Origin of the sequence: Albidovulum marisflavi, assembly GCF_025751435.1 — a bacterium.
GTDB classification, from domain to species: domain Bacteria; phylum Pseudomonadota; class Alphaproteobacteria; order Rhodobacterales; family Rhodobacteraceae; genus Albidovulum; species Albidovulum marisflavi.
In genome coordinates this window covers 1-41,840 of sequence record NZ_JAOWKY010000008.1, presented here as the reverse complement: position 1 = coordinate 41,840, position 41,840 = coordinate 1, and the positions used below count along the sequence as shown (strand labels likewise).

The 41,840-nt window shown below is 67.3% G+C and carries 56 protein-coding genes; 42 read left to right on the top strand and 14 right to left on the bottom strand.

Annotated elements, in window-relative coordinates; all coding sequences use genetic code 11:
* Positions 1-82: 82 nt before the first annotated feature.
* The 13 genes from OEW28_RS18825 to OEW28_RS18770 form a co-directional block, all read right to left on the bottom strand.
* Complete coding sequence (locus OEW28_RS18825) at positions 83-1,150, bottom strand: tyrosine-type recombinase/integrase (protein ID WP_263736346.1); 1,068 nt, start codon at positions 1,148-1,150, stop codon at positions 83-85.
* On the bottom strand, positions 1,039-1,326 hold the full coding sequence (locus tag OEW28_RS18925) for a helix-turn-helix domain-containing protein (RefSeq protein ID WP_412174816.1): 288 nt from the start codon (positions 1,324-1,326) through the stop codon (positions 1,039-1,041). Before OEW28_RS18925 ends, OEW28_RS18825 begins: the two co-directional genes overlap by 112 nt.
* Entirely contained in the window at positions 1,319-3,082 is a 1,764-nt protein-coding gene (locus OEW28_RS18820; RefSeq protein WP_263736345.1) for a DNA cytosine methyltransferase, read from the bottom strand. Before OEW28_RS18820 ends, OEW28_RS18925 begins: the two co-directional genes overlap by 8 nt.
* The gene (locus OEW28_RS18815; protein ID WP_263736344.1) at positions 3,082-3,300 is read right to left on the bottom strand and encodes a hypothetical protein; all 219 of its coding nucleotides are present in this window, start codon (positions 3,298-3,300) and stop codon (positions 3,082-3,084) included. Before OEW28_RS18815 ends, OEW28_RS18820 begins: the two co-directional genes overlap by 1 nt.
* Positions 3,290-3,559, bottom strand: coding sequence for a hypothetical protein (locus tag OEW28_RS18810; RefSeq protein WP_263736343.1), 270 nt, complete (start codon positions 3,557-3,559; stop codon positions 3,290-3,292). Before OEW28_RS18810 ends, OEW28_RS18815 begins: the two co-directional genes overlap by 11 nt.
* Positions 3,559-3,858: a hypothetical protein gene (locus OEW28_RS18805; RefSeq protein WP_263736342.1), complete on the bottom strand. Its 300-nt coding sequence runs from the start codon at positions 3,856-3,858 to the stop codon at positions 3,559-3,561. The genes OEW28_RS18810 and OEW28_RS18805 overlap by 1 nt, the downstream gene beginning before the upstream one ends.
* A gap of 59 nt (positions 3,859-3,917) precedes the next feature.
* Positions 3,918-4,148 carry a hypothetical protein gene (locus OEW28_RS18800; RefSeq protein WP_263736341.1) on the bottom strand — a complete coding sequence of 77 codons (231 nt, stop codon included), beginning with the start codon at positions 4,146-4,148 and terminating at the stop codon, positions 3,918-3,920.
* 210 nt (positions 4,149-4,358) lie between these two features.
* On the bottom strand, positions 4,359-4,673 hold the full coding sequence (locus OEW28_RS18795) for a hypothetical protein (protein ID WP_263736340.1): 315 nt from the start codon (positions 4,671-4,673) through the stop codon (positions 4,359-4,361).
* A complete protein-coding gene (locus tag OEW28_RS18790; protein ID WP_263736339.1) occupies positions 4,670-4,882 on the bottom strand; it encodes a hypothetical protein in 213 nt (70 codons plus the stop codon). Before OEW28_RS18790 ends, OEW28_RS18795 begins: the two co-directional genes overlap by 4 nt.
* The gene (locus OEW28_RS18785; protein WP_263736338.1) at positions 4,882-5,016 is read right to left on the bottom strand and encodes a hypothetical protein; all 135 of its coding nucleotides are present in this window, start codon (positions 5,014-5,016) and stop codon (positions 4,882-4,884) included. Before OEW28_RS18785 ends, OEW28_RS18790 begins: the two co-directional genes overlap by 1 nt.
* Before the next feature lie 748 nt (positions 5,017-5,764).
* The gene (locus tag OEW28_RS18780) at positions 5,765-6,124 is read right to left on the bottom strand and encodes a hypothetical protein (RefSeq protein WP_263736337.1); all 360 of its coding nucleotides are present in this window, start codon (positions 6,122-6,124) and stop codon (positions 5,765-5,767) included.
* Between the two features lie 18 nt (positions 6,125-6,142).
* Positions 6,143-6,736 carry a BRCT domain-containing protein gene (locus OEW28_RS18775; protein WP_263736336.1) on the bottom strand — a complete coding sequence of 198 codons (594 nt, stop codon included), beginning with the start codon at positions 6,734-6,736 and terminating at the stop codon, positions 6,143-6,145.
* 17 nt (positions 6,737-6,753) lie between these two features.
* A complete protein-coding gene (locus OEW28_RS18770) occupies positions 6,754-7,389 on the bottom strand; it encodes a S24 family peptidase (RefSeq protein ID WP_263736335.1) in 636 nt (211 codons plus the stop codon).
* 88 nt (positions 7,390-7,477) lie between these two features.
* On the opposite strand from OEW28_RS18770, the gene OEW28_RS18765 reads away from it, so the two are divergent.
* The 42 genes from OEW28_RS18765 to OEW28_RS18560 all read left to right on the top strand — a co-directional run bounded on the left by OEW28_RS18765 (position 7,478) and on the right by OEW28_RS18560 (position 41,352).
* The gene (locus OEW28_RS18765) at positions 7,478-7,699 is read left to right on the top strand and encodes a hypothetical protein (protein ID WP_263736334.1); all 222 of its coding nucleotides are present in this window, start codon (positions 7,478-7,480) and stop codon (positions 7,697-7,699) included.
* A 56-nt stretch (positions 7,700-7,755) separates the two neighbouring features.
* Complete coding sequence (locus OEW28_RS18760) at positions 7,756-8,100, top strand: hypothetical protein (RefSeq protein WP_263736333.1); 345 nt, start codon at positions 7,756-7,758, stop codon at positions 8,098-8,100.
* 358 nt (positions 8,101-8,458) lie between these two features.
* Complete coding sequence (locus OEW28_RS18755) at positions 8,459-8,950, top strand: HD domain-containing protein (RefSeq protein WP_263736332.1); 492 nt, start codon at positions 8,459-8,461, stop codon at positions 8,948-8,950.
* Positions 8,947-9,246 (top strand): hypothetical protein, encoded by a 300-nt coding sequence (locus OEW28_RS18750; protein ID WP_263736331.1) that lies wholly within the window; start codon positions 8,947-8,949, stop codon positions 9,244-9,246. Before OEW28_RS18755 ends, OEW28_RS18750 begins: the two co-directional genes overlap by 4 nt.
* The gene (locus OEW28_RS18745) at positions 9,243-10,178 is read left to right on the top strand and encodes a ParB N-terminal domain-containing protein (RefSeq protein ID WP_263736330.1); all 936 of its coding nucleotides are present in this window, start codon (positions 9,243-9,245) and stop codon (positions 10,176-10,178) included. The genes OEW28_RS18750 and OEW28_RS18745 overlap by 4 nt, the downstream gene beginning before the upstream one ends.
* A complete protein-coding gene (locus OEW28_RS18740; RefSeq protein ID WP_263736329.1) occupies positions 10,175-10,438 on the top strand; it encodes a hypothetical protein in 264 nt (87 codons plus the stop codon). Before OEW28_RS18745 ends, OEW28_RS18740 begins: the two co-directional genes overlap by 4 nt.
* Positions 10,439-10,515: 77 nt before the next feature.
* Positions 10,516-10,818, top strand: coding sequence for a hypothetical protein (locus tag OEW28_RS18735; RefSeq protein ID WP_263736328.1), 303 nt, complete (start codon positions 10,516-10,518; stop codon positions 10,816-10,818).
* A 33-nt stretch (positions 10,819-10,851) separates the two neighbouring features.
* Complete coding sequence (locus OEW28_RS18730) at positions 10,852-12,006, top strand: DUF7146 domain-containing protein (protein ID WP_263736327.1); 1,155 nt, start codon at positions 10,852-10,854, stop codon at positions 12,004-12,006.
* Positions 12,003-13,793, top strand: coding sequence for a DNA primase family protein (locus tag OEW28_RS18725; RefSeq protein WP_263736326.1), 1,791 nt, complete (start codon positions 12,003-12,005; stop codon positions 13,791-13,793). The genes OEW28_RS18730 and OEW28_RS18725 overlap by 4 nt, the downstream gene beginning before the upstream one ends.
* On the top strand, positions 13,790-14,350 hold the full coding sequence (locus OEW28_RS18720) for a hypothetical protein (protein WP_263736325.1): 561 nt from the start codon (positions 13,790-13,792) through the stop codon (positions 14,348-14,350). Before OEW28_RS18725 ends, OEW28_RS18720 begins: the two co-directional genes overlap by 4 nt.
* A gap of 390 nt (positions 14,351-14,740) precedes the next feature.
* A complete protein-coding gene (locus tag OEW28_RS18715; RefSeq protein WP_263736324.1) occupies positions 14,741-15,451 on the top strand; it encodes a hypothetical protein in 711 nt (236 codons plus the stop codon).
* A 315-nt stretch (positions 15,452-15,766) separates the two neighbouring features.
* On the top strand, positions 15,767-16,399 hold the full coding sequence (locus OEW28_RS18710) for a hypothetical protein (RefSeq protein ID WP_263736323.1): 633 nt from the start codon (positions 15,767-15,769) through the stop codon (positions 16,397-16,399).
* On the top strand, positions 16,399-18,426 hold the full coding sequence (locus OEW28_RS18705; protein WP_263736322.1) for a phage terminase large subunit family protein: 2,028 nt from the start codon (positions 16,399-16,401) through the stop codon (positions 18,424-18,426). Before OEW28_RS18710 ends, OEW28_RS18705 begins: the two co-directional genes overlap by 1 nt.
* Entirely contained in the window at positions 18,423-18,629 is a 207-nt protein-coding gene (locus OEW28_RS18700; RefSeq protein ID WP_263736321.1) for a phage head-tail joining protein, read from the top strand. The genes OEW28_RS18705 and OEW28_RS18700 overlap by 4 nt, the downstream gene beginning before the upstream one ends.
* A gap of 1 nt (position 18,630) precedes the next feature.
* Positions 18,631-20,151 (top strand): phage portal protein, encoded by a 1,521-nt coding sequence (locus OEW28_RS18695; RefSeq protein ID WP_263736320.1) that lies wholly within the window; start codon positions 18,631-18,633, stop codon positions 20,149-20,151.
* A gap of 6 nt (positions 20,152-20,157) precedes the next feature.
* The gene (locus OEW28_RS18690; RefSeq protein ID WP_263736319.1) at positions 20,158-22,188 is read left to right on the top strand and encodes a prohead protease/major capsid protein fusion protein; all 2,031 of its coding nucleotides are present in this window, start codon (positions 20,158-20,160) and stop codon (positions 22,186-22,188) included.
* Between the two features lie 70 nt (positions 22,189-22,258).
* Positions 22,259-22,594, top strand: coding sequence for a DUF2190 family protein (locus OEW28_RS18685; RefSeq protein WP_263736318.1), 336 nt, complete (start codon positions 22,259-22,261; stop codon positions 22,592-22,594).
* Between the two features lie 14 nt (positions 22,595-22,608).
* Positions 22,609-22,923: a head-tail joining protein gene (locus OEW28_RS18680; RefSeq protein ID WP_263736317.1), complete on the top strand. Its 315-nt coding sequence runs from the start codon at positions 22,609-22,611 to the stop codon at positions 22,921-22,923.
* Positions 22,920-23,543: a DUF6441 family protein gene (locus tag OEW28_RS18675; protein ID WP_263736316.1), complete on the top strand. Its 624-nt coding sequence runs from the start codon at positions 22,920-22,922 to the stop codon at positions 23,541-23,543. The genes OEW28_RS18680 and OEW28_RS18675 overlap by 4 nt, the downstream gene beginning before the upstream one ends.
* Positions 23,543-23,983: an acyl-CoA transferase gene (locus OEW28_RS18670; RefSeq protein ID WP_263736315.1), complete on the top strand. Its 441-nt coding sequence runs from the start codon at positions 23,543-23,545 to the stop codon at positions 23,981-23,983. Before OEW28_RS18675 ends, OEW28_RS18670 begins: the two co-directional genes overlap by 1 nt.
* Positions 23,984-23,995: 12 nt before the next feature.
* The gene (locus tag OEW28_RS18665; RefSeq protein ID WP_263736314.1) at positions 23,996-24,934 is read left to right on the top strand and encodes a phage tail tube protein; all 939 of its coding nucleotides are present in this window, start codon (positions 23,996-23,998) and stop codon (positions 24,932-24,934) included.
* A complete protein-coding gene (locus tag OEW28_RS18660) occupies positions 24,934-25,365 on the top strand; it encodes a hypothetical protein (protein WP_263736313.1) in 432 nt (143 codons plus the stop codon). The genes OEW28_RS18665 and OEW28_RS18660 overlap by 1 nt, the downstream gene beginning before the upstream one ends.
* On the top strand, positions 25,362-25,598 hold the full coding sequence (locus tag OEW28_RS18655; protein WP_263736312.1) for a DUF7697 family protein: 237 nt from the start codon (positions 25,362-25,364) through the stop codon (positions 25,596-25,598). Before OEW28_RS18660 ends, OEW28_RS18655 begins: the two co-directional genes overlap by 4 nt.
* A 1-nt stretch (position 25,599) precedes the next feature.
* Positions 25,600-27,438 (top strand): hypothetical protein, encoded by a 1,839-nt coding sequence (locus tag OEW28_RS18650; protein ID WP_263736311.1) that lies wholly within the window; start codon positions 25,600-25,602, stop codon positions 27,436-27,438.
* Complete coding sequence (locus OEW28_RS18645) at positions 27,438-28,751, top strand: hypothetical protein (RefSeq protein WP_263736310.1); 1,314 nt, start codon at positions 27,438-27,440, stop codon at positions 28,749-28,751. Before OEW28_RS18650 ends, OEW28_RS18645 begins: the two co-directional genes overlap by 1 nt.
* A gap of 26 nt (positions 28,752-28,777) precedes the next feature.
* Positions 28,778-29,659: a hypothetical protein gene (locus tag OEW28_RS18640; protein WP_263736309.1), complete on the top strand. Its 882-nt coding sequence runs from the start codon at positions 28,778-28,780 to the stop codon at positions 29,657-29,659.
* Positions 29,659-30,168, top strand: a complete 510-nt coding sequence (locus OEW28_RS18635) for a DUF1833 domain-containing protein (protein ID WP_263736308.1) — start codon at positions 29,659-29,661, stop codon at positions 30,166-30,168. Before OEW28_RS18640 ends, OEW28_RS18635 begins: the two co-directional genes overlap by 1 nt.
* A complete protein-coding gene (locus tag OEW28_RS18630; protein ID WP_263736307.1) occupies positions 30,165-30,557 on the top strand; it encodes a C40 family peptidase in 393 nt (130 codons plus the stop codon). Before OEW28_RS18635 ends, OEW28_RS18630 begins: the two co-directional genes overlap by 4 nt.
* Positions 30,554-33,199, top strand: a complete 2,646-nt coding sequence (locus tag OEW28_RS18625; protein WP_263736306.1) for a phage tail protein — start codon at positions 30,554-30,556, stop codon at positions 33,197-33,199. Before OEW28_RS18630 ends, OEW28_RS18625 begins: the two co-directional genes overlap by 4 nt.
* Positions 33,199-34,314 carry a glycine-rich domain-containing protein gene (locus OEW28_RS18620; RefSeq protein WP_263736305.1) on the top strand — a complete coding sequence of 372 codons (1,116 nt, stop codon included), beginning with the start codon at positions 33,199-33,201 and terminating at the stop codon, positions 34,312-34,314. The genes OEW28_RS18625 and OEW28_RS18620 overlap by 1 nt, the downstream gene beginning before the upstream one ends.
* Before the next feature lie 91 nt (positions 34,315-34,405).
* Entirely contained in the window at positions 34,406-34,867 is a 462-nt protein-coding gene (locus tag OEW28_RS18615) for a hypothetical protein (protein ID WP_263736304.1), read from the top strand.
* A 22-nt stretch (positions 34,868-34,889) separates the two neighbouring features.
* The gene (locus OEW28_RS18610) at positions 34,890-37,271 is read left to right on the top strand and encodes a hypothetical protein (protein WP_263736303.1); all 2,382 of its coding nucleotides are present in this window, start codon (positions 34,890-34,892) and stop codon (positions 37,269-37,271) included.
* A complete protein-coding gene (locus OEW28_RS18605; protein WP_263736302.1) occupies positions 37,272-37,649 on the top strand; it encodes a hypothetical protein in 378 nt (125 codons plus the stop codon).
* A complete protein-coding gene (locus OEW28_RS18600) occupies positions 37,649-37,993 on the top strand; it encodes a hypothetical protein (protein WP_263736301.1) in 345 nt (114 codons plus the stop codon). Before OEW28_RS18605 ends, OEW28_RS18600 begins: the two co-directional genes overlap by 1 nt.
* On the top strand, positions 37,977-38,114 hold the full coding sequence (locus tag OEW28_RS18595) for a hypothetical protein (protein WP_263736300.1): 138 nt from the start codon (positions 37,977-37,979) through the stop codon (positions 38,112-38,114). Before OEW28_RS18600 ends, OEW28_RS18595 begins: the two co-directional genes overlap by 17 nt.
* Complete coding sequence (locus tag OEW28_RS18590) at positions 38,111-38,842, top strand: lysozyme family protein (protein ID WP_263736299.1); 732 nt, start codon at positions 38,111-38,113, stop codon at positions 38,840-38,842. The genes OEW28_RS18595 and OEW28_RS18590 overlap by 4 nt, the downstream gene beginning before the upstream one ends.
* A 1-nt stretch (position 38,843) precedes the next feature.
* A complete protein-coding gene (locus tag OEW28_RS18585) occupies positions 38,844-39,053 on the top strand; it encodes a DUF7940 domain-containing protein (RefSeq protein ID WP_263736298.1) in 210 nt (69 codons plus the stop codon).
* Positions 39,046-39,282, top strand: a complete 237-nt coding sequence (locus OEW28_RS18580) for a hypothetical protein (RefSeq protein ID WP_263736297.1) — start codon at positions 39,046-39,048, stop codon at positions 39,280-39,282. Before OEW28_RS18585 ends, OEW28_RS18580 begins: the two co-directional genes overlap by 8 nt.
* 7 nt (positions 39,283-39,289) lie before the next feature.
* Positions 39,290-39,451 (top strand): hypothetical protein, encoded by a 162-nt coding sequence (locus OEW28_RS18575; protein WP_263736296.1) that lies wholly within the window; start codon positions 39,290-39,292, stop codon positions 39,449-39,451.
* A 125-nt stretch (positions 39,452-39,576) separates the two neighbouring features.
* Positions 39,577-39,846, top strand: coding sequence for a hypothetical protein (locus tag OEW28_RS18570; RefSeq protein ID WP_263736295.1), 270 nt, complete (start codon positions 39,577-39,579; stop codon positions 39,844-39,846).
* An 11-nt stretch (positions 39,847-39,857) separates the two neighbouring features.
* Positions 39,858-40,025 (top strand): hypothetical protein, encoded by a 168-nt coding sequence (locus OEW28_RS18565; RefSeq protein WP_263736294.1) that lies wholly within the window; start codon positions 39,858-39,860, stop codon positions 40,023-40,025.
* 964 nt (positions 40,026-40,989) lie between these two features.
* The gene (locus OEW28_RS18560) at positions 40,990-41,352 is read left to right on the top strand and encodes a GNAT family N-acetyltransferase (protein WP_263736293.1); all 363 of its coding nucleotides are present in this window, start codon (positions 40,990-40,992) and stop codon (positions 41,350-41,352) included.
* Positions 41,353-41,356: 4 nt separating this feature from the next.
* Here the strand turns inward: OEW28_RS18560 and OEW28_RS18555 are convergent, their stop codons facing one another.
* On the bottom strand, positions 41,357-41,554 hold the full coding sequence (locus OEW28_RS18555) for a hypothetical protein (protein ID WP_263736292.1): 198 nt from the start codon (positions 41,552-41,554) through the stop codon (positions 41,357-41,359).
* Positions 41,555-41,840 lie beyond the last annotated feature (286 nt).

Sequence of the window (41,840 nt, the reverse complement as noted above, 5' to 3'; positions counted from 1 at the left end):
TGGAGCGGGTGAAGGGAATCGAACCCTCGTCGTAAGCTTGGGAAGCTCCAAACCCGCCATCTTAACTACTTGATTTCACTCGTTACTTACCAGAGGTCCGGGACTTTCTCCGGGACTCGGGTGCGTGAAGGGCGCTGAAATCCTCGACGCCGGCGCGCAGATCGTCGTCCAAGACGTGGGCGTAGCGCAGGGTTGTTTCGATCGAGGAATGGCCCATCAGTTTCGACACGAGCTTGAGGTTCCTGGACTTGCGTAGCATGCGCGTCCCGAAGGTATGGCGCAAGTCGTGGAAGCGAAAACCGGGGATCTCCGCCGTCGCGCAGGCTTTGCGGAAGTCGGCGAAGAGGCCACCACCACCGGCAACGATGCGCTGGCGCACGGGCTGCTTCTTGCGGTGGTTCAGGTAGGTGAAGACGAAGGGCGCATCGGCCCCGGCCGCGCGGGGCAGCGATGACAGCAGCGCGCGCAGCTCGCCGTTCATCGGGAACATCATGACCTGGTCGCCCTTCAGGTCGAAGCGGATCCGCGCGTGGCGGAAATCGACGGCATCCCATCGCAGCGCGCAGATGGTTTCGGCGCGGGCGCCCGTCATCAGCGCGAACTTCACCATCGGGTGCAAGTCGGCGCGCAGGTGCGCGAAGAGGCGGTCCTGTTCGTCCCAGCTGAGTTCGCGCGGCAGCTCCTTCGGCTCCTTCAGGCGCAGGGCGTTGAAGTCGAGCCCGGGTGCGAGCTTCGCGTCATAGATCCGGGCCATGTGCCGGCAGGCGCGGCCGATCAGATCGATCTGGCGGTTGACGGTCGCGTTCGACACCTCGGCCCGGCGGCGGGTGACGAACAGCATCAGGTCGGCATTGGTCAGGTCGGAAAGCCTGCGTTTCGGGTCCATGACCGAAAGGATCATCTTGCCCTGCGCCTTCGTCGTGGCGTAGCTCGACTGGTGGCTGGAGACATCGCGCAGGTATGTGCCAAGCGCTTCGGACAGGGTGAAGATGCCGCGCGCGCCGGGGTCCGTCCTGGCCTTGACCCGCTCGGCGGCCTCTACTGCCTTGGCTTCCTCGAAGTCTTCCGTGCCGCAGCTTCCGAAAAATCGACGACCCTTGATCTGGAAGTCGTACTGCCAGAAGCGGCTGGTCTTGGTTCTGAACGGCATTCCTGGACCTTCCCGGACACGAATTCGGCCAGATCGTCGGCGCGGTATCGAATCGTGCCGGACGTCAACATGACATACCTCAGCCCGCGATCGCGCAACCGCCGAAGCGTCTTGGTGCTGATCTTCAGCTCGGCTGCGGCTTCGTCAGGGGTGAGAAGGGGGACGCGCTCAGGCATCAGTCTTCTCCCTCATCCTTGAAGCTGCCAGGTGTGCGCAGTTTGCCCGAACCAGCGCTTCCGCCAGTGGCGGGCACACCGAATTGCCGCACATGCGCGTCTGTTCGGTCTTGGTCAGCGCTCGGCCGTCTGCCCCGGCCTCGATCCGGTAGCTGTCGGGGAAGCCCTGTGCCCGGAACTGCTCGCGCGGGGTCAGCATCCGCATGCCGATGTCGGCGATCGCGTAGGTCTGGCCGTCGATCTGCACGGTGACCAGGCCGAAGGTGTCGCGGGTGGCGACCGTGTGCAGCGGCGCCGTCGCGTCCTGGCCTGTCCCGGCGCCGTAGTATTTCTGCAGGAAGGCTGCGACGACAGTGAAGGATCCAGCGGTCATCAGGGTGCGCAGCGGATCGCCTGCCGGGTAGATGCCATTCCGTTCGATTGCACTGGTTATGTCGGTGCGGGAGAGAAACGCGGACACCACCTGCTGCTGCGCTCCGGCAGTCGTCAGCGTGGACAGGGGCGCGTCCGCCGGGCGCCCGGCGTTGTTCTCCATCCGTGCGCCCGCGTTGTGCTGCGCGAGGAAAGCGGCCACCAGAGCGTGCTTGCCGCCGCCTGCGACGACGGTGCCGAGTGGGGCCTCGATATCGAGGCTGCGCGGGGCCTGCCCGGGCGCCTCGCCGTAGCCCGTTTGAACCAGCATCGGGGCCACGATCGCGTTCTGGTCCTTTGGGCTGGCGGTGATCGTGTGCAGCGGATCGGTCGCGCTGCGGTTCGCCCCGCCCTGCTGGCCATAGGTCACGAAGGGGGCGAGGGTCGGCATGACCAGCCCGTGCTGGATGCCGCCAACCGTCTGTGTCCCGATGGGATCGCCGATCGGATACTCGCGCCGTCCGCCGCTGTCACCATGGGCCAGGCTGACGATGAACGGCTGCGCTGCATCCACGACATAGCGCATCACGCCGCGGGCGATCCGGCGCATCGTCGCGTCCTTCAGGGGACGTACAGCACGAAGGCCGTGCTTCGCCATGATCTCCTCGCTCGTGTCGAAGATCGACGGGCAGGGCAGAGACCAGTCGATGATCTCGGCCGCCGTGCGCCAGGGCAAGCGGGTGCCCGCCAGAACCTCTGGCGAGCCTGGCTTCCCATGCGTCGGTTCCGGCCAGGTGATGGGGCGGCCGTCGCGCCGCGCCACGAGGAACAGACGCTTGCGGATCGTCGGTGCGCCGTAGTCGCAGGCGCGCAGCTCGCGATGCTCGACCTTGTAGCCGAGGCGCTTCAGCTCGGCGCACCACGCCTTGAACGTCTGGCCGCGTCGTTCCGGGCACGGCCGGTTGTCGGCGGTGAGCGGGCCCCAGTCGCGGAACTCCTCGACGTTTTCCAGAAGGATCACCTCTGGCCGGACGCGGCGGGCCCACAGGACCACGACCCAGGCGAGATCCCGGATGTTCTTCTTTACCGGCTTGCCGCCCTTTGCCTTCGAGTGGTGCTTGCAGTCCGGGCTGAACCAGGCCAGGCCGACCCTGCGGCCCCGGCAGACCTCGGACGGGTCCACCTGCCAGATGTTGGAGTTCAGATGCAGCGTGTCCGGATGGTTCGCCTGGTGCATCGCCAGCGCGGCGGCGTCGTGGTTGATTGCCACGTCCGGGCTGCGGCCAAGCGCCAACTCGATCCCGGTCGAGGCCCCGCCGCCTCCGGCGAAGCTGTCCACGATGATAGGCGGCAGGTCACCAAGGCGGCGCTGCGGCGTATGGGGCAGAAATCCGGTGCCGTCCATCACACCAGCCCCCTTTCCACCAACACCCGTTCGGGCGCGGTGAGGATGGCCGGGCGGCCGCGTGACAGCCCGCCGAAGAGGTCGCCGCCCTTCGGCTCGATCTCGCACAGGCTGAGCGGGATCCAGATGTCCGGGCCATCCTCGGTCTCGCGCACGCAGACGGCGCGCTCGGTGCGGTGCTGGTAGATCACCTCGATGTCGTGCAGGTCAGAGCGCATTGCTGGCCTCCGCGATCTCATCCTTGACCTTCTGCACGGCAAGGATGAAAGCGAGCGCGGCCTTTGCCAGATCGACTTGTTGCCGCAGGCTATCGCTGTAAATGGCGCGCTTGTAGAGCGTCGGATCGGTGATGTGCAAATAGCTGTGCATCGACTGCTCCGCCCTGATCAGAGCGGCGAATTGATCCGCCTGCGGCCTCAGTATCTGTGCGGCGAAGCCAATCGCATCCATCGCCATCTTGTGCTTTTCGTCAGCCATCACGCCCTCCATTCCCGGTTTCCGTCCAGGATCTCGTCAAGCCAGGCCGGGGCCTCGTCCGGGACACGGCCGACCAGGCGTTCGGCGCCGCGGATCGCCTCGATCGCGGGCGCGGCCAGTTCGGCTGCGTCCAGGGAAAGCGGCTCGACCACCGGCGCCCAGCCATCGGCATGGCGCGCCATCCGGGCCTCGCCCTCGATCAGCACCTGCAGTTCGCGTCGCATCACCGGCAGGCAGGCGCGCAGCGCGGCGGCCAGGTTGGAGCAGGCTGTTTCAAGCGCCGGAGCGGTATCGGGCATGGGCGGGTCTCCTGGGTTCGGGATTCCGGCCCCGCGGGGCCGGTCACCGGAAACCGGGATTACTCGTCGTCTTCCTCGTCATCGAGGGTGGGCGAATTGACGCCGCCCTCGCGGTTCACGCGGCCGCAGCCGGGTTCGAGCCCGAGGTTGTAGTAACCGCCCATGTCGATGTGGGTGCAGCCCTGGGCGTCGACGTAGTCGCCGGCGGCGCTGGCGATGGTGGCGGCGCCGCCGAGGATGGCGCCGAAGGCGGCGGCGCAGACGATGCGCGCGATGGTGGTGGTTTTCATGATCATGGCCTCCTTGGCCGATTGAGGTTTTGGGGAAGTCTTGGGGAAGTCTTGGGGAAGCTGGCGCGCGGACTTGCCCGACATTCGCGCGCGGTTGGCAAATCAGGACCTTTCATCGTTTGTGACGCAGGCTGCGCCGTCCGCCCGAAGCGGCTGACCTGCGGGGCATTGAGGGGGGCGGGAAAGGGGTCTGGAATGGGATCGGCGCGGTCATGACAGCGCGCCTTCCAGCCGCGCCATCGCGGCGGCGCGCCAGTTCATCAGCAGTTCGTAGTCGGAGCCGCGCGCGCGGGCGAGGATGCCCAGCATGACGATCGAGCGGAAGTCGCTGCCGGGCTTGACCGTGGCGATGCCCGTGTCGGCCAGTTTCGACAGCAGGCGCCGTGCCGCGGTGAAGGGCATCATGTCCGGCCCGGTGTCAAGCCAGCGATCGATGAAGACGCACCACGCCTGCAGTTCCAGCGCGCGGCGCGGATCCAGCGGCGGAATGGCCGAGGGCATGATGGTGACGGATGCGGCGATCATCGCCCTGCCTCCGCCATCCTGGCGCTGAATGCGGCGGCGTCGGCCCGGTCGTCCGCCATCGCCGCCAGGGCGATGGCCGCGCAAAGGCAGATCCAGACCGCCAGACCGGCCAGCACCAGGGCTGCGACGATGGCACCGCCGCGGTCGGTTTCGAGCTGGTCCAGCCGGTCGTGATCGGCGGGCCGCATGTCGCGCAGGTGCCGGGTCATCACAGCCCCCCCGCGACGAGCGCCGGGATGACAAGGTCCGCGACCAGGACGGCCAGCGCCGCGCCGATCCCGGCGGCGGCCAGAACGCCCGCGCGGTGGCGTGGGTTCAGGGGGTCAAGGGTCTGCGAAAGCATCTTACGCCTCCATCGGTTGATGGAGGTCATATTATGGGGTAATTATACCCTGTCAATACAAATCGGGTAAATATACCCCCATATCTGCATTTACGCCGCCGCGGCGCGGTGGCCTCGTAGCCAAGTCGGCTTTTGCGGCTAAGCGGAAAGGTCGTGAAATCGCTTAGCGGAAAACCATAGATAAAGTTCGCTCCCCAATGTCGCGGCTAGGTGCCTACTGACGACGGCGTGCCAAGGGACATGTGCCGAGGCGGGCTAGCCGCTGACCCCACAAAAAGGGAACTGGTCAAGCAGACCCACAAAATTTTGTGTCCGAATCTTTACGATCACCCGGAAACCCAGTAAAAAATAAAACCGCAGGGTGCGGCAAACACCCTGCGGTCTAAGAAACCCGCCGTTGGCTGGCGGAGATTGTGAATTCACTCTTGCGTTGTGGCATAGAGCGGACTCGCCGTCAACAGGTCAGCGGCCCCAAAAGGCAAAACCATCATGTGTAGACGGACGAGGAGACTGACCTTCGAAGATGCGTGTGCTGTGTGGATCATGCGTTGGGCTGGCACATACCAGCACGACATTGCGGCGCATTTCGGAGTGAACCAAGGTCGGGTGAGCGAGATACTGACCGGCAAGCGTTACGCGGGAAGCGAAGCGGCGGCCAGGCGCGGTTCCTGACATCGGATGGGGCGACTTCGGTCGCCCCATTCAATTTTGCTTGTGGTCGGGTGCGCGGCTGGCCGAGTGTCGCGCGCTACGTGCGCTTGCTCTTCGCGGCAGTTGCCGTTTCATCCAAGGTGCGGGCGATCCATCTGGTGTTTTCGGCGCAATCCCGAAGCGCGGCCGCCACATAGGCCAGAATGACCAGTGCGCCACCAGTGGCAGAGATTGCGAGCGCCGCCGCTGCTGCGCCGATGCCGATCAACCTGAACGCATCGATGGCCGCAAAGGCACCGATCGCTACAGTGACCCAGCCGATGAGCATCACGATGATGATCCCGACGCCAAACCCTTCAGATTCGCCCATCAAGCCTTCCTCCTGAATCGTCTTGCAAAAAGTAAGGAAGGCTAGATCAGGGAAGCCCGCCCGCGCAACAATAGGTAGAAGAAGCACAAGGAGTCAGCCGAGCGGTCAACGCGGCAGGAGTGCCAGAAACGCATCCTCATCAATGATCGTCGCACCTTGCGCGCGCGCGGCGTTGATCTTCCGGGTCGACACGCCGTCGCCGGTGCCGACAACCAGGTGGGACAGCCCGGCCACGCCGCCGCCCACCACTCTGCCACCTCTGGCCTCTACGATCTGCCGAACATCGGCGCGAGATAAGCGCGAAAGTTCGCCGGTGAATGCAAAAGTTTTGCCCGTGAGCGGCCCTATTTGTGGCCCGGCGTCGTCGGGGCCACAGGTCAGGCGGATGTCTGTCCCGCAAAGGGATGCGACGAAGGCGACCGGATCGCGGTCGACGCCAGATGAATCGACAAGGGTGCGAATTCGATCGAGACGAAACACCCTGTTGGGGCCCCGGGTGTGGCAGGTCGCCTCGAGCATGACCGATGCCACGCCCTGTCGCGCGCGGTGCAGGGTCACGGTGCGGTGGCTGTAGCCGGAGGCCGAGCTGTCGTAGTCTATGGTGCAGGTGACATCCGGCAACGGAATGGGCCGAGGCCAGTGGCCATGCGCGGAATTCATCAAGCGGAGTATCGGACCGGCAGACGCGTCGTCGGACATTGCCCCAAACCCCTGTATCAGTCGATCTTCCGCACGAATTCCGGTGGCAGGCTGAAGCGCACCGGGGCGGCCCAGGCCAGGCGGACGCCGTGGCGGTGATCGTGGCCCGGGTTCATCGAGATCAGCGTGAAGGTGCCCTCATCACGCCCGGTGCGCAGCTGCTTGACCCATGCGCGGCCGTCGTCGTCTTCGCAGACGCAGATGCGGCCGATCGCCTCGGTCGGGACGCCGATGGTCGTGCGGCTGTAGAACAGCACTGATCCGGGAAGATAGACGGGTGCCATGCTGTCGCCCACGACCTCGACCGCGACGGTGCCGCTTGGTTTCAGCTGCGGCGGGCATTGGACGCGATAGTGGCCGTCGCCTTTCGCATAGGCGTCGAACAGGTCGACCTCGGCGCCGGCGCCGACCTGGCCCACGACCGGGATCGTGCTGGCCTGGTCGCCGAGGCGGCCGGCATAAAAGTCCTCAAGCGTGACGCCGAACGCGGCTGCGACCTTCATGGCATCGTCGACGCCTGTCGTCTGCGCCTTGCCCTGCTTCAGATTCTTCAACTTTTCGTAGGAAACGCCCGCCTCGATCGAGACGCTGCGCAATGACCGCGCGGTCATCTCGAGGGCTCGGTCGAGGGCATTTTTGAAAGTATCTTCCATGGGGGGAAATATACCCCGGTCGCGAGGGGCGGAAATCGCGTAAAAATACTCTTGATGCATGGGGTAATTATACCCTATACCATGGGACATGGAAAAACTCATCTCCGACATAGAGGCCTTCTCCGCCGAATTCGGCATCACGCCGCAGAAACTGCTGCGGGATGCGATCAACGCGGAATGGGGTCGGTGGCAGAAGTGGAAGGCCGGCGAGGCCAGCCCGACGATGCTGATCGCCGATCGCATTCGGGCCCACATGGCCGCGATGCGCGCCAGGCATGGTGTTCGTGCGTCTTCGGGGGGTGCGGCATGAAAACCGCGTTTCACTCGTCACGATCATGCGCAAATTCTGTCGCGACGGGTGCGCAAATGTCCCGGTCGTCAAAGGGTGTCCAAAGTTCTGAGCCAAGGGCGTCGCGGCTGGCCGCCGGAGACGCCCATCGGCGGGCCCGGCAGCTGGCGCAGGGCGCCATCAGCATCGACAGGGTCGATGCCGGCGCGTTCCGCGACTGGTTCCGCGTGGCCTTCGCGCGCTACCTGCAGTCGAACTTCCGCAACGCCGAGGCCGTAGCCACCAGCTACGGCGTGCGGTTCCAGACCGCGCTGAACTGGTGGAACGGCGAGAACACCGCCAGCGGCGAGACGGTGGCGCGGACGCTGCTGGACCCGGCCGCGCGCGCGTGGTTCGACCAGGAATGGACGGGGCAGGCATGATGCACCCGTTCGCCGCGCCAAAAGTTTTTGACCTTCGGTCCCGTTCCCAAATCCGGGGCATGGGCCGTCACGCATCCGGCGCCGTCCATGTCGCCGGACCCGTCCGGGGGTGTTCCCCGGTTTCCTCCCTGTTGGACTTCGGGCGGCGGTTCATCCCGTCGCCCGCTTTTTCCGCGGGATCGGGGCGTTCGCAATCCGTCCGGGCGGTTCCCCCTCGGGCGCAACTGGCGCGGGGTCGGTCGTTCGGCCCCGCGTTTCTTTTCCCGGTTCCTGGCAGTTGCAGCAGCCAGGCGCGGGGCCGCGGCTGGTTTTCCCTCCAGGTTCCGTCGCGGCCCCAACCTTTCGCAAGGGGTGCGGCATGAAGGTGAACGATCTGATCCGCGCTGGTCTTGTCAGGCGCTGGCACGCGAACCCGGATCTGGCCTGGACGGGCGAGACGAACGGGCACCACCAGTGGACCGTCGCCGCGCTGATCGCCGCGCTGCATCCCGCGCCGTCCGCGAACCTGTTGCGCGAGGCGCTGCTGCATGACGTGGGCGAGGTCATGGCGGGTGATCTTCCCTATCCGTTCAAGCAGGACAACCCGGAAATCGCGCGCGCGCACGCTGCGTTCGAGCGCGCCCAGCGGGAACGTCTGTGCGCCGCATGGCCGCTGACGATCGGCGAGACGACATGGCTGGAGCTGGCCGATCGGCTTGCCGCGCATCTGTGGATGTTGGCGCATCGCCCCGGTCTTGCGGTTCGCGACGGTTGGCCGGAAGCGCGCGAGGGGATCCTTGCCATTGCGCGCAAGCTGTTCGTGCAGGTCGACATCGAGGCGATCCTGACAGAGGCGGAGGCGCGGGGATGAGCGGCTACACCGTCATGCGCCCGTCCGAGCGGCTGCGGGTCAACCTGATCGGCAATCCGAAGTCGGTCAGCCTGACCACCGCCTTCGCGCGCGACCTGGTCGCCGAGTACGTCGCGATCGAGAAGATGGCGGGCGAGGCAGCGGACATGGTTGTCGCCGCGCAGGCCGAGGCAGAGGCCGCGCGCGTCTTCGGTCAGCGCCTGGCTGTGCTGCAGGACCGGACGCGGACGCTGCTGATGGTCGCCGCCTGCGTCGCCGGTGTCGAGTTCATCGTGATCATGGGGATGCTGTCATGAGCGTGCTGCGTGAAATCACTGCCGGCCCGCTGGCGCCGGTCGATCCGTCTGACGTCCGCGCCGGCGCCGTGCCGCAGCTGATGTGGGTGAAGATCGCGGACCTGGTCGTTGACGACCGGTTTCAGCGGCCGTTGAACAAGGCCAACTGGAACGCGATCGACCGGATCGCCAGGGCCTTCAGCTGGGGCAAGTTCGCGCCCGTGGTCGCCGCGCCGATCGAGGGCGGACGCTATGCCCTGATCGACGGTCAGCACCGCGCCCACGCCGCGCATCTGTGCGGGTTCGACAGCGTGCCGGCCATGGTCGTGGTGCTGACGCCCGAGGCGCAGGCGGCGAGCTTTGCCGCGATCAACGGCAACGTGACGCAGATCTCGGCCTTTCATGTCTACAAGGCGGCGCTGGCCGCGGGCGAACGGTGGGCCGGGGAGTGCCGCGATGCGGTGGCGGCGGCGGGCTGTGAGCTGATGACCTACTATGCCTCGCGCGCCGCGAAGAAGCCGGGGCAGGTCTACTGCGTGTCGCTGGTCAGGCGGATGGTCGCGGCCGGCAAGGCGCCGGTCGTCACGCGCGGCCTGGCCGCGCTGGCGGCCAGTGATTTCCATGGGATCGAGGCCTTTGCCGATCGGGTCCTTGACCCGTGGTTCGCCGCGATCGAGGCGGTGCCGGCGGCGACCGCCGAGGGTCTGGTCGCGTTCTGCCGGGACGAAGACCTGGTCGACATTCGCGACCGCATGGGGATCGTTTCGCAGCGGCCGGAGAACAGGGGGCGGTCGGCGCGCGAGCTGACCGCCAGCGTGCTGGCCGCGATGCTGAAGCGCAGGTTCGCGGACCAGACCCTGCCCGCCATCGCCAGCACGGACGAAAGCGCCCTTGCCGCGCGCATGGCCGCAGAGGCCGCCGCGGCGCGCAAGCGGATGAGGGCGATCACATGAGCGCGCACAGCACGAAGGCGCGCGGGCGCCATCCGGAAACGCGCACCGTGATCCGCCGCGCGTTCCCGGTGGCGCATGTCCTGTTCGAGGTCATCGACCATCCCGAGAACGGCGTCACCTTCGGCCTGCGAACGCTTTACGGGCCTGAGAACCGCCCGTGCCTGTTTTCGGGCCATGTCGAGCCGCAACAGGCGCGCGAGCTGCGCGCGCTGGCCGACTACCTGGACACCCTGAAAGGCAAGATCGGAGGGCAGGGCTGATGGGCTCGCATCCAGATCAGGTCGGCACGTTTCAGTCCGTGGGCGGACTTGCCCGCGCATTTCTCGGGAGGGATGCCATGACGCCAGCGGATCACGCCTTCGTGTCGGCAGCGACATGCCTGGTGCTGATGGTCTGGCAGGATGAAGACGAGCGCCGGATGCTGATCGACTGCGCCCAGGAGGCGCGTGCGGGGATGATGACGCCGCCGCAGGCGCTGTGCCCCGTGATCGAGGCCTTTGCGGCCTTCGTGGCGGCCGTGCCGGGATCGCGAGAGGCGGCGGAGTCGCGCCGCGATCTTGGCGAGCGGCTCAGGGAATTTCACCGCGTGCGGCTGGGCCGCGCGCTGGAAGCGATGCGCGCCGGACAAGGCAAAGCCTGACGGACGCGCTGGAACATGGGGCAGGGAGCGTCAATGGCGCAGGCAGGGGACAGTCGCGTTCGCGATGCGCATGCGAAGCCGATCAAGGATGTGGCAGACATGCTGCAGATCGGCAACCTGCGGCGGTCGGCCTCGGAATGGGTCGGCCCCTGCCCGCGCCCGGGCTGCGGCGGAAGGGACCGCTTTTCGCTGTCGACCCGCAAGAACCTGTTCAACTGCCGCATCTGCGGGGCGAAGGGCGACCAGATCGCCCTGGTGCAGCACGTTCTTGGGCTGGACTTCCTGGCGGCGCTGGACTGGCTTTGCGGGCCTCGGCCGGAACTGACGCCGGAACAGAGGGCGGAGCGGGAGCGGACCGAGGCGCAGAACGCGGCGCGCCGCGCGGCCGAGGCCGAGAAGTATCGCCGCCGCGCCATCGCGCGCGCCCGGGAGATATGGCAGCAGGGCGTGGCAGCCGAGGACACGCCCGTTCGCCACTACCTTGACAGGCGGGGCATCACCCGCACCCTGCTGCCGCGACTGCCGGTTTGCCTGCGCTTTCATCCGGCGCTGCCCTACATGGTCGAACGCGGTCCGCGCGACTATGCCGAGCTGCATCGCGGGCCTGCGATGCTGGCTGCGGTGCAGGGGCCGGACGGCAAGTTCATCGGTGTGCACCGCACATGGATCGACCTGTCGCAACCCAAGGGAAAGCTGGTCATCGCGCACCCGGACACGGGCGAAGTGCTGCCATCGAAGAAGATGGAAGGCACCAAGAAGGGCGGCGCCATCCGCCTGAAGCCCGGCGCCCGCATCCCGGCGCTGGTGATGGCCGAAGGGATCGAAACGACGTTTTCGGCCATGGTGTCGGGCGCGATGCCGGACGCGGCGTTCTGGGCGGGCGTCGACCTGGGGAACATGGCCGGGGCGCGGATGCTGGGGCGCGGCCAGAAGTATGCAGGCATTCCCGACCTAACCGATGCGGAGGCCTTCGTGCCGCCCGATTGGGTGCGCGATCTGGTCTTCATCCAGGACGGCGACAGCGAGCCGCGCCTGACGCGGGCCAAGCTGCTGGCGGGCTTGCGGCGCGCCAAGGCGACGCGGCCCGGTCTGCGCGCGCGGATCGTGCCGGTGCCAGAGGGCATGGACCTGAACGACGTTCTGTTGCGCGGCGTGCCGAAGGATTTCGAGGAAAGGGGGATGGAATGACAGCCGGACCCGATGACGTGCGCCGCCTGATGGATGGCGCGGAGGAAATCGACGCGGACCTGTCGGGCGGAATGGACATGCCGCCACCGCCAGATCAACCGGAGGGCGCGCCGCCCGGGCCCGAGGCCGATTGCGTGGGCATGCCGTTGAACGACCTGGGCAACGGGCAGCGCTTCGTGCGGCACTTCGGCGAGGATCTGTTGTTCGTTCCGCGCGTCGGATGGCATGTCTGGACCGGCACGCACTGGCAGCGCGACGATGACAAGATCGCGGTGCGCGCCAAGGCGCACGGCCTGTCCGAGCGCATCGCGAAGGAAATCCATCACATGCAGCCGACGGATCGCGAGCGGGCGATCCTGGCACGCGCGGAAGCGGCGGAAGACACGATCGAGCGCGTCGAGGCGATCGCGCGGGGCGAGCGCAGCGAAGAAGACCACAAGGCCCTGCGCGACGCCCGCGCGGTGATCGAGCGGCGGAGCGAGATCCTGAAGGATCGCAAGACGGCCGTCGCGCGCCGTCTGACGCATGCGAAGAACGCCGGCAACTCGAACGCCATCAACAATTTCACGGGCGAGGCCGAGGTCATGCTGGCGCGCGCGCTGGAAGACCTGGATGCGCGTCCGATGGACGTGAACTGCCTGTCAGGGGTGCTTCGATTCCACGTTTCGGACATGCGCGAAGAAGGCGCCAGCAAGATGGCGGAGGTCGAGGTCATCCCGCACGCGCGCGACCACCTGATCACCAAGATCATGCCGGTCGAATACGATCCCGCGGCGACCTGCCCGGACTTCGACGCCTTCATGGAAGAGATCCAGCCGATCGCCGAGCAGCGCCGGTTCCTGCAGCGCTGGTTCGGCCTGTCCATGACTGCGATCCAGATCCAGCAGTTTGCCTTCTTCTACGGCATGGGCGCGAACGGCAAGTCGGTGCTGGTCGACCTGATCATGCGGATTCTGGGGACCTATGGCGCCGGGGCAAAGATCGAAAGCCTTACCGGCGCGAACCGCCGCGGCGGCGGCGATGCGACGCCGGATCTGATGCTTCTGGTCGGCGCGCGCGGCGTCAAGGCGTCGGAGCCGGAGGAAGGCACGCGTTTCCAGGAAGCGCTGATCAAGGAGCTGACCGGGGGCGAAAAGTTTTTGGCCCGCGCGCTGCATGCCGATTTCATCGAGTTCACGCCGCATTTCAAGCTGACGATCAGCGGCAACCACAGGCCGGAGATCCACGGCGGCGACGACGGCATATGGCGCCGCGTGATGCTGGTCGACTTCCCCGTGCAGATCCCGGCCGAGCGCCGCAGGCCGAAGGCGGAGATGGACGAAATGCTGTGGCGCGAGCGCGCCGGCATCTTCCGCTGGATGGTCGAAGGCTTGCTCGACTACCTCGAGGGGGGGCTGCAGGTGCCCGCGGCCGTGCTGGCCGCGACGCAGGAATACCGCGAGGACAGCGACCTTCTTGGCGCGTTCCTGGAACGCTGCTGCGTCGTGACCGGAGAGCATGCGGACATGCTGCCCGCGCGCGACCTGGTGCAGGCCTTCAACTTCTGGCTCGAGGATCAGGGCAAGGGGTCGTGGCGCCCGACAACCGTGTCGAAGCGTCTGGCCGACAAGGCGCGGCGCTGGAAAAGCCCGGTGACGCAGCGGTCATTCGAGCCGCACAAGGCCTCGACCATGTCCTACAGGGGCATCCGGTTCAACGACATCTTCGGGCCGCGCTTCCGTGACGCGCCACGCGACGCGAAGGGCAACGTCCTGCATGGCGCGCGCGCGATGGGGGATGACGAATGAGCGGGCCTGACGACGTGGACATGGATCGCATGCGGGCGTTGTGGGCCCAGAAGCTGACCGCCGCCGCCGTCGGCGCAGAGCTGGGAATATCCGGCGACCGCGCCCGCGACATCGCCAGGCAGAAGGGCCTGCCGCCAAAGCGCCAGATCATATCGGTGCCGCGCAAGGAAATGTGCATGATGTGGCACGCCGGGGTGTCGCGCAGCGAGATCGCCGCCAGGTTCGGCGTGTCGCCGCCCTACATTTCGCAGCTGGCCAGTCGCTGGAAGCTGCCCGCGCGCGGCGCAGGGGGCCGGCCACGGGCTGACGCCGTGGCGCCGGGGCCGAAGGACGTCCCCGGCGACGTGCCGGTCGCCCGTTCCGTGGCTGCGCCCCCCATCGCGGCGAAGGGATCGGCCTGCGAGCAGCCCCGCAATCCGAACTGGCCGCCGTCGCTGGATGCCGCGGTGCGCGCGACGGGCGGACGGCATCGCGCCGTTTCGGACCTGGCCGCCGAGATCGGCCGTCCGATCGCTGCGGTACAGGCGCGCTGGCATCTGATCAGGGGGCGCACATGACAGCCCCGCACCCCGTTTCACCTGACATTCGGGAGGGTAGGGAGGCTGCCTCCCTGCGGTCAGGGAGGGTGGGCGCATCAAGGGGCGCGGGGGAAAGTCAGGTCATGTCAATGCGTTACACGTCAGTCAGGGAGGCTAGGGAGCGTAGGGAGGCATACGCGCGCCTACGTGTGAAGCAACGGGGTGTGGGGGTATTGTCCCTTGATCCTTCTTCACGTGTAGCCGGTTCTCCCTCCCTACACTCCCTAGCCTCCCAAAAAGACAATCAAGGCATTGATAACACTGAACAGTTTCTGACGATCTGGTGGAAGTCCATCCTCCCGTCACGTCCTCCCTATCCTCCCTATCCTCCCGAACAGAACCAGCGGAACAACAATATGGGGCGCAACCATGGCTGACAGGCACAATATGTTGATTGAAGGCGCGGCAAAAACATTTGACCGTGGGGCCGTGGAGGCGCGGATCGCGCCCGTGGTGCGGGGCCAGAAGGTGAAGCGCGCGCTTGGGGTGCAGCAGATCCTGGAATGGGCGTTCGGGCGGGAGTGCGTGCGGATCGACACCGATCCGACGTCACGGCTGGGCGGTCAGGGCGCCGTGGGCTTCGGGATGGAATATGTGCTGCTGCAGCGCCAGATCCTCGGGTGCCGGGTCGACACCTCGGTCGGGCGGTCCAGCCCGCACGAGGATGCCGAGATCGTTGCGGCCATCGTCGAGAACCTGCCGCAGACCTATGGCGGGCTGCCGATGGCGTTGCGCATCGCCGAGTATGCCAGGGCCGGCACCACGCCGGACTGGCTGCCCGGTGCGCGGACGCGGGTGGTGCCGAAGGAGTGGTCCGAGAACCAGTTCGGGGTCAGGGCGTCGACCGCGGTCGCCGAGGTGATCAGCTATCGCCACCGCGGCCGGATGGTGAAGCGCGAGGTGCGCTGCTGCCCGGTGACATACACGCCAAGCGCGTCACAGATCGCTGCCGCCCGTCGCGGCTATCTCGACTGGTGGGGGGCGCTGCATCACATCCGCCATGGCCTCGGGCTGGTGCGCCTGAGCGACATCGATGTGACCGACGCCATGCCGCCGATGGAGCCGTGGCGGCGTCGCTAGATTTTGGGCTTGACGAGACCTAGCCCCCCTTGACATAGTGCACTCGACCGAATTGCGCCCGGCGGGATCATCCCTCCGGGCGTTTTGCTTTCCCGATCCCTCGCGCGCTCGCCGACAGGCGCGTTGTCACCGGGCGCTGCAGCGGCGAGGCGGCGTCCACCCCCTTTCGATCACCCGTCGCGGCCACCCCTCGCGGGTCCTTCCGCCGCACCAGCGTATACGGGGCCGCGAGGCGCGTAAGCTTTGCATCGCTAAACGAAATCCAAAGCCTAAACCAGTTTGGGCTAAACGAGAGGCTGTTGCCTAAACGATCCCATGCCGCACCTGACGACCACTGAACTTGCAGCGGAGCTGTCGGTAACGAAAGGCCGGGTCAGCCAATGGGTCAGCCAGGGCGTTCTCGAGGGGTGCTATACGGGCGCTGGCCGCGCGCGGCGCTTCGACCTGGAAAAGGTCGCGGAAAGCCTGGGGCGCAAGCTCGACAAGGGGCAGATGCTTGGCAATGGTCTGAAGACCCGCCGGGCGATACGGGAAGTCACCGCGGGGGAAGCGGAGAAGAAGCCGGCGGAGCCAGGCAAACCCGCCCGGAAGGATGGGCCGCTTGGCGAGGGCGATCCCGACCGGATGGAGCTGGCGAAGATCCAGATCGCCGAAGAGAACCTTCGGAAGGTCCGGCGCGACAACGAGGCGGCCGAGGGGCACTACGTCCTGGCCAGCGAGGTCGAGCGGCAAACACGCCAGATCCTGGCGCAGGAGATCGCCGAGGTCGAAAACGTGTTGCGCGACGGGGCGCGCGAGATTGCCGATCGGCTGGGCGTCGACTTCAAGTCGGCGCGCAAGATCCTGATCGATCGCTGGCGTGACCATCGCCGCACGCGGACCGAGGCGCTGCAGGCCGCGGCGGATGCGGCCGATCTGACGGACGCCGAGCGGAAGGCAGACATCTGATGGGGTTCCTGTCGCCTGCCCGCGCGGTCGTCGCCAGGGGCGCGGCCCGCGCGATGCTGCCGCCGCCGCCGCCCGACATCACGCGGTGGTGCGAGGAAAACATCGTCTTCGACGAGCGCTCGCCCCTGCCGGGGCCGTTCCGGATCGATCGCTTCCCGTTCCTGCGCGAGATCCACGACGTCCTGTCGCCCGAGCATCCGGCGCGGGAGGTGACGGTCCGGGGATCGGCGCAGATCGGCAAGACGGTGTCGCTGGTGCTGCCGACGCTGGGGGCCTGGCATGCGAACGGGCCGCTGGATTCGCTGGTCGTGCAGATGAGCTACGCGATCGCGAAGGACTTCGTCCTGACGAAGTGGGGGCCGTTCCGCAGGCAGACCGCCGCGGTGCGGGCCATCTTCGGGACCGGGTCCGGCGACAACGTCGATTCGCTGTTCAACCAGGAGACGGTGAACCGCGACGGATCGCTCAAGGTCGCATCGGCCGGATCGCCGTCGGACCTGACCGGAACGACCCGGCGTCTGGTCATGATGGACGACCTGGCGAAGTGGGACATGACCGACAAGGGCGATCCCGAGGAGCTGGCGGCAAGCCGGGCCGAGTCGTTCGAGGATGGCAAGATCGTGCGGATCTCGACGCCGCTGGTGGCGGGAACCTGCCGCATCACGCGGGCCTTCGCGCGGTCGGATCAGCGGTACTTCCATGTGCCGTGTCCGCATTGCGGGAACATGGCGCCGCTGACCTGGGAGAACCTGAAGAAGAACATCGAACCGGAGCGTCTGCACGCGGCCTGCTTCACCTGCGATGCCTGCGGCGGCGTGATCCGCCACAGCGAGAAGGAAAAGATCGTCGGGCTTGGCAAGTGGGTCGCCTCGAACCCGAAGGGCGATCATCCGGGCTTCCACCTGTGGCGCGCCTATGCGCCGCAGCGGGACTGGGCCTCGATCGCCGTGCGCTATGCCCGGATCATGGGCTGGACGACGCTGTCGCTGACGTCCGAGACGGAGGCGGAGATCGCGAAGACGGTCGAGGCCGAGACGGAACAGGTGTTCTGGAACGACTTCCTTGGCCTGCCCTACGAGCAGGCAAGCAAGGGGCCGGACTGGGAGAAGCTGCGCGACCGGGCCGAGAACGCGGCGGAGGCCGACACGCTGCCGCGCGGCGTGCTTCCGGCGACCGGTTTCATCCTGACGGCGGGCGTCGACTGCCAGCTCGACCGGACGGAAGTCCAGGTCGTGGTGTTCGAGAGAGACTACCGGCGCCGGGTGATCGATTACATCGTGATCCCGCATCACATCGGCGAACAGGAGTGCCACGACGCGCTCGACGCGCTGCTGAAGTCCGGCTGGCGGACGGTGAACGGGCTGCGCGTCCAGATGGACATGATGGCGATCGACGCCGGTGCCTACACGGAGAGCGTCTGGGCCTTCGCGAAGCGACACCCGTGGAACCGGGTGATCATCGTCAAGGGCGGATCGAGCCAGACCGGGCCGGTCATGGCCCCGATGCAGTTCGATCGCCGCCCGGATGGGAAGGCGCGCAAGGTGCAGAAGCGCGGTTTCATCCTGAACGTCAGCCAGATGAAGGCCGACTTCTACGCCTGGCTGGCGAAGGACGATCCCGTATCGCGCGGGTTCGTGGGCTTCGCCCGCGCCATGGGCGATGAATACTACCGGATGGTGACGTCGGAAGTCCGCGTTCTGAAGCGGAGCCGGGCCGGTGTCACCACCAGCCAGTGGGAAAAAGTCGAGCCGACGCGGCGGAACGAGGGATTGGACACCATGCTCTACGCCGAGGCGGCCGCCAGGCGGAAGGGATGGGCCGCGATGACGGACCTGCAGTGGACGGCGCTGGCGGACGAGCGGTCGGCCGTGCCGAAGGACAGCCAGCCCGACCTGTTTGACGCCACCGTCGCCATCGCGCCGGCAGAGGCACAGCAGGGTCGGGAAAAGACGCGCGATGAGCCGAAAACCGGGCGTGAAAGCTGGTTCGGGTCGGATCGGGGCAAACGAGGAAGGTGGTTTTCATGAGCTTCAGCCAGACGGAACTTGACGCGCTGCGCTCTGCCTATGCCTCTGGCGTGACCGAGGTCCGCTATGACGGGAAGGTCACGCGCTACGATGACGGCGCGGCGCTTCTGGCGCGGATCCGCGTGATCGAGGGCGAGATCGCCCGCGCCGCGTCAGGTTCGGCCTCGAAATCCGTCAGCCTTGCCGCGTTCCGGAGGGATTGAGATGACAGAGCGCATCCCCTTTGGGTTCGTCGAACGCCTGATCGAGCCGTTTTCGCCCAGCCTTGCCCGCAAGCGCCTGTCGCAGCGCGTCGCGCTGGACTTCCTGCGCCGCGGCTACGATGGCGCCGCGCGCGGCCGGGGCACGCAAGGGTGGACCGCCACCGGGTCTTCGGCTGACGCCGAGGTTTCGGTCGCAGGACCGGCCCTGCGCGCCAGGATGCGCGACCTTGTCCGCAACGATCCGATGGCCGCGCAGGCCGTCCAGGTCCTGGTCAACAACATCGTCGGTCCCGGCATCCGCCCGCGGGCGAAGACCGGGAACAAGCGGACCGACAAGAGGGTCAACGAGCTGTTCCGGCGCTTCGCCGCGACCTGCGACTGGCACGGCCACACGGATTTCTACGGGCTGCAGGCTCTGGCCGTGCGCGAGATGATCGAGGGCGGGGAGTGTCTTGGCATCCAGCGCTTCATGCCGCGCGGATCCGGAAAGGACGTGCCGCTGAAGATCGAGCTGCGAGAGGCCGATCACCTTGACGATGGCCTTCGCGGCTACGGCGTCACCGGCCCGCGCATCGACATGGGCATCGAGTACGATGCAGCCGGTCGCCGCGTGGCCTATCACATGTTCCCGGATCATCCGGGCGGCACATCGAACGTGTTCGGGAACCGCCTGAAGTCCGAGCGGATCCCGGCCGACCGCGTCGTGCATCTGTTCGAGCGCCAGCGCGTCCAGAACCGGGGCGTGCCGTGGGGCGTTTCCGCGATGCGGGGCCTGCGCGACTTCGGTGACTGGCATCGCGCCGAGATGGTCCGCAAGAAGACGGAGGCCTGTCTCGTGGGCGTCGTCATCGGCGAGGATGCGGGCGCCGAGACGGTGGCGCCGTCGATGAAGGATGCGGCCGGAAACAAGGTCGAGGAGTTTTCGCCGGGAATGGTCGCCTACACGGCCGGCGCGCAGAGCATCGAGTTCAGCCAGCCGGCGGCGGCGGGCGGCGTCGCCGAGTGGAGCCGGACGCAGCTGATGATCATCGCGGCCGGATTTCGCGTGCCCTACGCACTGATGACGGGGGACTTCAGCCAGTCGAACTTTTCGTCGAACCGGGCAGGCCTGAACGAGTTCCGCCGCATGGTCGACCAGCTGCAGTGGCAGTGCATCATTCCGATGCTGTGCCAGCCGATCTGGGACTGGTTCATCCTGGCCGCCCGGACGCAGGGCCTGCTGCCAGAGGGCGATGGCCCGATCGGCGTCGAGTGGGCGCCGCCGCGGTTCGAATCCGTCAATCCGAAGCAGGACGCGGACGCGGACCTGGCAGAGGTGCGGGCCGGGTTTTCGACCCGGTCGCAGAAGATCGCCGCGCGCGGCTACGACCCGGAAGAGGTCCTGGACGAGTGGCGCAAGGATGCGGAGGCGGCCGACGCCGCGTTGCTGGTCTTCGACAGCGATCCGCGCCGCGTGGCGAAAGCGGGCAGCGCCCAGCCTGAAACGAAACCAGTCGGCGCTGCCGACACCGTCACGGAGTAACATCTGATGCCGAAGGATCTGACGCAGCTGCCCCTGATCGGGCGGCGGGCCGACGTATTGCCCGACACGATCGACGCCGACGCGCGCGAGATCGACATCATCTGGACGACCGGCGCGACCGTGCAGCGGTATCGCTGGGAGGGCTGGGACGACATCGTCGAGTATGACGAGGAGCTGATCGTCTCCGAGGCCGCCGTGCGCCTGGACCGGTTGAATGCCGGTGCGCCGTTCCTGGACTCGCACATGTCCTACAGCCTGGAAAGCGTCATCGGATCGGTCGTTCCCGGCTCGGTGCGGATCGAGAACGGGCAGGGGTCGGCGCGGATCAAGCTGACCTCGGCGCCAGACGCGGCGGACATCGTGCATCGCATCCTGGAGAAGACGGTGCGCCACGTTTCGGTCGGGTACCGGGTCCACAAGTACGAGATCACCAAGGCTAGCGGCGAGCGTGAACTGTGGCGCGCCGTCGACTGGGAACCCTACGAGATTTCGGCGGTCGCCATGCCCGCCGATGCCGGTGCGCAAATCCGGTCGGCCAAAGAGGTCGCCCCGGGCATGGCGCTGAGTCCGTGCGTCCTGATCCGGCAGGACCAAACCGCCGCAGCCGCGGCTTCCCTGAAAGGAACCACCATGACTGACAAGACGAAGGCGGCGGTCGGCGCTGAAACCGATCCGACCACGGCGCAGACCGAAACCCGGACTGCCCCGACCCAGCAGCCTGCGCCGCAGCCTGCGGACAGCACCAAGGCGGTTTCGGCCGAGCGCGAGCGCGGCCTGGCCATCACCAAGCTCGTGCGTCAGCACGGCCTTGACCAGGACTTCGGCGACAAGCTGATCGAGGAGGGCAAGACCCTCGACCAGGCGCGCGCCGCGATCCTGGATGCTCTTGTCGAGCGCAGCCCGAAGGCCGGTCAGTCCGAGATCGCGCCGGCGCAGGCGCGCGGTGACGGCGCCCGCGAGGCGGGCTACCGCGACGCGGTGTCCGAAGCGATCCTGCACCGGTCCCGTCCGAACGTGAACAAGCTGACCGACGCCGGGCGCGAGTTCCGCGGCATGTCGCTGATCGACATGGCCCGCGATGCGCTGGAACGCCGCGGTGTCTCGACGCGCGGCATGTCGAAGCTGGAGCTGGCCGGCGCCGCGTTCCAGATGCGCTCGGCCGGGATGCACTCGACCTCGGACTTCCCGAACATCCTGGCGAACGTCGCGAACAAGTCGATGCGCTCGGCCTACGAGTCGGCGCCGAAGACCTTCACGGCCTGGGCCCGTCGCGCCACCATCGCAGACTTCAAGCCGGTCAGCCGCAACAAGCTCGGCGGCGCGCCTGATCTGCTGAAGGTCAACGAGAGCGGCGAGTTCAAGTACGGCACGATGGGCGAGAAGAAGGAAACCTACTCGCTCGTGACCTATGGTCGCATCATGGCGCTGACGCGTCAGACCATCGTCAACGACGATCTGGACGCCTTCACCCGCATCCCGGAAGCCTTCGGCGCCGCAGCTGCGGACCTCGAGTCCGACACCGTCTACGCGATCCTGACCGGAAACCCGGCGATGTCGGATGGCACGGCGCTGTTCCACGCCAACCACGGCAACCTGCTTACCGGTGCCACGATCTCGGAAACCTCGCTTGCGGCGGCATACCGCGCCTTCGGCAGCCAGAAGGGGATCGAGGCGCGCCCGATCAAGGTCATGCCGCAATACATCATCGTGCCGCCCGGTGCGCGTTCGGTCGAAGCCCGCAAGCAGGTCACCGCGACGACGCCGGCCAGCACGGCCGACGTCAACACCTTCGCGAACCGCCTGCAGGTCGTCGAGGAGCCGCGCCTGATCCCGGCGGCGGGCAACGATCCGTGGTTCCTGGCGGCTGATCCGAACCGCATCGACACGGTCGAATACGCCTACCTGGACGGACAGGATGGCGTCTTCACCGAGACCCGCATGGGTTTCGACGTCGACGGCATGGAGATCAAGGCGCGCCACGACTTCGCCGCCGCCGCGATCGACTGGCTCGGCATGTCGAAGAACCCCGGCGCGTAAGGCGCCATGACCTGATGGCGCGCCCGATCGGGGCGCGCCGCATCCATTCCTGATCTCGGGAGACTCCCCCATGAAAAACTTCGTACAGGCGGGTGACGTGATCACCCTTACGGCCCCCTACGCGGTGACCTCCGGCCTTGGTGCGCTGGTCGGGTCGATCTTCGGCGTTGCCTGCGGCGACGTCGACAACGGCGCGGAAGGCGAGTTCCAGACCACCGGCGTCTTCGACCTTCTGAAGGTCGGATCGCAGGCCTGGACCGTCGGCGCGAAAATCTACTGGGACAATACCAACAAGTATTGCACCACGGTTTCGACGTCGAACACGCTGATCGGTGTCGCGGTCGCGGCGGTCGGATCCGGCGCGGGCGAAACCACCGGCCGCGTGCGGCTGAACGGCGCGTTCTGAGGCCAGGCCGCGTCATGAGTGCCATGTCCGCCGCCATCGACAGGATCTTCGCCGATCCGAACATGGCGGCGGATGCCCTGTGGACGCCATACGGGTCAACAACGCCCGTGTCCTGCCGGGTCATCCGCAAGGCGCCGGATGAAATCACCGAGTTCGGCGCGGCGCAGATCCTGTCCGAGACGACCATCATCGACGTGCGCGCAAGCGAGATCGCCGCCCCTGGCGCGCGCGACAGGGTGCAGATCGGCACAGAGGTTCTGGTCGTGCGGGGCGCGCCGCGGCGTGACCGCGAGCGCCTGGTCTGGACCTGCGAGATGGTGCCGGCATGAGGCTGGACATACGCATCGACGGCAAGATCGAAGACATGATGGCGTCCGAAGTGCGCAGCGGCGAGCGTGCCGTGACGCTTGCGATGAAGCAGGCCGGCGCGTCGCTGAAGTCGATCTGGCGCGGGCAGGTTGCAAGCGCGGGTCTGGGTTCACGGCTGGCGAACGCGGTGCGCAACAAGACCTTTCCGACCAGCGGCTCGAGCCTGCGCGCCGCCGCCCTGGTCTACACCAAGGCGCCGAAGATCATGGACGCGCATGAACGCGGTGCGCTGATCAGGTCGTCGAGCGGCTTCTGGCTTGCGATCCCGACACCCTCGGCGGGTCGCGGTCGGAGGGGACGGATCACGCCGGGCGAATGGGAAAACCGCACCGGCCGGCGCCTGCGCTTCGTCTATCGCAGCGGCCGCTCGGCGCTTCTGGTCGATGACGGAACGCTTCGGCAGGGACATGCGCCCGCCTTCGGAGCCCCCAAGAAGCGCGGCTTCAAGAACAGGACGGTGCCGATCTTCATCCTGGTGCCGCAGGTCAAACTGAAAAAGCGGCTGGATCTGTTCAAGGCGGCGAACGCGGTGCATGCGCTGCTGCCCTCGCGGATCGTGAAAAACTGGCAGGGTGAGTGATGGCAACGAAGCGAGAGACGGCGCTGGCGGCGCTGCATGCGGCGCTGCAGCTTGGCCTTGGGGGTCTTGCGATCGGCATCGAGCGCGGCGCGCCGGTGCCCACGGAGATATCCGCAGACGGGCTGGTCATCCTGCGCGACGGTCAGCCGGGCGAGCCCGAGGTGACGATGTCGCCGCTGGCCTATCACTACGAACACCGCGCCGAGATCGAGATCTACGCGCAGGACGCGGACGACGACGCGCGCGCGACGGCGTTCGATGACCTTGTCGCGGCGGTCGGTGCGGTGATCGCCGCAAACCGAACGCTGGGTGGCGCCGTCCTGTGGGCCGAGGCGGAAGCGCCGGAACCGCAGGACCTGCCGGTCACCGGCGGCGCCGCGATCAAGGCCGCGACCATCGCGGTCGTCCTTCACTATTCGACATCCGATCCCCTGGTTTAAGGAGACATCCACATGGCACGTCAACGTGGGGCGCGGACGCAGCTCGCGCTCGCCTATGAATCGACGTACGGCACGGCGCCGGCGAGCGGTTACACCCTGATGCCCTTCGCGGCATCTGACCTTGGCGCCGAACAGCCGCTTCTGGACAGCGAACTGCTGGGCATGGGCCGCGATCCGCTGGCCCCGATCCTGGACGCGATTACCGCGGGCGGCGATCTGACCGTGCCGATGGACGCAGAGGCGCTTGGCTTCTGGCTGAAGGCCGCCTTCGGCGCGCCGGTGACCACGGGCACGGGCCCCTACACCCACACGTTCAACTCGGGCGGATGGGCGATCCCGTCCATGGCGATCGAGGTCGGCATGCCGGACGTGCCGCATTACGCGATGTATGCGGGCGTGAAACTGAACGAACTGTCCTGGCGCATGCAGCGGTCGGGGCTTCTGACCGGCACCGCGCGGCTGATCGCGCAGGGGGAAGACACCGCCACGTCTTCGAACGCCGGAACGCCGTCGTCGCTGAACCTGGTGCGCTTCGGCCACTTCCAGGGATCCATCACGCGCAACGGGTCTGCGCTTGGCAATATCGTCGATGCGGAGATCACCTATTCCAACAACCTCGACCCGGTCGAAACGATCCGCGCCGACGGCAAGATCGATGGCGCGGACGAAGGGCTGGCAAGCCTGCGCGGCCGGATCACCACGCGCTTTGCCTCGACGACGCTGCTGGACGACGCGATCGCTGGCACGCCCTGCGAACTGGCCTTCGGCTACACGGCGCCGGGCGGCGAGAGCTTCACCCTGACGGCGCATGCGGTCTACCTGTCGCGCCCGAAGACGCCGATCGAGGGGCCCGGCGGCGTGCAGGTGACATTCGACTGGCAGGGCGCGCTGGATACCAGCCCGGCGCGGATGGCGACCGCCGTCCTGGTCAACGACAAGGCGAGCTACTGATGCTGAGGCTGAAGATCAACCGCGCGCCTGAGTGGGTCGACCTGGCGCGGGGTGTCCGCGTCCAGGTCAGCCCGGTGACCAGTTCCGTGATGGTGGCGGCGCGGTCCGACATCGCCGCGCTTCCCGAGGGTCTTGATCCCGGCGTCGTCAGCGTCGCGCTGACCAAGGCGATCGCGCGGCGCGTGGTCATCGACTGGGACGGTGTCGGCGATGAGGACGAGAACCCGATCGGCGTGTCGGAGGCGGCGGTCGACGCCCTGATCGACCTGCACCTGATGTGCGAGGCGTTCAACGCCCGCGTGCTGTGGCCCTACCTGGAGTTGCAGCGCGAAAAAAACGCATCATCGCCCTCGCCGAATGGCATTTCGGCCGGGGCGGAAGCTACTGCCCAAACTGCGTTTCGCTCTGCGCGGAGTGCCCAAGAATCGTGAACCGGCCGCAGACGGCGGAAGGCTGGCAGCTTTGGCGGCTGGTCCTGTCGCTGGGCGGGCAGATCCGGTTCACCGGCGGGGGGATGGCCCCGCCAGTTCCCATCGGATGGGACATGACGGCGGCGCTGGCGCTGGCCGGCGCCATGGGCATCGACGCGGCGCTGGTCGCCGAGGTCCTGCCCGAGATCGAGCAGGCGGCGATGCGAGCGATGATAGAGGCGAGGGACGACTGACATGGCGGAAAAGCGGGTCTCGGTAAAGTTCCAGGCGGTTGGCGCCGACAAGATGAAGGCCGAGTTCACCGAGATCGGCCGCGAGGGGAAGCGCGCCTTCGACGGGGTGCGCGACAGCAGCGCCCGGATGGGGCCGCAGTTGCAGAATGCCGCGTTCCAGGTCGGCGACTTCTTCGTCCAGGTGTCGTCGGGCACCTCGGCGACGCGGGCGCTGGCGCAGCAGTTGCCACAGCTTCTGGGTGGTTTCGGCCTGTTCGGGGCGCTGGCCGGTGCCGGTGTCGCGGCGCTGGCGGCGCTGATCCCGGCCATCTTCGGAACCGGCGAAGAGGCCAAGGACCTCGACGACAAGATGCAGGACCTGGAAAAGTCCATGACCGCCTATGTCAAGGCGACGAAGGAGGCGCGCACGCCCATCGGCGAGCTGCGGCAGGATTACAGCGACCTTGCCGACGAGATCCTGCGCCTGCGCGAAATCCAGGCCGCCGTCGATACGGCGCGCGCCTCAAAGTCGATCGGATCCAGCGCGGATGCGATCGCGAACGAGGCGCTGCAGGGCGACACCAGGATCAATTCCGCGGTGGGCGTCGCCGCGCTTGAGGTGGGCCTGGATGCGCTGATCGAGAAGGGTGACATCCTGCGCGAGAAGCTGCAGCTGGCCGAGCCGCTGTCCGAGGCCGAAGCCGAGATCCGCCGCCAGATCGAGGTCAACGACGCCTACATCGCCACGCTGTCGCGCGTGCAGGACGGTGTGAGTGACCTTGCCGAGGAATGGGGCGTCTCGGCCGAAGCGGCGCAGCGTGTCGCAGAGGCCGCCGCGCGGTTGCGTGAGGCACCGGTCGACGAAACGGCAGAGGCTGCCCGGAAGTTCGCGGATGAACTGATCAGCGTGTTCGGATCGGCAGAGGCGGTCGACGCGATCTTTCCCCAGATGCTCGACAAGCTGAACGATCTTGTCCAGGCGTCGGCCGACTTCGCGGCGAACCTGGGAACGGCCGCTGTGAACGCCGCAGAGGCGCAGCGGCTGGCGCAGGCGGCCTATGATCGGGGCAACAAGCAATATGGTGGCCGTGGCGGCGATCCGCGCCAGTTCATGAGCGATGGGGCCAAGCCCTTCGTCTATGAGGGCCCGGCGCTTGACGAGAACAACAATGTGAGGGTGACGACGAAGGGTGGCGGAAAGGCGAATGCCGGCCTTGCCGAGGCGCAGAGGCTGTACGAGGCCACGCGCAGTTCGGCCGAGAAATACGCCCAGGAAGTCGAGCGCATCAACGAGCTGCACCGGCTGTTTCCCGACATCGTCACGCAGGATGTCGTCGACCGCGGTCTGAGGGAGCTGCAGGAGCAGCTGGGCCGCACGGATGGCATGGCGCAGCGCGCGGCCAGCGCGATCCAGACCGCCTTCACCGGCCTGTTCGATGATCCGAAAGAGGCGTTGCGCCAGCTGGGCGAGCAGCTGCTGCAGATGGCCCTGTTCAAGCAGCTGGCCATGTCCTTTCCGGGCACCTTCGGCGCTGGCGGCGTGATCCCGCTGCCAAGCTTCGACGGCGGCGGGTTCACGGGGACCGGGACACGCAGCGGCGGCCTGGACGGGAAGGGCGGATACCTGGCCATGCTGCACCCGAACGAAACCGTGACCGACCACACCAAGGGTGGCGGCATGGGCGGCACCAGCGTCGTCGTCCAGAACTATTCCGGCGCGCCCGCGCGGGCGGAGCGATCGCAGGGGCCTGACGGCCGCGAGATGGTCCGCGTCATCGTCGGCGAACAGATGGCGCGCGGAAACTATGACAAGTCCATGCAGGGCCGCTACGGCGCCCGCCCGAACCCGGTGAAACGCTGATGGCCCTTCCTCCGATCTGGCCCGCGAGCCTTCCGCAGACGCCGCGCCGCGGCGCCTGGGTCGGCGGTCCGACCGAGGCGCGCGTGCAGTTCGAGGCCGAATACGGCCCGCCGATCGAGCGTGCGCGCACGACCGCCGACATGGAGGTTTACAGCGCGACCTATCCCAACCTGTCGAACGCGGCCCGCGCGGCGTTCATGGCGTTCTTCGCGGGCGATCTGGGGCGCGGCGTGAACCGGTTCGCGATGCGCGATCCCGTCACGCAGGATCTGGGTCTGTGGAAGGTCCTGGGCGACGGGCGGCAGCCCTATGTCCTGACCGCGAAGCAGGCCGGATGGAACGACCTGACGCTGACGCTGATGAAGATGCCGGGGGCGATCTGGTATGCGCCCTACGCCACGGCCACGGGCGATCTGCGGCTGCCCTACGTGGTCGCCGATTACGAGAACGGGGTCTTCGGTGTCGACGGCGTCAGGACGACGGCGGCGGCCGTCGCCGCGGTGACGGGGCAGTTCGACCTTTACACGACCGCGACGGGTGGCGCGGTGACCGAGGAGCTGGATCATTCCGTCTTCGCCGGTGATGTGCCCGCAACGGCGCCGGGTGGCGTCGCGAAGATCGTCGGCTATCGCCTGGGCGACCTGGTCGATCCCTATGCGGCATTCACCGCTGCCTATGACTTCGGCAACGCAGCGGGATCGACGCTTTCGGGGTCCGAGATCCTGACCGCGCCGAACCTCGCGCCGGGTGGGTCCGGGTATGACCTTGCGGCGCTGAGCGCGGGGGCGCGTTTCGACCTTGTGAGCGGTCAGGCGGTGTCGGCGGTCGGTGACGCCATGGTCAACATCGGCGGCGACCTTGGGACGCTCGCCCGCACCCATGCGGTGCAGATGATCTATGATGGCGAAGTCACCAACATCGCGAACAACCCGATCCTGTTCTCGTTCCAGCCGACAAGCGGGAATGGCCGGTTGATGGTTTACGTTACCGCGGCCGGCCGCGTGAGGGTGGAGGCGCGGAACGCGGCCAACGTGGTGATCCTGAACGTCGAGGCCGCGACCACGATCGCCGACAATGCGCGGTTCAAGCTGTCCGTGTCACTTGAGTTGAACCAGATATGGGTGGACTGGGGCGCGTATTCCGGTGGCACTGTCGTGACCTCGCCGATCCTGTCCGGCGCTGCGGCTGATCTTTCTGGCCAGGACGTCAGCTACAACAATGCCTGCATCGGCGGCTACCTGCCGAACGGCGCGCTCCATGCCAACAACCGGGCGGCGCTGAAGATCAATTCCATGTCCTTCTCGGGGCTTTGATGACGCGCGCCGCACAGATAGCACGATTGAACGCCAGCATCGGCAACGCGGGCGTTCCAGCGATCCGCATCATCGTCGTTGGGGACAGCCTGTCCCATGGCGGGGCAGGCGGGGCCACGGATGGCGCGACGGCGGCGGGCAAGGCGTGGCTTTGCTACAAGTCCGACACCGTGACGCAGATCGGCCCCATGTCCAAGGCTTACAACAAACTCGGCGGATGGGGCTGGCATGTGCCGTTTGCGAATGAACTCTACGCCCTGACCGGGCTGCGCACGGTCTGGGTGCCGATGGGCTACAACGGGACCGCCGTGACCGTTGAGGGACGGTCGGATGCGAATTGGGACTTTGCTGCGCCGCTGAATGCCGGGAACCTGACCGTCATTCCGTCCTGGGCCGGTGAAAACCGCTCGACCATCCTGCCCAACTCCACCGACGCCCTGAGCGATCTGTGCGGCCTGACCGTCACGCAGACATGGGTGATCGAGGTAGACAGTTGGCACGAGGAAGGCGCGCTGATCAATTCGGCCACCATGTCGTCGAGCCGCGTCACCGGTTCCATGGGCGACATGTACGACTGGTTCGCAGCCAATCATGGGGCAACACGCCTTTACTTCGTCCGCGCGGGGGTCATCGGCGTCGATCAGGCAGCGGTGACGGCTAATGAAGCCGCCTATGCCTATCCAACTGTCAGGACCGCGCAGATGGCCGCAGAGAACGCGAACATCTGGTGTTGTTTCCAGAACGCAAATGACGTCGGAAGCCCGTTCAACACGCTGACCGTGGACGGCAACGGGCGCTGGTCAGCCGGATCCGAACGCTATGACGGGACACACTGGTCAGAAGCCTATGCCAACTGCGTCGGCAAGACGATGGCCTACAACATCGCCGTTCGGGAAGGGTTGATCTGATGCCGCGCACGATCCCTGCCGCCGTCCGCGCTGGTCTTGAGCGGGAAAGTTCGCCCGATGCGCTTCTGGCCTTCATGACGATCACGCATGCGAACCTGGCCGAGCCCATCCGCGTGGTCAGCGACGTGATCGACTACGTCTGGAATGGCGAAACCTACATCGGCCTGCCGTTCGAGGTCACGGCCGTGACGGACGAAGACGGCCCGCCTGCGACGCAGATCCGGGTGCAGAATACCGACCGCCGCGTGGGTGAGGCGATCCGGTCGACGCCCGAGCGGGCGATCATCGGCCTGTCGGTGCTGTCGTCGGCCGATTTCGACCTGACGCAGGAGCCGCGCGTCGCCACCGGGACGCCCGCGACGATCTATGCCTTCCAGCACTTCGAGCTGGTCGACGTTTCGGCGGACGTGGTCGAGATCACGGCGCGGGTCTTCCTGCGCGACTATACCCAGGAACAGTGGCCCGGCATTTCGGCCACGCAGTCGCGCTGCCCGGGGCTGTTCCGGTGAACTGGTGGGATGCCTACGTGGGCCTGCCCTTCGGCGAGGGGCGGGGCGAGGTGACGTGCTGGTCGCTGGTCGTGCGCGTCTTTGCCGAGCGGCGCGGGATCGCGCTGCCGACCTATGGCGAGATATCGGCGCGCGACCTTGCGCGGATCGCCCGCACCATGGGGCGCGCGCAGCTGGGCGAGACATGGGCCGCCGTGAGCGCGCCCGCGCAATTCGACGTGGCGATCATGCGCAGCGGGTCTGGCCGCGCCGCCATCGTGCATGTCGGCGTGATGATCGATGCGACGCGGATGCTGCATGTGGAAGCCGCAAGCCATGCCGTCGTGGTGCCGATCACCCATCACAGCGTCCGCGGGCGGATCGCGGGATTCAGGAGATACCAGGCGTGACCATCCTTGCCGTCTATCGCGAGCCGTTCAGTTTCGCGCCGGTCGTGCGGCGCCTGCCGGAGGGCGAGTCGCTGGCCGGGATGCGCGCGCGAATGCGCGGCCTGCCCGACGATTTCGACGCGCGCGGCACGATCTGCCTGAACGGGCATCCGGTGCCGCGCGCCGCCTGGGGTCTGATCCGGCCAAAGGCCGCCGCCGTGACCGAGGTCACGTTTCACGACCGCCCGATGGGCGGCGAAGACGGCGGCAAGCAGATCCTGCAGCTGGTCGCCTCGATCGCGATCACCGTCGCCACGGGCAACATCATGGCGGGCAAGTTCGTGACGGCCGGCGGCCTGTTCGCGAAGAACTCGCTCAGTGCGATGTTCCTGGCCGGGGCGGTGTCGCTGGCCGCGTCGCTGCTTCTGTCGGCGCTGATCCCGCCGCCGACGATCGAGGAAGGCAAGAAGCGGACCGATCCGGGGTCCGCCTCGGCCGAGGGCAACGTGCTGGAACCGAACGGGTCGGTGCCGCGCGTCGTGGGCGAGATGAAGATTTTCCCGCCGCTCGCGACCGAGCCGCTGGTCTATTTCAGCGGGCAGGACGAAATCGTCGAGGCGGTCTACTGCCTGGCCGGGCCGCACCGGCTGGAGGACATCCGCGTCGGCGCCGCGCCGCTGACGTCGCTGACCGACATCGACTACGAGCTGCGCGAAGGGTGGCCCGGTGACCGTCCGCTGTCGCTGGTGCGCCGGCAGGCGCGGACCGAGGCGCTGCAGGCGGAGCTGCGCGGTCATGTCGTGGCGGACAGCGACAACCGCACGCTGGAAAGCGCGACGGGCAGCACCGCGTCGGCGCTGCCGCAGAAGCAGGTCGTCGCGACGCGCGACGCGCCGGACGAACAGATGCTGCACCTGGTTCTGCCGCAGGGGCTGTTCAAGAATGCCGATCCGCCCGTCGCGATGCGTGTCCCCTTCCGACTGCGCCTGCGCGAGATCGGCGAGGATACCTGGATCGACCTGCCGGAGCTGCATTACCAGGCCGGCAAGATCGGTCAGCTGCGGGCCTCGATCCGGCTGATCTGGAGCGACGACGCCACGACCACGCCCGGCGCGTCCCAGACCGAGGGCTGGGTCGAGGCGCGGATCACCGCGCCCGGCCAGACGGTCGATCCGGTCCAGGATGACTGGACCGCGCATCCCTATTTCGACGATGGCGCAGGCGATGACTACCTGACCGCGGCGAACCTTGCGTCGACGGCGGTCGATCACGTCATCATGGATCGGCACGAGGTGCAGATATACCTCGACACCGCGACCTTTCCCAAGGGCAGATACGAGATCGAGATCCAGCGCGGCGCGCCGATCCGGCAGTCGGACTGGTCGTCGAGCGCCTACACGGTGTCGGGCACGGTCTGGGACCTGTTCGGCTACCAGGGGTCACCGGCGAAGATCCCGTTCTCGAAGGAGGGCGTCAGCGACACGGTCTACCTGGCGCGGTCCGCGAGCGTCTGGAACGAACACCCGGCACCCGCGAGCGGCCTTGCGCTGATCGCGATTAAGGCGCGCAACCGGCAGCTGGAGCGCGTGAGCTGCAGGGCCGGGGGCTGGGTGCGCGACTGGGACGGGACGGGCTGGCGCGACTGGGTCGTCACGGACAATCCCGCGCCGCACCTGCGCGACATCTACGTCGGCGCCGAAAACGTCGATCCGGTTCCGCTGGGCCTGATCGACGATGCGGGCCTTGTCGCCTGGCGCGCGGCCTGCACCACGCTGGGCTACAGCTGCAACGCCATCATCGAGGGCCGCACGGTCGACGATGCCGCCCGGATCGTCGCCAGCTGCGGCTACGCGAAGCCCTACATGGCGGAAATCTGGGGCGTCACGCGCGACTATGACCGGTCGGCCGAGGGGCCGGTGCAGATATTCACGCCGCGCAACAGCCGGGGGTTCCGCTGGACCAAGGCCTTCGCCCGGGTGCCGGATGGATTCCGCGTGACCTTCCGTGACGCCGCGCGTGACTACGAGGCGCGCCAGATCACCGTGTTCCGCAAGGGCGCGTCGGACGACAGCGCGCGGATCGAGCAGGTGACCTACGAGGGGCTGGTGTCCGAGGCCGACGTGATCGCGCGGGCCGCCTATGACCAGGCGCAGCCGGACAGCCGCGGCACCTTCTACGAACTCGACGCGCCGGCCGAGGCGATCGTCTGCCGCCGCGGCGACCTGGTCGGGGTGCAGCATGACATGCTGACCGCGCAGGCGGGTGCGGGCCGGATCGTCGACTGGGAATATGACGGCAGCGGTGACATCGCGGCGATCTGGCTGGACGAGTCCGTGCCGGTCCAGAACGAGCCGGATTTTCACGCGGTCACCGACCTGCACGCGATCACCAGCATGCGCGCGATCGGGCGCAAGAGCGGCGCGGCGATCCGCCTGTCGGACGGATCCGTGACGACGCAGGCGCTGGCGAATGCCACGGGCGACAGCGCGCGGCTGGAACTTGCGGCGGCGATGTCGCCCACGGGTCTTGCCGACGGGCTGCTGGCCACGGTGGGTCCGCTGGGCCGCGAATACATGCGCGCGGTGGTCTTCGCGATCCGCCCGCGCGCCGATTTTTCCGCCAGCATCACGCTGGTCGACGAAGCACCGGAGATCTGGACCTGATGGCAAGCCGCGACCGTTATTCATCCGCCACCGTCGGCGACATCGCCGGGGATGACTTTCTTGACCAATACGCCGGACATGTCGACACGATCTACGACGCGTCCTGTTTTCCGCTGACATCGGTCGGCGGGACCGGCGATGCGGTCACCGCGGCGCTTGACCCCGCGCTTGACGCGGGCGGGTTCGCGGATGGCATGCGCTTCACGCTGACATGGGGCGCGGCGAATACCGGCGCCGTGACGTTGGCGATCAACGGCGGATCGGCGCTGGCGGTCCTGGACAAGAGCGGCGCGGCGCTGGTGGCGGGCGACCTGTCGTCCGGCCTGCGGTCGATGATCGAATATGTCGGCGGGTCGTTCCGCATCCTGACCGAAGTCGGCGGCACCGCCGCCGGCGGGGTCGCGGCCAGCTACCAGGCATTCACGGCCTCCGGGACATGGACCAAGCCCGCGGGCATCGCCGATGACCAGATGGTCGTGGTGGAGCTTTGGGGCGGCGGCGGCGGCGGTGGCCGCGGATCTTCCTCGGCGTCCGGAACCGGCGGCGGCGGCGGCGGCGGCTACGTCCGGCGCGCGTTCCGCGCCGCGGACCTGCCATCGACGGTCAGCGTCACCATCGGCCAGGGCGGCCTTGGGCGCACCGGAAGCAATGGCGCCGGCACCGCGGGCGGCAATTCGACCTTCGGCGCGCTGCTGACCGCCTATGGCGGCGGCGGCGGCGCCGGGAACGCCGCCGGACAGGGGCGTGGCGGCGGCGGCGGCGGCGAGCTTGAGGCTGGGACAACCGGCACCGCGGGCGGCACGACGGGGTTGGGTGGCGCGGTCGGCGGGGCCGACGGCGGCATCGGCGTCAACGCGGGCCGCGCCGGCACGATCTGGGGCGGCGGCGGCGGCAACAGCGGCAAGGCGGTCTTCGGCGGCGGCGGCGGTGGAACCGACACGGCCGGCGGCGATGGCGGCGTCAGCCTGCACGGCGGCAACGGCGGCGATGGCGGTGACGGGTCGCCCGTCCCGACGTCCGGGTCCGCCCCTGGCGGCGGCGGCGGCGGCGGCAGCACCTGGGACGCCGGCAATGGCGCCCGCGGCGAGTGCCGCGTCTGGATCATGGGCGCCTGATTTCAACGCAACGACTGACGTTTGCCCGGGCGCCGACGCGGCGCCGGGGATGGGGCGATCTTGCCCGAACAGATGAGCAAAGGAGGCTCTCATGGCAGCAGGAAACTGGCGGATGTTCGGCAACGCGCTCGAACAGATCCTGAAAGGCGGCATCGACTGCGACACCGACACCTTCCGCATGGTCTTGGTCACATCCGGCTATACGCCGGACCAGAGCCTGCACGATACCTGGTCGGATATTTCCGCGAACGAGGTCGCTGCGGGCGGCGGTTATTCGACCCACGGCAAGCTGCTGACGGTCACGGTCACCCGGTCTGGCCTTGTCGTAACCATCGACTGTGACGATCAGTCCTGGACCAGCTCGACCATCACCGCGAAATACGCGGTCATCGTGCGGGATGCGGATGCGAACGGCGCGCTGGCGGCGGGTGACCTGGTCGTTGCTTTCGTAGACCTCGACACCGGCGGCGGCTCGGTCTCCACCACGTCCGGGACGCTGTCGATCACGATCAACGCCAGCGGCGTCTACCAGATCACGGCCTCCGGTTCCTGATCTCTGACGGGGCGGGCCTGGGATGGCGCAGTTTCTGAGACCTGACAGCGATGTCGCGACGTCGTCGTGGGCGGGCACGCCCACGGCGGCGCCGAACATCTGGCAGAACCTCGACGAAGCCACCGCATCGAACACGGATTTCGCCTATTCCGGAAACAACCCGAACGGCTCGGGCTGCGAACTGGGGCTGTCGAACCCGGCCGCGACGCCGGGAAGCGGCACCTGCACGGTCCGCTACCGCGACGCGCAGTTGAACGGCACCGCGCTGTCGGGAAGCGGCACGGCGGTCCAGCTGGACGTGCAGCTTGTGCAGGGCACGACGGTCATCGCATCGTCCGGGGTGCATACGCTGGCCGGGTCCTGGACCGCGCGCAGCTTTACCTTCGCGGCCTCGGTCGTCACGGACTGGAGCGACCTGCGCGTCAGGTTCGTCGCCACGGGGGGCGGGGGCAGCCCGTCCAACAGGCGCGGCGCGGGCGTGTCCTGGATCGAGGTGGAAACGCCCGACGCGCCCGCGTCGGTGGATGCCACGGCCACGCCGGGGGCGGGGTCCGCGACCGGGCAGGGGGCAGCGCCAGCCGTCGGGACGGGGGGTGTCGAGGCGGCTGCGAACCTTCTGACGGGCGCGGCGTCCGCGTCGAATGCCTCATCGATCGCCACGTCGTCGATCACGGTGACGGCGGGCCGTCCCGTCATCGTGTGGCTGGAGTTCACGGCAGTCGCGACGCAGGCAACGGCGTCCGACATCGGCGTGTCCGGTGCCGGGCAAACGTGGTCGAAGCTTGCGGCGGGAAGCGTTGAGGCGTCGCCTGAATTCGACTTCTTTCACCTCTGGTATTCTCCGGCGACGGGTGGCGGCACCGGCCCGGTGACGCTCACCCTTCCGTATGCGGCCGACAGTTACGCATACACGATCTTCGAGATCGAACCATCGGCCGGGGCAACTGTCGCGATCGGATCCGCAGATGTATCGGCGGATGGGGGCGAAGCGGCCAGCATTTCGGACAGCACGGCCGCTGTCGGGGCGAACGACTACCAGATCGCCCTGACGGCGCTTGGCGACGCATATTCCGCGCCCACCATTACCGATGTCGCGCCGCGCGCTGGCTGGACCGAGATCGACCAGAGGGTCGTCAACGAAAGCGTGTGGGTGTCCGCCGTCCATGCGCAGATCTCGCCCAAGGGCGGCGAAACGACGTCATCCGCATCCTGGAACGCGGCGACGGCGCACAGCCGGATCGTCACCGTCCCATTGACCGTCGCGGCCGCCTCTGGCGATGCGGCCCTGACGCCGGGCGCCGGGTCCGCGAGCGGGGCGGGGGCGTCCCCCACGCCCACTGCCGCCGGCGCCACAGCGTCCGGCGCTGGCAGCGCGACCGGGCAGGGGCAGGCGCCCGGCGTTGCCGCGGGCGCCGACGCGGCCCCTGGCGCAGGCGGCGCGGCCGCGTCCGGCAGCGCGCCGGCGGTTTCTGCGGGGTCGGGTGCGGCACCCGGCGCGGGATCGGCCGACGGACAGGGGCAGGCGCCGTCGGTTTCGGCGGGAAGCAATGCTGACCTGCTGCCCGCCTCCGGCGCGGCGTCTGGACAGGGGGCCGATCCCGCCGTTTCCGCGGGTTCCGGGGTGGCGCCGACGACTGGTGCGGCATCGGGCGAGGGGTCCGCGCCTGCGGTTGCCGCCGGGGGTGGCGCAGACAGCCAGGCCGGAACCGGCACGGCGGCCGGCACGGGACAGGCTGCGGACCTGTCGGCGGACGCAACCGCCAGCCCCGGTTCCGGGTCCGCCGATGGGCAGGGTCAGGCGCCGGCGATATCGGCGGGCGGTGGCGCATCCATCGCGCCCGGCGCCGGGTCGGCCGATGGATCGGGATCCGCGCCCGGCGTTTCGGCCGGTGCCGCCGTCGCGGCCGGGTCGGGGGCCGCGGCAGGGCAGGGGCATGTCCCGAGCGTTTCGGCCGACGGCAATGTCAGTCTGTCGCCGCTGGCCGGCGCCGCTGACGGGGCGGGTCTGGATCCATCCGTCACGACCGCCGCGACAAGCGCGCCGGGATCCGGCACGGCGACAGGTTCCGGCGCCGCACCGTCAGCGGAGGTCGCCGCCGAGGCGCAGCCCGGAGAGGGTGGCGCGACTGGCGCGGGTTCTGCGCCGGGCATCGGCGCGGGGGCGGATGTGCTGGCTGGCGCCGGGGCGGGCGCGGGGCAAGGCCAGGCGCCCGCCGTCGTCATCCTGGGTGCCGCGACGCGGGGCGGGTTCGCCGCCACGCTGATCGGGGCGAGGGATTTCGCCGCCGCGGTCGAGGCCGGGGTCGCCTTTCCGTCCGGCCGCGTCCTTGTCCGGCAATACGCCACCGCAATCGACACAAACGACCACGCGGGGCCGATCCGCGTCAGAGCCTTCGGAGGGTAAATGAGCGCCACATTCTATCGCAAGGCGGAGTCCGTGGGGATTCCGCTGTTCATCCAGCTCACCGATCGTCATGGCCGGTCGATCGATCTGACCGGGGCCACGAATGCGCGCGTGTCGCTTCGCGCGGCTGGGGCCAGCGGAACGCCGAAGGTCAACGGCAAGCCCGCCGCCATCGCCGACGGGATCTATTCCGTGCCGGGGCAGGGCAGCGTCACGCTGTCGCCGGTCGATGGCGTGATCGTGTGGCAGCCCGTCGCGGCCGACATCGATGAGCCCGGCACGTTCGAGGGTCTGGTCAAGGTCGACTTCCCCTCATCGATGACGCTGATCGCCCCGGACGAGGGCACCTTCAGCCTGATCGTGGGGGGGGCGTTCTGATGACCAGGTCTTCGATACTGGATGCCATCATCGCCTGGTTTTCCACCGATCCGGGAAAGGCCGTGATCGCTGGCGGGCTGGGCGGCGTGGTGCGCTGGCTGACACTGCGGCACAGCCTGGCGGAGGGCGTCGTGACCATGATCGTCGGCGGCATCTGCGCGATGTTCCTTGGCCCCCTGACGACGCCGATCCTTGAGCCGACGATCGGCAAGATCGCGCCGGTCGGTGACGCGGCTGGCCTGGGCGCCTTCATCGTCGGGATGGCCGGCGTCAGCCTGTCGGGCCTGATCATGGACGTCTTTGATCGCAAGCGCCGGGAGGCCGACAATGACGACGCGCATTAAGCGCGAGGCGCGCGTCTGGGCCATCGTGCTGCTGATGGCGGCATCCTACCTGACCGGGGCCACGCAGACCGACTGCTGGGGCTGGATCGGAACCATTGTCATCGAAAGGACCGTGCGATGAGCGCAGAACTGGCGCCGCTTCGAGCCTATATCCGGCGGCACGAAGCGCCGAAGGGCTACAACCAGGTCTATGGCGGCATCAAGGCAAAAGACCTGCCGCCGCGCCCGCTGACGCAGATGAAGGTCCGCGAGGTGCTGGCATGGCAGGACAGGATCGACGCGCGCTATCCGTCCGAGGCCGCGGGGGCCTATCAGATCATGGAAGACACGCTGCGCGCGATGGTCAGCCACGGCAAGGCTGATCCAGACGCGCTGTTCGATGCGCGAACGCAGGATGCGCTGGCGGACGAACTTATGCGGGGCCGTGGCCTGGACAGCTACCTGTCGGGCAAATGGTCGGCCGAACGCTTCTGCAATGCGCTGGCGATGGAATGGGCGTCGCTGCCCGTCGTCACGCCGGTCGAGCGCGTCAAGCGCAACGCCGCCGGCAAGGTCGTCAAGAAATGGACCGTCCCGGCCGGCGCGTCCTACTACAGCGGCGACGGGCTGAACAAGGCGCTGACATCGACGGACGAATTCCTGCGCGTGGTGCGGGCGATCCGCGAAACCCGCCCGAACATCGTCCCCACGCCGCAGGCTGCGCCACCGCGGCCGAAGTCGGCCCCGCGCGCCACGACGACGGCTGGCGCCGTCCTGGCCGCTGCCGCCGCCGCCCTGGCGCTGTGGTGGGCGGGCGTCAAGGCATCGCTCTGCGCGTTGCCCATCATTTCCATCATCTGCGGAGGCTGAGATGAGACTGGTCGACGACGCGGGCCGCGCATGGCGCTGGTTCTCGATGCAATCAATGGCGGCCGCGTCTGCGCTGCAGATCACGTGGCTGAACCTGCCGCCGGACCTGAAGGCGGAAATGCCGCCGTCGCTGGTTCCATGGCTGACTGTCGCGATCCTGATCGCGGGCGGATTGGGCCGCATGGTGAAACAGGGGGGGACCGATGCTTGACCTGATCTTCGGGCTGCTTGGGGGGCTTTGGCCGTACCTGGTCGCCGCGGGCGCGGCCGTCGCGGCGATCGCGACCGCCTACCTGAAAGGCGGTGCGGATCGCGATCGCAAGCGCGAGACGCAGGCGGTCAAGCGCCGCCTGCAGACCATCACCAAGCGAGAGGAGCTGGAACATGACGCCGAGACCCAGGACGACGCTGGCCTTGTCGATCGCCTTACTCGCCGCTAACTGCGCGATGCAGCCGGGGAGCTTCTGCGACGTGGTGACAGGGCCGATCACGTTCGCGCCTGAAACCGCCGCGCAGATCGTTCGCACGGATCGCCCTGCGGCGGTCCGGATCGACGTGCAGAACGCCTACGGACGCGGGCACTGCCCCGGCGCGTGGTGGCAAGGGTGAGGGGCCGCTCGCGCGTCCTGCGCTGGCCCCGGTGGCGGCTGCTGCGTCGATAAGGCGGGCGTGTCGATGTCAACTACGCCGTTGTACGTCATTGTACGTAGACGGGTCCAGATAGGAGCGAACGCATGAAATTGACCGAGAAGCAGAAGCTGGAGGCAATGGCCCTGCGCTTCTATCAGGGCCTCGAATGGGCGCCCGAGGCTGGCCACCTTTACACCACCTCGCGCGCGGACCTTGAGGTCTACGAGGTGGTGAAGGTCGAGGGCGGAAAGGTGTTTACTCGCTACACCGAGGGCGAAACCGCCGAGGTCTCGGAGTGGCCCGCTACCGAGTTTCTGACCGAGGGTTTCGGTCCCAAGCGCGTTTGGGTTCCGCCCTTCGTGCTGTCCAACTGAGGAGCGAGGCCGTGGCCGAGGAACAGAAAGACGCCGCCGATCACCTACTCGCCGCCGCGCGCGCGGGGAGCGGCGAAGGAATGACCCGAGAGCAGTTCGTCGCAGCGGCGGGCATATTCTGGGACAGCTGGCATCAGGCGCGCAAGTTCATGTCGGCTCCGGCCGGCAAATCCAGATAGGAGCGCTGAGATGCGGTGCGCGATGTTCGCGACGATGCGACGGCGATCTAGACGGCGATCGCGGTTACGCCAAGCGGAACGGCCTGTGTGGCGGCCGTCGGAACGAACTGGCGCGGTCAGATCGGCGAGGCGATGTGAGACGGCGATCCCATGTGATCCGCTGGCCGAAGTGGCGGCTGATAGGCCGGTGGTTCTGGCGATGAAGTTTGTCACCTTCACCGACGGGGTCCTGCGCTGCTATGAAAGCGGGGCGCTTGTCTTCGAGGTGGAGTTGACCCGCGCGGCCATCGTCAGGCTTGCGCGGGACCGGCTTAAGTGGACTTGCTGGCTGCCTTCAATCGCAAGCCGAGTGACGGAGAGCTGCGGAGTTTCCAGGACAACCTGCGCGACTCAGTCTAGATGCACATCAAGGCTTCGCCGCCAATGCACATCAAAATTTTCCTCAGAGGGTAGACACAACATCTGGGGAAACTGCGATTCGTTCGGGTCGCTGATCCACATTTGGTGAAATAGTGCCTCGAACTCGTGATTTGCGAAGTTTTCGTGAGTCAAGTAGAAAAGTGAAGAGGCTGCGAAAGTTCATTCGCAAATTGTGACTTCTGTTTAGGTAGGCCCATAGCCATGTTTGTCGCTCTTCAAAAGCTGTTCGCCCAGTGGGCGCCGGTGAAGAAAAAGCCTGCAAGCTTCGCCTCCGAGAAAGAGGCGTATGATTTCTGCCGCAAAGTATATAGGGAGACCGGTGGTGTAACGCCGGAGCTCCGCAAGGCGTTTGATCGATACAAGAAGAACACTGATGCCGCCCCAAGAGCCGCAGCTCGACCTGCAGCGCGTCTGCATAACGCCCATTAAATCGAAGAGCTGTCTTCGACATTTTTGCTGTAGCGAACCTGGTATTGATCATTGGGCCAAGGACAAGTCCTTCAAGCTGCATGGCGCCGGCCGCGCGCGCGTGAGCGTCGCCAGATTGAGCGAGGGATCCGAGGGTATCGGATTCTATAGCGTTTCACTGAATCATCAGAAGCAGGACAAGCTTCAGCACGATCAGAGGGACAAGTGGAAGGATGGGGCGCCGTTCTTCTACCTGGAGTGGGTCGCAACCCATCGTCTATTCCAGTGCAAGGGGCTCGGGACCCATATGCTTATGGACGCGCTCAAGAAGGCGTCCGCAGTTTCCGATATCGTCCCGATCTATGGCGTTGCGCTGCGCTCCCTGAACGACAGAACTACGGCCTTCTATGAGCGTCTGGGCTTCGCGCCCGCGCCAGAGGAGGAGCGGAACCCGCTGATGATCTTGCCGATCTGGACCATCAAGGATCTTGTGGGCTGACGATTTACCTGTAGGCCTGCCCCGGAAATACCAGTTCGCCGTGCACCTCGATGCAGTCGATTGCAGCGGCCTTCAGAGATGCCAGAGCTGCCTCTTCGGTGGCGACTCTGCCGCGATCCCCACCGATCAGGAAACTGAACCAGCACCAGCGCCGATCGGGTTCAGCATTGCTGTGCAGTTCGTAGTGCGCGATTCCGATCACCCAACCGCCGCACCTGACCTCCCACCGGACGACCTGGCGGGACGGATCCCGCGCGGCGGGCTTCTTCGTGAAGGGGGGAACAGGGCGCGAACCGCTTCGGGACTTTTCTCGGGACTCATCGGGACTTTCTGGCCGGTTTTGTCCGTTGTTGTCCATTTGTTCAGGTTATCGCGGTTGTGACTGTCGCGGATATCACCGCAAAAACGTCTTTATTATCAGATGGTTACGGGGGTTTCTCTTGGAGCGGGTGAAGGGAATCGAACCCTCGTCGTAAGCTTGGGAAGCT

Coding starts and splice junctions, on each gene's coding strand:
- OEW28_RS18825 (WP_263736346.1), bottom strand. CDS start 1,150: ATGCCGTTCAGAACCAAGACCAGCCGCTTCTGGCAGTACGACTTCCAG.
- OEW28_RS18925 (WP_412174816.1), bottom strand. CDS start 1,326: ATGCCTGAGCGCGTCCCCCTTCTCACCCCTGACGAAGCCGCAGCCGAG.
- OEW28_RS18820 (WP_263736345.1), bottom strand. CDS start 3,082: ATGGACGGCACCGGATTTCTGCCCCATACGCCGCAGCGCCGCCTTGGT.
- OEW28_RS18815 (WP_263736344.1), bottom strand. CDS start 3,300: ATGCGCTCTGACCTGCACGACATCGAGGTGATCTACCAGCACCGCACC.
- OEW28_RS18810 (WP_263736343.1), bottom strand. CDS start 3,559: ATGGCTGACGAAAAGCACAAGATGGCGATGGATGCGATTGGCTTCGCC.
- OEW28_RS18805 (WP_263736342.1), bottom strand. CDS start 3,858: ATGCCCGATACCGCTCCGGCGCTTGAAACAGCCTGCTCCAACCTGGCC.
- OEW28_RS18800 (WP_263736341.1), bottom strand. CDS start 4,148: ATGAAAACCACCACCATCGCGCGCATCGTCTGCGCCGCCGCCTTCGGC.
- OEW28_RS18795 (WP_263736340.1), bottom strand. CDS start 4,673: ATGATCGCCGCATCCGTCACCATCATGCCCTCGGCCATTCCGCCGCTG.
- OEW28_RS18790 (WP_263736339.1), bottom strand. CDS start 4,882: ATGACCCGGCACCTGCGCGACATGCGGCCCGCCGATCACGACCGGCTG.
- OEW28_RS18785 (WP_263736338.1), bottom strand. CDS start 5,016: ATGCTTTCGCAGACCCTTGACCCCCTGAACCCACGCCACCGCGCGGGC.
- OEW28_RS18775 (WP_263736336.1), bottom strand. CDS start 6,736: ATGTCCGACGACGCGTCTGCCGGTCCGATACTCCGCTTGATGAATTCC.
- OEW28_RS18770 (WP_263736335.1), bottom strand. CDS start 7,389: ATGGAAGATACTTTCAAAAATGCCCTCGACCGAGCCCTCGAGATGACC.
- OEW28_RS18765 (WP_263736334.1), top strand. CDS start 7,478: ATGGAAAAACTCATCTCCGACATAGAGGCCTTCTCCGCCGAATTCGGC.
- OEW28_RS18760 (WP_263736333.1), top strand. CDS start 7,756: ATGTCCCGGTCGTCAAAGGGTGTCCAAAGTTCTGAGCCAAGGGCGTCG.
- OEW28_RS18755 (WP_263736332.1), top strand. CDS start 8,459: ATGAAGGTGAACGATCTGATCCGCGCTGGTCTTGTCAGGCGCTGGCAC.
- OEW28_RS18750 (WP_263736331.1), top strand. CDS start 8,947: ATGAGCGGCTACACCGTCATGCGCCCGTCCGAGCGGCTGCGGGTCAAC.
- OEW28_RS18745 (WP_263736330.1), top strand. CDS start 9,243: ATGAGCGTGCTGCGTGAAATCACTGCCGGCCCGCTGGCGCCGGTCGAT.
- OEW28_RS18740 (WP_263736329.1), top strand. CDS start 10,175: ATGAGCGCGCACAGCACGAAGGCGCGCGGGCGCCATCCGGAAACGCGC.
- OEW28_RS18735 (WP_263736328.1), top strand. CDS start 10,516: ATGACGCCAGCGGATCACGCCTTCGTGTCGGCAGCGACATGCCTGGTG.
- OEW28_RS18730 (WP_263736327.1), top strand. CDS start 10,852: ATGGCGCAGGCAGGGGACAGTCGCGTTCGCGATGCGCATGCGAAGCCG.
- OEW28_RS18725 (WP_263736326.1), top strand. CDS start 12,003: ATGACAGCCGGACCCGATGACGTGCGCCGCCTGATGGATGGCGCGGAG.
- OEW28_RS18720 (WP_263736325.1), top strand. CDS start 13,790: ATGAGCGGGCCTGACGACGTGGACATGGATCGCATGCGGGCGTTGTGG.
- OEW28_RS18715 (WP_263736324.1), top strand. CDS start 14,741: ATGGCTGACAGGCACAATATGTTGATTGAAGGCGCGGCAAAAACATTT.
- OEW28_RS18710 (WP_263736323.1), top strand. CDS start 15,767: ATGCCGCACCTGACGACCACTGAACTTGCAGCGGAGCTGTCGGTAACG.
- OEW28_RS18705 (WP_263736322.1), top strand. CDS start 16,399: ATGGGGTTCCTGTCGCCTGCCCGCGCGGTCGTCGCCAGGGGCGCGGCC.
- OEW28_RS18700 (WP_263736321.1), top strand. CDS start 18,423: ATGAGCTTCAGCCAGACGGAACTTGACGCGCTGCGCTCTGCCTATGCC.
- OEW28_RS18695 (WP_263736320.1), top strand. CDS start 18,631: ATGACAGAGCGCATCCCCTTTGGGTTCGTCGAACGCCTGATCGAGCCG.
- OEW28_RS18690 (WP_263736319.1), top strand. CDS start 20,158: ATGCCGAAGGATCTGACGCAGCTGCCCCTGATCGGGCGGCGGGCCGAC.
- OEW28_RS18685 (WP_263736318.1), top strand. CDS start 22,259: ATGAAAAACTTCGTACAGGCGGGTGACGTGATCACCCTTACGGCCCCC.
- OEW28_RS18680 (WP_263736317.1), top strand. CDS start 22,609: ATGAGTGCCATGTCCGCCGCCATCGACAGGATCTTCGCCGATCCGAAC.
- OEW28_RS18675 (WP_263736316.1), top strand. CDS start 22,920: ATGAGGCTGGACATACGCATCGACGGCAAGATCGAAGACATGATGGCG.
- OEW28_RS18670 (WP_263736315.1), top strand. CDS start 23,543: ATGGCAACGAAGCGAGAGACGGCGCTGGCGGCGCTGCATGCGGCGCTG.
- OEW28_RS18665 (WP_263736314.1), top strand. CDS start 23,996: ATGGCACGTCAACGTGGGGCGCGGACGCAGCTCGCGCTCGCCTATGAA.
- OEW28_RS18660 (WP_263736313.1), top strand. CDS start 24,934: ATGCTGAGGCTGAAGATCAACCGCGCGCCTGAGTGGGTCGACCTGGCG.
- OEW28_RS18650 (WP_263736311.1), top strand. CDS start 25,600: ATGGCGGAAAAGCGGGTCTCGGTAAAGTTCCAGGCGGTTGGCGCCGAC.
- OEW28_RS18645 (WP_263736310.1), top strand. CDS start 27,438: ATGGCCCTTCCTCCGATCTGGCCCGCGAGCCTTCCGCAGACGCCGCGC.
- OEW28_RS18635 (WP_263736308.1), top strand. CDS start 29,659: ATGCCGCGCACGATCCCTGCCGCCGTCCGCGCTGGTCTTGAGCGGGAA.
- OEW28_RS18620 (WP_263736305.1), top strand. CDS start 33,199: ATGGCAAGCCGCGACCGTTATTCATCCGCCACCGTCGGCGACATCGCC.
- OEW28_RS18615 (WP_263736304.1), top strand. CDS start 34,406: ATGGCAGCAGGAAACTGGCGGATGTTCGGCAACGCGCTCGAACAGATC.
- OEW28_RS18610 (WP_263736303.1), top strand. CDS start 34,890: ATGGCGCAGTTTCTGAGACCTGACAGCGATGTCGCGACGTCGTCGTGG.
- OEW28_RS18605 (WP_263736302.1), top strand. CDS start 37,272: ATGAGCGCCACATTCTATCGCAAGGCGGAGTCCGTGGGGATTCCGCTG.
- OEW28_RS18600 (WP_263736301.1), top strand. CDS start 37,649: ATGACCAGGTCTTCGATACTGGATGCCATCATCGCCTGGTTTTCCACC.
- OEW28_RS18595 (WP_263736300.1), top strand. CDS start 37,977: ATGACGACGCGCATTAAGCGCGAGGCGCGCGTCTGGGCCATCGTGCTG.
- OEW28_RS18590 (WP_263736299.1), top strand. CDS start 38,111: ATGAGCGCAGAACTGGCGCCGCTTCGAGCCTATATCCGGCGGCACGAA.
- OEW28_RS18585 (WP_263736298.1), top strand. CDS start 38,844: ATGAGACTGGTCGACGACGCGGGCCGCGCATGGCGCTGGTTCTCGATG.
- OEW28_RS18580 (WP_263736297.1), top strand. CDS start 39,046: ATGCTTGACCTGATCTTCGGGCTGCTTGGGGGGCTTTGGCCGTACCTG.
- OEW28_RS18575 (WP_263736296.1), top strand. CDS start 39,290: ATGCAGCCGGGGAGCTTCTGCGACGTGGTGACAGGGCCGATCACGTTC.
- OEW28_RS18570 (WP_263736295.1), top strand. CDS start 39,577: ATGAAATTGACCGAGAAGCAGAAGCTGGAGGCAATGGCCCTGCGCTTC.